The organism is Parabacteroides sp. AF17-28 (assembly GCF_003479205.1).
GTDB lineage: Bacteria > Bacteroidota > Bacteroidia > Bacteroidales > Tannerellaceae > Parabacteroides > Parabacteroides acidifaciens.
In genome coordinates this window covers 1-56,516 of the sequence record NZ_QUGV01000033.1, presented here as the reverse complement: position 1 = coordinate 56,516, position 56,516 = coordinate 1, and the positions used below count along the sequence as shown (strand labels likewise).

General features: G+C 49.7%; 43 protein-coding genes and 3 pseudogenes. 13 read left to right on the top strand and 33 right to left on the bottom strand.

Annotation, left to right across the window (positions count from 1 at the left end; translation table 11 throughout):
* Positions 1–73: 73 nt before the first annotated feature.
* Positions 74–3,532 carry a GLUG motif-containing protein gene (locus tag DWW90_RS18490; protein ID WP_122346042.1) on the bottom strand — a complete coding sequence of 1,153 codons (3,459 nt, stop codon included), beginning with the start codon at positions 3,530–3,532 and terminating at the stop codon, positions 74–76.
* A gap of 209 nt (positions 3,533–3,741) precedes the next feature.
* Positions 3,742–4,134, bottom strand: a complete 393-nt coding sequence (locus DWW90_RS18485; protein ID WP_122346041.1) for an endonuclease domain-containing protein — start codon at positions 4,132–4,134, stop codon at positions 3,742–3,744.
* A 969-nt stretch (positions 4,135–5,103) separates the two neighbouring features.
* On the opposite strand from DWW90_RS18485, the gene DWW90_RS18480 reads away from it, so the two are divergent.
* Positions 5,104–7,074, top strand: a complete 1,971-nt coding sequence (locus DWW90_RS18480; RefSeq protein WP_147382454.1) for a hypothetical protein — start codon at positions 5,104–5,106, stop codon at positions 7,072–7,074.
* Here DWW90_RS18480 and DWW90_RS18475 read toward each other — a convergent pair.
* The 22 genes from DWW90_RS18475 to DWW90_RS18370 all read right to left on the bottom strand — a co-directional run bounded on the left by DWW90_RS18475 (position 7,066) and on the right by DWW90_RS18370 (position 33,835).
* Positions 7,066–7,491 (bottom strand): DUF86 domain-containing protein, encoded by a 426-nt coding sequence (locus DWW90_RS18475; protein ID WP_122346039.1) that lies wholly within the window; start codon positions 7,489–7,491, stop codon positions 7,066–7,068. The two genes, DWW90_RS18480 and DWW90_RS18475, sit on opposite strands and share 9 nt — an antisense overlap.
* Positions 7,475–7,768, bottom strand: a complete 294-nt coding sequence (locus DWW90_RS18470) for a nucleotidyltransferase family protein (protein WP_122346038.1) — start codon at positions 7,766–7,768, stop codon at positions 7,475–7,477. Before DWW90_RS18470 ends, DWW90_RS18475 begins: the two co-directional genes overlap by 17 nt.
* 51 nt (positions 7,769–7,819) lie before the next feature.
* A complete protein-coding gene (gldN, locus tag DWW90_RS18465; RefSeq protein ID WP_122346037.1) occupies positions 7,820–8,911 on the bottom strand; it encodes a gliding motility protein GldN in 1,092 nt (363 codons plus the stop codon).
* Positions 8,912–8,957: 46 nt separating this feature from the next.
* Positions 8,958–10,526: a gliding motility protein GldM gene (gene gldM, locus DWW90_RS18460; protein WP_122346036.1), complete on the bottom strand. Its 1,569-nt coding sequence runs from the start codon at positions 10,524–10,526 to the stop codon at positions 8,958–8,960.
* A gap of 6 nt (positions 10,527–10,532) precedes the next feature.
* A complete protein-coding gene (gene gldL / locus DWW90_RS18455; protein ID WP_233547813.1) occupies positions 10,533–11,606 on the bottom strand; it encodes a gliding motility protein GldL in 1,074 nt (357 codons plus the stop codon).
* A 17-nt stretch (positions 11,607–11,623) separates the two neighbouring features.
* A complete protein-coding gene (locus DWW90_RS18450; RefSeq protein ID WP_122346035.1) occupies positions 11,624–13,051 on the bottom strand; it encodes an SUMF1/EgtB/PvdO family nonheme iron enzyme in 1,428 nt (475 codons plus the stop codon).
* Positions 13,052–13,054: 3 nt separating this feature from the next.
* Complete coding sequence (locus tag DWW90_RS18445) at positions 13,055–13,999, bottom strand: type IX secretion system membrane protein PorP/SprF (protein WP_115499278.1); 945 nt, start codon at positions 13,997–13,999, stop codon at positions 13,055–13,057.
* Positions 14,000–14,110: 111 nt separating this feature from the next.
* Entirely contained in the window at positions 14,111–14,332 is a 222-nt protein-coding gene (locus DWW90_RS18440; RefSeq protein WP_005633363.1) for a DUF2795 domain-containing protein, read from the bottom strand.
* A 71-nt stretch (positions 14,333–14,403) separates the two neighbouring features.
* Entirely contained in the window at positions 14,404–14,967 is a 564-nt protein-coding gene (locus DWW90_RS18435) for a cob(I)yrinic acid a,c-diamide adenosyltransferase (RefSeq protein ID WP_122333459.1), read from the bottom strand.
* A gap of 722 nt (positions 14,968–15,689) precedes the next feature.
* The gene (locus tag DWW90_RS18430) at positions 15,690–16,481 is read right to left on the bottom strand and encodes an O-methyltransferase (protein WP_122346034.1); all 792 of its coding nucleotides are present in this window, start codon (positions 16,479–16,481) and stop codon (positions 15,690–15,692) included.
* A gap of 361 nt (positions 16,482–16,842) precedes the next feature.
* Positions 16,843–17,838, bottom strand: coding sequence for a Gfo/Idh/MocA family protein (locus DWW90_RS18425; protein ID WP_115501230.1), 996 nt, complete (start codon positions 17,836–17,838; stop codon positions 16,843–16,845).
* Entirely contained in the window at positions 17,835–18,599 is a 765-nt protein-coding gene (locus tag DWW90_RS18420; protein WP_115501231.1) for a glucosamine-6-phosphate deaminase, read from the bottom strand. The genes DWW90_RS18425 and DWW90_RS18420 overlap by 4 nt, the downstream gene beginning before the upstream one ends.
* Before the next feature lie 14 nt (positions 18,600–18,613).
* The gene (locus tag DWW90_RS18415) at positions 18,614–19,930 is read right to left on the bottom strand and encodes a sugar MFS transporter (protein WP_122346033.1); all 1,317 of its coding nucleotides are present in this window, start codon (positions 19,928–19,930) and stop codon (positions 18,614–18,616) included.
* Complete coding sequence (locus DWW90_RS18410; RefSeq protein ID WP_122346032.1) at positions 19,927–21,267, bottom strand: Gfo/Idh/MocA family oxidoreductase; 1,341 nt, start codon at positions 21,265–21,267, stop codon at positions 19,927–19,929. The genes DWW90_RS18415 and DWW90_RS18410 overlap by 4 nt, the downstream gene beginning before the upstream one ends.
* A gap of 23 nt (positions 21,268–21,290) precedes the next feature.
* Positions 21,291–22,472 carry an N-acetylglucosamine-6-phosphate deacetylase gene (nagA, locus tag DWW90_RS18405; protein WP_122346031.1) on the bottom strand — a complete coding sequence of 394 codons (1,182 nt, stop codon included), beginning with the start codon at positions 22,470–22,472 and terminating at the stop codon, positions 21,291–21,293.
* Between the two features lie 92 nt (positions 22,473–22,564).
* Positions 22,565–23,722: a DNA-binding transcriptional regulator gene (locus DWW90_RS18400; RefSeq protein WP_115501235.1), complete on the bottom strand. Its 1,158-nt coding sequence runs from the start codon at positions 23,720–23,722 to the stop codon at positions 22,565–22,567.
* Positions 23,715–25,034 (bottom strand): TolC family protein, encoded by a 1,320-nt coding sequence (locus DWW90_RS18395; RefSeq protein ID WP_122346030.1) that lies wholly within the window; start codon positions 25,032–25,034, stop codon positions 23,715–23,717. The genes DWW90_RS18400 and DWW90_RS18395 overlap by 8 nt, the downstream gene beginning before the upstream one ends.
* 16 nt (positions 25,035–25,050) lie before the next feature.
* Positions 25,051–28,092 carry an efflux RND transporter permease subunit gene (locus DWW90_RS18390; protein ID WP_122346029.1) on the bottom strand — a complete coding sequence of 1,014 codons (3,042 nt, stop codon included), beginning with the start codon at positions 28,090–28,092 and terminating at the stop codon, positions 25,051–25,053.
* A 9-nt stretch (positions 28,093–28,101) separates the two neighbouring features.
* Entirely contained in the window at positions 28,102–29,199 is a 1,098-nt protein-coding gene (locus DWW90_RS18385; RefSeq protein ID WP_122346028.1) for an efflux RND transporter periplasmic adaptor subunit, read from the bottom strand.
* A 668-nt stretch (positions 29,200–29,867) separates the two neighbouring features.
* On the bottom strand, positions 29,868–30,794 hold the full coding sequence (locus DWW90_RS18380; protein WP_122346044.1) for a PmoA family protein: 927 nt from the start codon (positions 30,792–30,794) through the stop codon (positions 29,868–29,870).
* A 13-nt stretch (positions 30,795–30,807) separates the two neighbouring features.
* Positions 30,808–31,926: a sensor histidine kinase KdpD gene (locus DWW90_RS18375; protein WP_122346027.1), complete on the bottom strand. Its 1,119-nt coding sequence runs from the start codon at positions 31,924–31,926 to the stop codon at positions 30,808–30,810.
* Positions 31,927–31,930: 4 nt separating this feature from the next.
* Positions 31,931–33,835: a HAMP domain-containing sensor histidine kinase gene (locus DWW90_RS18370; protein ID WP_158582872.1), complete on the bottom strand. Its 1,905-nt coding sequence runs from the start codon at positions 33,833–33,835 to the stop codon at positions 31,931–31,933.
* A 354-nt stretch (positions 33,836–34,189) separates the two neighbouring features.
* Here DWW90_RS18370 and DWW90_RS18365 point away from each other — a divergent pair, with 354 nt between their 5' ends.
* Genes DWW90_RS18365 through DWW90_RS18355 form a run of 3 tightly spaced genes read left to right on the top strand, consistent with a single transcriptional unit; the run spans position 34,190 to position 37,620 of the window.
* Positions 34,190–34,864, top strand: a complete 675-nt coding sequence (locus tag DWW90_RS18365; protein ID WP_115498491.1) for a succinate dehydrogenase/fumarate reductase cytochrome b subunit — start codon at positions 34,190–34,192, stop codon at positions 34,862–34,864.
* Between the two features lie 35 nt (positions 34,865–34,899).
* Positions 34,900–36,843, top strand: coding sequence for a fumarate reductase/succinate dehydrogenase flavoprotein subunit (locus DWW90_RS18360; protein WP_115498492.1), 1,944 nt, complete (start codon positions 34,900–34,902; stop codon positions 36,841–36,843).
* Positions 36,844–36,864: 21 nt separating this feature from the next.
* On the top strand, positions 36,865–37,620 hold the full coding sequence (locus DWW90_RS18355; protein WP_115498493.1) for a succinate dehydrogenase/fumarate reductase iron-sulfur subunit: 756 nt from the start codon (positions 36,865–36,867) through the stop codon (positions 37,618–37,620).
* A 360-nt stretch (positions 37,621–37,980) separates the two neighbouring features.
* Here the strand turns inward: DWW90_RS18355 and dusB are convergent, their stop codons facing one another.
* Positions 37,981–38,964, bottom strand: coding sequence for a tRNA dihydrouridine synthase DusB (gene dusB, locus DWW90_RS18350; protein WP_122346025.1), 984 nt, complete (start codon positions 38,962–38,964; stop codon positions 37,981–37,983).
* 158 nt (positions 38,965–39,122) lie between these two features.
* Between dusB and DWW90_RS18345 the strand changes: the two genes are divergently transcribed.
* The 7 genes from DWW90_RS18345 to dprA all read left to right on the top strand — a co-directional run bounded on the left by DWW90_RS18345 (position 39,123) and on the right by dprA (position 46,552).
* Complete coding sequence (locus tag DWW90_RS18345; protein ID WP_115498495.1) at positions 39,123–39,479, top strand: BlaI/MecI/CopY family transcriptional regulator; 357 nt, start codon at positions 39,123–39,125, stop codon at positions 39,477–39,479.
* A gap of 14 nt (positions 39,480–39,493) precedes the next feature.
* The gene (locus DWW90_RS18340; protein WP_122346024.1) at positions 39,494–41,059 is read left to right on the top strand and encodes a M56 family metallopeptidase; all 1,566 of its coding nucleotides are present in this window, start codon (positions 39,494–39,496) and stop codon (positions 41,057–41,059) included.
* A 56-nt stretch (positions 41,060–41,115) separates the two neighbouring features.
* On the top strand, positions 41,116–42,351 hold the full coding sequence (locus tag DWW90_RS18335; RefSeq protein WP_122346023.1) for a tetratricopeptide repeat protein: 1,236 nt from the start codon (positions 41,116–41,118) through the stop codon (positions 42,349–42,351).
* Positions 42,352–42,417: 66 nt separating this feature from the next.
* Positions 42,418–43,605, top strand: coding sequence for a 6-bladed beta-propeller (locus tag DWW90_RS18330; RefSeq protein WP_122346022.1), 1,188 nt, complete (start codon positions 42,418–42,420; stop codon positions 43,603–43,605).
* Between the two features lie 159 nt (positions 43,606–43,764).
* The gene (locus DWW90_RS18325; RefSeq protein ID WP_233547812.1) at positions 43,765–45,036 is read left to right on the top strand and encodes a peptidase U32 family protein; all 1,272 of its coding nucleotides are present in this window, start codon (positions 43,765–43,767) and stop codon (positions 45,034–45,036) included.
* Entirely contained in the window at positions 45,036–45,443 is a 408-nt protein-coding gene (locus DWW90_RS18320; RefSeq protein WP_115498499.1) for a thioesterase family protein, read from the top strand. Before DWW90_RS18325 ends, DWW90_RS18320 begins: the two co-directional genes overlap by 1 nt.
* A complete protein-coding gene (dprA, locus tag DWW90_RS18315) occupies positions 45,440–46,552 on the top strand; it encodes a DNA-processing protein DprA (RefSeq protein ID WP_122346021.1) in 1,113 nt (370 codons plus the stop codon). Before DWW90_RS18320 ends, dprA begins: the two co-directional genes overlap by 4 nt.
* 243 nt (positions 46,553–46,795) lie before the next feature.
* On the opposite strand, the gene DWW90_RS18310 is transcribed toward dprA, so the two are convergent.
* The 5 genes and pseudogenes from DWW90_RS18310 to DWW90_RS20890 form a co-directional block, all read right to left on the bottom strand.
* Positions 46,796–47,680 carry a glycerophosphodiester phosphodiesterase family protein gene (locus DWW90_RS18310; protein WP_122346020.1) on the bottom strand — a complete coding sequence of 295 codons (885 nt, stop codon included), beginning with the start codon at positions 47,678–47,680 and terminating at the stop codon, positions 46,796–46,798.
* 1,009 nt (positions 47,681–48,689) lie between these two features.
* Complete coding sequence (locus DWW90_RS21035; RefSeq protein WP_353890112.1) at positions 48,690–49,088, bottom strand: nuclear transport factor 2 family protein; 399 nt, start codon at positions 49,086–49,088, stop codon at positions 48,690–48,692.
* A 27-nt stretch (positions 49,089–49,115) separates the two neighbouring features.
* Positions 49,116–50,153 (bottom strand): annotated as a pseudogene (locus DWW90_RS18305) (alpha/beta fold hydrolase); the annotation flags it as partial.
* Between the two features lie 36 nt (positions 50,154–50,189).
* Positions 50,190–50,579: pseudogene (locus DWW90_RS20685) on the bottom strand (cupin domain-containing protein); the annotation flags it as partial.
* A 417-nt stretch (positions 50,580–50,996) separates the two neighbouring features.
* Positions 50,997–51,632, bottom strand: a pseudogene (locus DWW90_RS20890) (alpha/beta hydrolase); the annotation flags it as partial.
* Between the two features lie 274 nt (positions 51,633–51,906).
* On the opposite strand from DWW90_RS20890, the gene DWW90_RS18295 reads away from it, so the two are divergent.
* Together DWW90_RS18295 and DWW90_RS18290 are read left to right on the top strand one after the other, a co-directional pair.
* Positions 51,907–52,806, top strand: a complete 900-nt coding sequence (locus DWW90_RS18295) for an AraC family transcriptional regulator (RefSeq protein ID WP_122346019.1) — start codon at positions 51,907–51,909, stop codon at positions 52,804–52,806.
* A gap of 138 nt (positions 52,807–52,944) precedes the next feature.
* Positions 52,945–54,111, top strand: coding sequence for an ATP-binding protein (locus DWW90_RS18290; RefSeq protein WP_233547811.1), 1,167 nt, complete (start codon positions 52,945–52,947; stop codon positions 54,109–54,111).
* A gap of 139 nt (positions 54,112–54,250) precedes the next feature.
* Here DWW90_RS18290 and DWW90_RS18285 read toward each other — a convergent pair whose 3' ends face one another.
* From DWW90_RS18285 to DWW90_RS18275, 3 genes are all read right to left on the bottom strand, one after another.
* Positions 54,251–54,634 carry a DUF3037 domain-containing protein gene (locus DWW90_RS18285; RefSeq protein WP_115498505.1) on the bottom strand — a complete coding sequence of 128 codons (384 nt, stop codon included), beginning with the start codon at positions 54,632–54,634 and terminating at the stop codon, positions 54,251–54,253.
* Entirely contained in the window at positions 54,612–55,394 is a 783-nt protein-coding gene (locus DWW90_RS18280; RefSeq protein WP_122346017.1) for a HipA family kinase, read from the bottom strand. Before DWW90_RS18280 ends, DWW90_RS18285 begins: the two co-directional genes overlap by 23 nt.
* 72 nt (positions 55,395–55,466) lie before the next feature.
* Positions 55,467–56,516 (bottom strand): glycoside hydrolase family 172 protein (locus DWW90_RS18275; RefSeq protein ID WP_147382453.1); only part of this gene is annotated, 1,050 nt, incomplete at its 5' end.

Here is a 56,516-nt window from a genome sequence, read left to right as displayed (position 1 = left end):
TTACAACACTTACTTCGATTTGCTTGACGGCTATGGCGTCAAGCGCGGGAACGGGGAACATGCCTCTTCCCCATCAATCCCCCACCTTGAACGACTCGCCGCCGAGGACTACGATGCACGGCCCGGCCGGTTTCGGCATCGTGCTACTGCCTGCCGGCAGGAGGGCGGTGCGGAGGAGGCGGCCGTGGAAGTCGTAGAGGCGGGCGGACGTCGGGGCAGGGACGGTGATGTGGAGGAGGTTGCCGAAGGAACGGACACGGACGCCGGCAGCGGGCACGGAGCCTGTGGCCGTCGGGTCGTCATTGCGGACGATGCCGGTGATCGAGACCGTGAGGTCCTGCTCCACATCGCGGATGCGGTATTTGAGCGAGCCGTCCGCCAGCACCTCCGGTGTGAGCGTCTCAGTGCCGTGGCGGTCGATGGTAACGACAGGCTGGGACCGGTCGTAGTCGGCGTCGAGCGTCAGGCGGAAAGGGAAGCTGTAGCCCTCCTCGACCGTATGGCTGCCCGTCTTGTCCAACCGTGCGCCTTCGACCTCCGGCAGGGTGACCGTGTAGTAGCTATAGACAGGCGGGATGTAGGGAGGCGCGCTCTTCTCGGTCACTTCGACGGGGAGGGAGTAAAGGGCGGTAGTGACACTCTCGTAATCAACCAATAGTGTATACATCACTTGGCAACGGTACTTGCCTTTCCCCACTGTCTGCGTGGGATTTTTGCCGCTCATTCCATTCCAGCCTTTCCCTTCTTTCCATTCCAGCCAATAGTAATTATATGTAGGGCTATCACTGCTGCTTGCCCCCTGTTGCCAATCCGAGAAGCCGGCAACCGTCAGCGTAGTCGTGCCGCCGGGAGCGACCTCCGTTGTCCCGCTAACGGACGGACGGGAGATGAGAAGGGTGTCGCCGGGGGTAATGGAGGCTTTGACCTTGTCGACCAGGCCGATATTATCGGTGAAAGTACCGCTGTTCACCAAGCTCGTAGCAGACGCGAGCATACCTCCGCCGCCTTCTGCTAAAGTTAAAGAGGCATTCTGCTTCACCCGGACATTCCCGAGCTTATTCTCGTCACCATCCTTCGGTTTTAACAAATAGAAGTCAGCACTACCATTCTCTTTCACCAACAGGCTGTCGATAACGGTAACGCCATTCAGCAGGACATAGCTACTCCTCACTACACACAACTTCTTCACCTGGCAGGAAAGCACGTTGTCGAAGTGCGTATCTGTACTCGCCTTCCCTACCCTATATGCACAGGTTTTGCTCAGGGTTATGCTATCCGGGACATCAGTAAACGTCTCCATCGGCAGCCCCACAAACAGGTAAGACTGCGAATCTTTGCCTTCCGATGCAACAAACTCGTTCGTAAAGGCAATTGCAGAGGATCCATTTATCGTCACGCGACCGTTAAACGGTGTTGTTTTCTCCCCCTGATATAAGTTATAGACGGCGGTATTGTCCTCTACATTGGCAGCGAACGATTGTGCCTCGGTGAAATAGGAACCGAACTCCTTCTCGGAGAAGGTGGCAACTTCGCTACCGCCGCCCTTCTTCTTCACCGTCAACTTGTCGCCGTCGGAATAAGTATAATAAAACCCCCATTGTATTGCCGGGAAAGAGAAGGACCCGTTTCCGGCGGATATAGCATACGACGAACCTCCTGCTGCCCGCAGGATGCCGCCGGCTTCAATCTCCGCTGGCGTGTCACTATACAGACTGCATCCTCGGTTTTCCCCATAAGCATAGACAACCCCTTTGCTACCTATCGTGAGCTTGGAAGAGGAGGAGGGTGGAGTATAGATTCCATAAGCACCACTACCGGACGCATACGCCCTCAGTGTGTCATTCACCGTCACGCTGCCGCCATCGATATAGAGGCTGCTCGTCTGCCAGAAGTTCGTTCCCGACCCGCTTGCCTTCGGCATCTCGAGCACCACCGGTACCTCCATCGTCAGCGTGCCGCCTCTGACCTGGCAGGATTTGGAGCGGAGGCTGTCGCCCTGGATGATGCAGGCGGTGCCTGCCGGAACGAGGAGGGTGTCGAGGGCGCAACCGGCTTGGGCGTAGAGGTGGTAGGGTTTCAGCGGGTCATTTGGCGTACCGGTCTCCGGCGTAAGGGTCAGGGTGCGGACCTGGCTGTTTTTACCCTTAATGAGATAGCAGGAGTCGGGCTTCAGGAGGGTGATGAGGCCGTCGGAATAGTTGTACTGGTTCTTACTATCCCCCGAAGTGATTGATGCTATGTCTATCACATACGGATTCCCCTCTTTACCAAGAGGAAGCTCTTCCAGATACTCAGCCTTGGCAAGCGCGGGTTGGCCGGGCTTGCCATCTGAAGCATCAGCACTGAAGGTGCTGAGTTTCGGCAGGTTGTTGGTGCCGTTGAAGGCCCAGACGGCACCTTTGCCAGAGGTCGGGAAGAGGAAAAGGTCGGTGGTGAGGCCGGCGTCGGTACCGTCAGTGTAAGTGTTCTGACGGGTATCTTTATACGTCGTTGTGTCGATCTTGGTAGAGGCGTAGCACTGCGAGAAGGAGGAATAAGTTTGTTTATAACCGGATATACGTCCGAGGTAAAGATCGCCATTAGTACCGGGAGTACCCGACAGTTCCTCCTTGTTCAAGGCAAGGGCTTTGGAAAGAGTGCCGGTGTTAGAGCCGGTGATACCGCCGATATGGCAGTCAGGAGAACTGCTAGTGCCTGTCCCCGTAACCTTTCCTGTGGCATACACGGAAGTGATAGAATAGCCTTCATTGCTACCGGCTATTCCACCTGCATAAATACTATTACCCGACGCAGAGACATCGACGGTAGCATAGCAGTTCTCCACTGCCCCCATATTTTGCCCGACGATACCACCAACATGGCATAGGCCTGTCCCCGTTATAGTTGCACCGGCATCACCGGAGACGAAGCAGTTGCGGATAGTGCTGTTTGCGCTATAACCGGCTATGCCACCGGCATAGCAATTAGGTGCTTCACCCTTTATCCCTTCCGCCGCAACCCAAACGCCTACGTTGCTGACCGAAGCATTTTTTATAGACCCGAACAGGCCAACGAAGGCAGAACCACTGCTTACCGTCGTATCCGCCTTCAGCCCCGCCACAAGCTTATGGTTGCCGTCGAAGGCGCCTTTGAAAGGTTTACTGAGGTTGCCTATCGGCGTCCAGTAGTGGGCGCGGAGGGAGAGGCTGTCTGTTAAAGAACCGTCCAGCTCGACCGTGCAGCCCTCGAAGCCGGCGCGGTGGGGGTAGTTGGCGGTGTTAGTTTCGTCATCTGCCTTATAGAAGAGGCCGTCGTTTGTGACTTTGGCAATCCAGGCGAGGCCTTTCGCGGTTTTGACGGTGTAGGTGGTGTCGTTGTCGGTGACGGACAAGAGGATGTCGGTCGGGCTGTCGGAACTACTGCCGACGCTTACGTCTGTGAGCTGGTCGTGCCAGAAGGTTTTCTCGGGGTCTGTTCCACCGCCTTGCGCCTTTGCCGGGAGGGAAAGGAGGAGGAGGGAGAGGAGGAAGAGGAGGAAGAGGGTTGTTTTCATGATGATGTTGTGTTTAGTTACTCCCTCCCCCGCCTCTGGCGGGTACTCCCTCTATAAACAGAGGGAGAGCTAAAGGATGTAACAGTTAATAATCAGTTGATGTAACAGTTTATACTTAGTTTATTATAGTGTCTGACATAGCATCTAAAACTATCTCAAGTTTGTGTGTCAAGCATAGCATCTAAAACTATCTAAAGCTCTCCCTCTATTCATAGAGGGAGTACCCGCGCGAGCGGGGGAGGGAGTTGTAACATCTCCCCCCGTATCTCCTCCAGCACCCCTTCTATATGCTCGAACACCTCCCTATTCTCAAACCTGATCACCCGTATCCCGTGCAACTGCCCGAGATACTCAGTCCGTGCCTCGTCATAGATGCGCCCCTCTTCCGTGAAATGCCCCGCCCCGTCCAGCTCGACGGCCAGGCGGCATTCGGGACAATAGAAATCGAGTATGAAGCAATCTACGCTGAACTGCCGGCGGAAACGCATTCCGTTCATCTGCCGCCCTTTGAGGCGGGTCCAGAGGAAGGCTTCGGCCGGCGTTCCGGCGGTACGGAGTTCGCGGCGGAAGGTGAGAAGAGTGGGGCGGTTGGAGTGTTGCATGGTGTATGTGTTGTTTGTATATAATTATATGTATGTGTTTGTGTGTGTATTAACTCCCTCCCCCGCTTACGCGGGTGCTCCCTCTATAAACAGAGGGAGAGCTGTAGGATGTATTAGTTTATAATTAGTTCATGTATTAGTTTATAATATTAATATGTATAAGCATAGCGTCAAAACTATCTCAAGCTCTCCCTCTGTTTATAGAGGGAGTACCCGCCAGAGGCGGGGGAGGGAGTAATAGTTATTTCCCAGTACCCGCGAAAGCGGGGGAGGGAGTTTTAGCTATTTATTCACAGCCCGTGACCTTACCACTTCATGCTCTATGAACTTACCGCTTCACGCTCTATGAACTTACCACATCTGCCTCTGCTATCTTACCACATCGTCGTCCGTGATGTTACCACCTCACCATCTCCAACCTTACCACCTCACCCCCGGTAACCTTATAACCTCACCCCCGGTGAGAAACCGCCCCTACACATACGGGCACAAAAAAAGCGTGAGTTACTGTTTACGCTTATCTTGCCAATCAGGTCTTCGCATTACCTTTACTGAAGATAAGCAACAGCACTCACGCCATTATCCTATATATACGGCCGAGGGGGCCACCTATATACAAACAATGCACGTGAGCGTTTGTTGCTACCATCTCTCCAGTATAAATCAAAGTTGCGAAGTTCGATTGGCAAGAGATGATATCTTAAAACGCTTTCCGAAATCAATATGAACCGAGGGCGGGCAGAGGGAAGCGCCGGCGCTCCGGGCTTGCGGGTCTTCTGCTGCACTCGCACGGCAAATATAGGGAAAGGTTTCAGGTTTACCAACATTCAGGCAGGTAATTGTTTCACCCGACCGCTGCAAAAGTATGGTTTACTTTGCTTACCGCCATAAAAAGGCGTGGGACAAACCGTGGGACAAATGCATGAAATACCTATCTTTACCCCCGAAAACGACATAAAACGCAATATCATGAAACACATACTCCTCTTTTTGCTCCTTATCCTCCCCTGCTGCGCCTTCGCACAAGACGAACTCACCGAGGCGGCCCGTACCGCCACACGGCTGTATGAGACACGCCAATATGACTCGGCAATCGTCCTCTCGCGCCGCATGCTCCGCGAGCTGCCCGAACATCCGGCGGGCAATGTCGACACACTGAAGGAGGCTGTCTCCAACCTCTGCCTCGCCCTGCTGCGTTCGGGCAACGACAGTCGCCGGCCGGAGACGCTGACGGCTTTCTTCGACAGCCTGCGCACCTCCGAGCATCCGTTCCTCGCGCGCTATATGCATCCGCTCCTGCCTGCTGTCTCGGCGCTCAACCACAGCACGGCGAACGATGGCGAGGGAGCTCTCCGCTTGGCAGATGCCTTTGCCGCCACCCCGCCGGCCGCCGACCTGGCGCAGGAGCTTTTCGCCGCCGACGCCATGGCGCGTATCTACAACTATTGGAGCCGGACGCCGCAGGCCGCCATCGCGATGCAGGAACGCGCCGTCGAGGCACTGCGCCGGGGCGGACGGACGAAGGATGCGCCATACGTGCTGAGTTTCCTCGGCTACTACTACCGCCGCAACGGGGAGTATGAAAAGGCGGCGCAGCTCTTTATCGAAGCGATCGAGCGCGGACGGTGGACGAGCGGCAAGGGGGGACACGGCAAGCCTGCCGCCCGTCCGACACAGGGGACGGTCTATGCCTACGCCAACCTGGCGGCGCTCTACAGCTCGTTCAGCCTCAACGACAAGGCGCTCGAGACGACTGCCGACGCGTTGGAGTGTTCCTTGGCGGCGGACAGTTTCCTGTTGAGCGACCTTTGCCGCTTCCGTTCGTTGGCTTTCTCGGAATTGCACCGGTGGGACTCGGCCTTCTTCTACAACAGCAAGGCGGAGGAGGTTGCCCGACGGACGGGCGACCGGACACGGGTTTACATCTGCCGGCGTACGGCTATCGAACTGCAACTCTCGGCTGCCGGCGAAGCCGACGGCGGGCCGTACACGGGTCTTGCCCCGGAACTGCTCCGGGAGGCTGCCGCGCTTTATGCCGACAGTACGGCGGCGCGCCTTGTGGACAAGGTGCCGGCGCGATTCCTCTACGGACAGGTATTGGCTGCCTCGGGGTCGGTGGCTGAAGGTATCCGGCTGATGGAGCAGGCGGTGGGCGAGTTGGCGCAAATGGATTGGCAAAAGCAATATGCCGCCTCGTCGCGCGTCTTGCTCGACTGGTATGCACGGGAAGGACGGTTGCGCGAAATGGCGGCGTTATATCCTGCTGCCATGGCGGCGGCAGATTCGCTGAACCGGGAAGAGAAACTGAACGCCGCTATCGGTGCGAACGTGCGCTACGAGACGGGGCGCAAGGAGCAGGAGAACCGGGCGTTGACGGCGGAGGTGGCGCTGAAGGGGCGTACGCTGACGTTGGCATGGGTATCGACGGGAGCATTAGCGTTCCTGCTCCTGGCGGGCGGGCTCTATTTCCGGCAGCGGCAACGACTGTTACGCCGGGTCAGCGAGGCGCGCCTGGCACAGATTACTTCTCTCTTGGACGGGGTGCATACGCGGGACGAGCAGTATGCCAAGCTCTCGCAGGTCTTGGGCGAACGGGAACAGGAACTCAAGGAGGCTTCGCGCCGGCGGGATATCAGCGAGCTGCATGCAAAACTGTCGAAACCGCTCTCGGGCCCCAGCGAGGTGGCGAACTTCCGGCAGAGCTTCCAGTCGGTTTGCCCGGACTATCTGCCGGCACTGCACAACCGGTGTGCCGACCTGACCCGCATGGACGAACTGATCGCCATGCTCCTGTTCCTGAAACTGAACAACGATGAAATCGCCCTCACCTTAGGCATCTCCCGCTCCGGCGTCAACAAAGCCCGCAGCCGCATGCGCAAACGGTTGGGACTGGTCGAAACGGGGGTGGTGTTGGAGGAGTTTTTGCAGGGGTTAGTATAACTTGTCCTTCAATTGCCGGAACAAGTCATCTTGCCGACCGGCTTCCAAGTCTGCAATAATCCGTTGCAAGGCCTCCGACAAAGGAGGCAAATACTTCTTTACTATATTGAATATTACTTCAGAATCGACGGAAGCATATTCATGAGATATCATATTCCTTAGACCGAATATCTTTTTCCAAGGTATCTCCTGATACGAAGCCAAAAGGCGTCCGTCAGTAAAACCGTCCACCTTCTTCATCGTTTCACCAATGGTTTGGAGACGCATACAAGTAGCATCGAACAAATTCATGCCCTCATTCGACAATAAGAAATCTCGATGACTACCGATCTCTTTCGCACACTCAACGGCCAAGTCCGTTCGCATCAGTGAGAACGACAGCATGTCGAGAACTGTTTCTTTAGATATATATTGCATCTTTCTCTATATTACGCCGGAACAATGCCCTCATTGTTTCATGCAAGGTGATTACGTCTACTTTCGTACGGAAGAGTTGTTCGAGGTCTTCTTTTATATCCATCAGTGTACCATAGTCGGTTTCACGCAGCTTCAGGCAAACATCAATGTCACTCCCTTCCCTTTGTTCCCCACGTGCAACAGAACCGAAAAGGCCGAGGGTGACAATGCCATACTTCTCGGCCGAACGGGCTTTGAAGTCACGTAGCATTTCTACTATTTCGGAGGTTGTTTTCATTGCTTTCTTCGTTATTATGCTACAAATATAAGCAAATATCCGTAATAACAACTACCGACGCCGGCGTACACTCCGGACCGGGGCGCTCTTCTGTGCTTTGGGGGCTTTTACTTTGACTTCCTTCTGCTTGCTTTCTTTGACGGCTTCTGTTTTCTGGCCGCGGGCGGAGACGGTTGCGCTCTTGGTCTTTTTGCCTTTTGTGTCGGCGGCAAGCTGAGCGGTGTCAGGTTGCAGGTAGAGAGACTTCTCGAAGGTGACGAGCTGGTTCTCGATGCGTTCCTGTTCGCGTTTCAGCGAGTCGGGTGTCGGGCAATAGGCTTGCAGAGGCTGGTTCATCAGGTTCTGCGTCTTGAAGATATCGCCCTGGAACATGCGGCGGCGGAAGTAGTCGTCGAGCGTGAAGGTCATGGCGTTGTTGATGTTAGACGTCATGATATAGGCGGTGTTGATGTAGGGACGGAGATCTTCGTACGGAATCCAGAACATCGGCATCGTGTTCTGTCCCATATCGTCCACGATCGTCAGGATCGGGCAGATCGCCAGTGTTTTGACATCGAACACGGAGTTGTTCTGGTCGAAGTACCAGGCTTCCTTCACATAGTAGGAACGCACATCGCCGGAAGGGATGTCGCTTTCATTCACGACGAAGCTGGCCGGTTCGTTATTAGCACCCGCCGTCTCTTCGTAGTAGATGCGGCAGCGGTCGAGCATGACTTTCAGGTCGAGCTTGCGGTTGTCGCTAAAGTCCTCGTAGCCGTCCAGGTATTCGTAGGCGGAAAGCTTACCCTCGCAGACCAGCTGAAAGATGATGGAGAACAGGTTCATCTGTCCGTTCATCGGCTGGGTGGGATAGTAAAGGGGCGCGTTCTGCTCCTTCGTCAGATCTATCTGGCGGTAGATGACACGCATCCAACGGGCGTTGCCGACGTGCTGCGTCATCCGTTCGTTCATATCCTGTGCACGCACGGTCAACTCGGGTATGCTGCCTTCTTTATTCTCGTCGGCACGGGCGCCACGACTCGCTTCGGGACCGCGCCGTCTCTGCTGTTGCTGTTGCGCGTTGCCGGCTTCCTCCTGCGCCTGCAGGGGGAGAGAGGCGAACAGGGCGGCAACGAGGGTTGCTATGTAATAAAAACGTTTCATATCTTTATCTATTTGGGGGCGGGTTCGGAACCTGCCCCTACGTTCGTTAATTTACGATTACTTCGACGGTCGGAATGGTTCGTTCCTTGTTGTCCGGACCTAACACTTTCACATGGGTGATGTAGAAGCGCTTGCCTCTTGCCAGGCGACGGATATAGTCTTTCTGGCGTTGTGAGAACTGACTGCCTTGCGTGACTTCCGGGATGATGTTACCCATCGAGTCGTAGAAAGTCAGCTCGAAGCTCAACACCTTGAACGGCACGTTCAGCAGGTCGTCGTCGATAGCGGCCTGGATGCCGTCGGCTTCCAGCAGGCTCCGTTTGGAGAACTGGCCGCCGCGGAATTTGCGGACGTTGCCGTTCTGGTCCTTATACTCGATAAAAGGCATCGGGTCCGGCAGGGGGCGGACACGGAAAGTCGTCTTCGCCATCTCTACGCTGCGCCCGTCCGCCATCTTGGCGTGGACAGAGACGATAGCGTCTGTTCCGACTGTTGCAGGACGCGCTTCCCAGAGGTCGCCTTTACGCGTCAATGTTCCGTTTGTCATAGTGGCCGTCACATTACTGCTCGGTACGCCCGGCACAGCGATACGGATCGGGTTGACATATCCTGCATATAATACATTCATCAAGACCGGTGCAACCGTCGCACTCGGCTCGGTCACGAAATATTCGCTTTCGAACTCGCGGCGCATGACGCTTCCGTCGCTGCCCGGCATTTCGATATATCCTTTCACCGGATAAGTGCCCGGCGTACCGGCTACGGCCGTAAACATACCGTTCGCGTCGTAAGGCAGTTCCTTACCGTTCACAAAGACGGAAGGACGCTTGGTCGAATCGACAGCAGAGAGGACGATATTGGCTCTATACTGGCTGCCACGCATCACGATCTGGCTTTCCGGAATCACCTGTGCGGTGATCTGGTTCACGCGATAGTCGCGCACATCGACACTGCTCAACAGGTTCGACAAGACTTCACCTTCGGCATAGCGGATGTCGCTCTGCATCTTCGTCAACAAGGTGACGGCTGCCGCCACCGGCATATTCTCGAACAAGGCTTCCTCCCACGTACGGGTGTTGATTCCCGCCTTATGGGGCGCCGTCGTCGACAGGCTCGCTTCGATAATGCGGGTCTTGGCGGAGTCTTCCACCATCTCGCCCAACATCATGCGATAGGCCTCGATACTTTTACGCAGGTTCTTCCCTTCACCTGAGACAGGCGAGAGCATCACGCGGGAAGCGGCTTCGAGGTCGTCCTTATGGTCTATGTTATTGACATTGGCATTCTTACCGTCGGCAATCTGCGCGATACGCACCTTCAGGTCCTGCACATAGTTGTACAGGCTGTCGGAAGCTTCTTTCACCTTCATACCTTTTTCGTACCATTCGCGCACCTTTTCGGGATTGCTCTGATAATAGTCTTTCAGCTCATTAGTGACAATATCGTTGCGGCTGGAAGTATTATCGATAGAGGTTCGCAAGCTGTCTTCCACCAGTTCGAAACCGTCGAGCACCTCCGACGACACGTTGAGTGCCATCATAGCGATGAACACCAGATACATCAGGTTGATCATCTTCTGACGGGGCGAATTGGGATTATTTGCTATTCCTGACATATTCGATTACTTCATTGGGTTGTTTGAATACGGAGCCTGCTGTTGGTATCCGTACGGCTGCTGATACGGCTGCTGGTAATTCTGCGGTTGCGGCTGTTGTTGCTGCGGTTGCTGTTGGTAAACAGGTTGCTGCGGCTGCGCGGGTTGTTGATAGCCCATGTTGACTGTCATGGCCTGCAACAGGCGGCTGTAGACCTGGTTCAGTTCAGCCAACTGGCGTGTCATCTTTTCCGTTTCGTTACGGAAGACAGAGCTGTCGACTACAGAGCCGTCGTACATTTCGCGGATGCGGTTCAGGCCGCCGTTGATATGTTCGATCGATTCGATCTGAGAACTGATGCTCTTCAGCTGTATTTCGTAGATTGTGTTCAGGCCGGAGATATTGCGGTTCAGCATCTCCATCTGCTGCACATAGCCGCGTGAATTCTGATTGATGCCGTCGGAGTTGTCCGTGATGCTCTTATAAGAATTAAGCAGCGTGTCGGACACGTTGGTCAGCGAGCTGGTCACCTGGCTGAAGCGCTCCATATGTTCGGACATGCCGGAGAGTTGTTCCAGATACTTCTGGGTGGCTTCCGTCAGTTCCGCCATTTTGGAGATCTGTTCGGCTGCACCGCTCAGCTTCTTAATACTGTCGGAGAGATTCTTGGTGTCTTCTTCGCTTACATCCAGGCCAAGGTTACCTAAGCCGGAAGCAGACTTGCCGCCTATGCTGATGTTCAGACCGCTACCGGCCTCGTCATCCGTTATATTATCCGCCGCATTCATCATACCTGCGATCGTGCTATTGGCAAAGTCCGGACGGTCCAGCGGGTTTTTAGACTTCAAGACGGGGAACACTTCTTCCCAGTGGTATTCCTTGTTCGGACGTTCGAATGCAGAGATAAAGAATACCAACGCTTCGACCGTCATGGCGATAAAAAGGATCTGGTTACCATACGGCAAGTGTAATAATTTGAACAGGGCGCCGATAATTACAATGGAAGCACCCCAGCTATAACAGAAGTTCAGCACTCGCTTACCCTTTTCGCTGGCGAGGTACATTTCGACTCTGTTCTTATATCTTCTATATTTTCCCATGATTGTATATTTCTTTGTTATTTCTTGCTTTTACCTCTCGAGAAACCGATCTGTGTACGGGCGCAACGGAAACCGATGTAAGAACGTGTTTCGTTCTGGTACTCGAAGGTGCGCATATCCGAACGGATGAACTGTGCCACGTCTTTCCAGGAACCGCCGCGAACGACTTTCTTCTTCATCGCGTACGGGTCTTCCTTAGCCGCGTTGTAGCGCAGGTCGGGGTTCATATCGCTCATCTGGCTCGGACCGGACTCGGAATAAGAGGTCGAGGTCCATTCCGCCACGTTACCCGCCATGTCAAACAGGCCGAACTCGTTCGGGGCGAAGGAACCGACACGCGAAGTAATCAGATGCCCGTCTTCCGTATAATTACCTTTTCCGGGCTTGAAGTTACCGAGGAAGCAGCCTTTGCTGTTCATCAGTTCGTCACCCGCCCAGGGATATTTGTTTTCGTTCTTGCCTGTACGGGCTGCATATTCCCACTCGCCTTCGGTCGGCAGACGGAACGGTTCGATCGCCTGTCCGTTAGGGAAGTTCAGGGATTGCTTGAACAAGTCGGTACGCCATACGCAGAAAGCGGTAGCCTGTTCCCAGGAAACACCCACTACGGGATAATCGTCGTAGCCGGGATGCGAGAAATACATACGCATATAAGGCTCGTTGTAAGCATTGTTGAAGTCGTTCACCCAGCAGCTTTCATCCGGATAGACATTCACAATACGGGTATGCAGGAAATCCCAGGGGCCGCTCAGCTGGCGGGTAATGGTTTCGTTCACGATCTCGCCTTCTTCCGTAATGTATGCCGTATCTTTGGAGATCATGATCACCTCGTTCGGGTCGACCTGTATATCGGTATTGCGCACACGGGCGGCGGGGTCCAGATTATGCTTGCGCAGGGCGGCCGACGTGTAGTCGTACCACTCATATTTATAGACCATCTGCTTCGGGTCCAACGTCTTCTCGCCCGTCACCGGATTTACGGTATAGACGCTCTCGATCGCCCGGATCTCGTCTTCATTGGCGCGCTTCCAAGGAATCGGACGGCTCCAGTCGAGATGCGGAGTAACCGGTTCGCCGTATTTGTCTTCGGTAATCTTAAACAGGTCGTTGCCGCCGTATGCAGGGTCGGCCAGACGTTCGCGGATGATAGAGTCGCGCACCCAATACACGAACTGGCGGTATTTGGCATTCGTCACCTCCGTCTCGTCCATCCAGAAAGCATCGAAAGAGACGCCTTTCGTTTCCGGGTTGATCCCCCACAGGGAATCCTTATCGGCGGGTCCCATTTCGAACGAGCCTCTTTTGATCAGAACCATCCCGTAAGGAGCCGGTTCGTTAAACGCAACCGATCGTACCCCTGTCACTTCACCCCCGCCGCCGGAGAGGGTTCTGCCACATGAGGTAAACAAGGCTACTGCCGCAAGTACTAACAATACTTTTTTCATATACTATAATATACGTACACTTTTGTGTCTATTCTTTCCTGACTTCGATTTCTTCAACTTCAATTTATAGCTCACCACAACCTCGTGGCTTCCACTCGTCCCTTTAAAGATAGGTGTGGTTGGAAAATCATAAGCGTATCCCACTTGAAAACTTCCGATCTTCGCCCCTAACAACAGGATCACCGACTCATTCACACGCCAGGAAAAACCTCCGTTAAACATCTTATTATATACCAGCCGTGCGGTAATATCCGCCTGAAAGCTCTGCATATCCGTTTTCAGGAATACAGACGGCTGTAATTCATACAACGGGTTTCGAAACTGAATATTGTATCCGCCCGTGAAATTATATGTGCTGGTGAGATACATAGAAGAATAATCGTCCAAGGCGATCTCCGTTTTGTTCAGGTGCGTGACGCCCAAGCCGGCATAAAACTTCTTATGCGTGTAATAAAGGCCTACATTCATATCGAACCCCATGCCGTTCACCTGTTTCTGCGGGATCGCTTCGTCCTGTTGCTGGTGGAACTGGCTGGTCGGATAAAAGACCTTTTCGCCGTCGAACGACTGGTTCACGAACCCGAACTGGATGCCGGCACTCAACGTCCCTCCGAACAACTTCTGTTTGTAGGCATACTGCAAGTTCAGATGCGTATTCTGGAACAGACCGATCCCTTCGGTAAAGATAACCACTCCCACCCCGTTATTGGTCTTACCTAACTTCAAAGGCATATCCGCATTGATAAAAAACGATTTTGGTGCTCCCTCTATCCCGATCCACTGAAGGCGTGAGAGAGCCAGCATGTTCAAATCTCCCGAAACACCTGCATACGCCGGGTTATAGTATCCCATCGCCATGAAATACTGGCTTAGCTGCGAGTCGTATTGCGCCCGCACCCCCGTGACACTGGTAACTAAAAGAATAATAAGCAGGAGATATTTCTTCATATATCATGAAACGGAACAAATCCAAATAAATTGTATATAAAGCAAACGAGGCGGCGGGATATAGCCCTGCCACCTCGTTATTATTTCATGCCTGTATGCGTTTATCGCACATTAATATTCTTCTTCGTTGAAGAAAAAGTCTTCTTTACTTGGATAGTCGGGCCAAATGTCTTCCATACATTCGTAAATTTCACCCTCATCTTCCATTTCCTGCAAATTTTCAATCACTTCCAGTGGAGCGCCTGAACGTTGTGCATAGTCAATCAATTCATCCTTGGTTGCAGGCCAGGGTGCGTCTTCCAATTTTGAAGCTAACTCTAATGTCCAATACATAGCTGTCAAGTATTAATAACCACCTCGGTGGTTAGGTTCTCAAATTTTCCGCAAAAATAAAACAATATTCTTTAGATGCAAGTATAATCCCAAATAATTTCTTTGCCATTATTCCGCAGACATTCCTTGCGCGCCAGAACAAACAGATAATCAGACAGTCTGTTCATAAAAACGAGAACAGGTTCTTCAACAGGTATCGTCTCCGCCAAACGATAAATCTGGCGTTCGGCACGCCGGCAGACCGTGCGGCAGACATGCGCCAGCGACGCCGAGCGGCTTCCTCCGGGCAAAACGAAGTTACGCATCTTGGGCAGTTCATTGTCGAGGCGGTCTATCTCCTTCTCGATGCGGGTGATCGTTTCCGGTGTCACCCGGCTTTCCACCTTCAGCTCGGTGTTCTCTTGGTCGGTTGCCAGATAGGAGCCGATTGTAAACAGTTTGTGCTGGACGAACAGCAAGAAATCCTGGTCGGCCTGTTCTTCCAAAGAAGTGATCAACAAACCGATGAACGAATTCAGTTCGTCGACCGTTCCGTAACTCTCAATACGCTGGTGTGCCTTCGATACGCGCTGTCCACCCACCAGGGAAGTGGTCCCCTTATCACCGGTACCGGTGTATATTATGCTCTTTTTCATATGACAATAACTTGGTTCTTTATTATATAAGCGTACATCCTCGCCGGATGTTGCAAAAAAGGAGTACAATATTCGCCAGAATCTATGAGCTGTGCAAGGATTCGGATTATTTATTTCGGCGGAAAAGGCGATTTAGAAATAAAAAGTTTTGAACCACTAAAAATAGAGATATACAATAACCCCCTTTTTGGCCGTTTTTCTATTTCGCCCGAAATCTTGATCCGTTTTGGATTGACTCTTTTCACGGTTTTAGCCTTCCCGGCCGACACTCTATAAAAAAAGGTGCCGAGCCCATTCCAAAAAGTGTGCAATTTGATTGTTGAAAGGCGGAAACGCCGACAATGTGATAAACCTTAACTCCCGGAGAATCGAATATTTCAAAACAAAACGGACGGCGTTCCAAATATCCAAAGAAAATTTTGGAAGCTTGTTGCCGTGAAGTGCGCAGAAAATTGCCTTGACCCGGCACTTCATCGCTCTGAAGATTGACTTCGTGCTATATGAAGTCCGACTTCAGGGCAATAAAGTTCCGGATCAGAGCGATAAAGTCCCTCTTCATGGCGATAAGGTACCGGATCATAAGAAAAAGTCCCTTTTTGACGGCTGAAAAGTGGGTTGACATTTATTGGATTTCAGATGTCTTTCGAGACTGAAAAATCCATTTTATACAATAAGCCCCCTAAAATAGTTGCAAGTTAAGAGTTATTACCCCAAATTCCATATTAGAAGTAAACAATATAATCCCTCTTATGCAGCCGCTTGTTAAAGAAAACGATCCCCATCGAATAGAGGTCGATCGTCACGGTCACTTCCGGATGCCGGCAGATTTCCTGCCAGAAGTCGCGCATCTTGCGGCTTGCCTTGATGCCTTCGAAGACGAAGACCGTATCGCCGTGCACATGCTTCAGGCATTCTTCGAACAGCCAACAGTTATTTTGCTGCTCATACAGGGTATTGAAAAACACGAAATCGAGCTGCGGCATCTCCTTCAGCGCTTCGGGCAGTAAATCCTTATAGCTGCCGACACGCAAGTCGATCGGGCTGCGCGCCGCTTTGTCGAAAGCGATACGGGCGATAGAGGCAAACTCGGGGACAGTCTCCAAAGCGATACACCGCACATCCGGCGAGTAGGAAGTCAGATACAAGGTCGACAGGCCCATAGAAGGGCCAAACTGAAGGATATGCCGGGACTTGAAATAGTTGGCCAGGCGAAAGAGCAAAGCGCCGTGTTTCGCCTGGATCGCTTCCCGCTCAACGATCTGCCCGATCGTACGGCTGCGCAACCGGCCTTTCTGCCGGCGATCGGGATAAGTGATCCGATTGTCGCGAAAAAGAAGCTGCTTACGGATCAGTTCGATATCGTAGAAGCTGTAATAGGGACAACGTTCCTCGATCACTTTCGTAATCAGGTTGAAGACAAAAGGGGAATGGACGCCGAAACCCTTGCGGTAACGGATGCCTCGATAGAGAAGTACGCCTTTTCTTAGTGTATTAGCTTTGGGGATTATCTGCATGAATTATTAATTATAGGTTTTACCTTCGGGGGTAAATGATGATTTAACGGTACATTTCTACTCGTGCCTCAAGCTCTCTTTTGCCGTCCGTTTCAACGGACGGATGAATAAATCCCCGGCTTTGCCGGATTCCTCTGTGGATTTTAATCCCTTTCAAATTAATAGGACAGTCCTTATATTAAAGGGACTGAAGTCCACAAAGGAAGAGGCTTTGCCTCCAATTCTTTTAACCGTTCGTTAAAACGAACGGCAAAAGAGAGCCTGCGGCACGGGTAGAGATGCACGGCCGTGCATCTCTACAGACCGATAAATCATCATTTACCTGCAATAATAAGGCAAAGTTAATACTTTCTACCTAAATTCAGCGCACAACGGGAGCCTCTTTAGCGGCTTTCTCGTATATGGCTTTCATGCTCACGGGCTTACCGCCCTGCCGCTTGCTTTCGTTGGCGGCTTCCATAAAGGTGTATATTTCGATTGTTTCCGACGGGTCGACGGGCGATACGCGGGTCTTGAAGAAGGTCAGGATCGTTTCCAGCAGTCGCCCGTAGCCTTCGTAACCGCCGGCGGGGAACATCTTCTTCTCGCAGAAAGCGGTCCCGCCATACGGACGGGCGCCTTCGCGCAAGCCTCTGAACGTGCCGATGCGGCCGTCTTTCCAGATGCCGGTGGCGACATCCGTTCCTTCGGTGGAGGCGCAGGAGACGGTTTCACATCCTGTCCCCATCAGCGTATAAAGTGTTTCCACGCCGTGAATGCCATACCAGTAAAATCCGGCGTGCGAAGGTTCTTCTGTACAGGGCGAATAGCAGTCGGCACCGACCACTTTGCCCTCTTTGCCAGCCCGCAACTCCTGGTTCCTCGGAGAATAGCGGAGGGCAGAAGAGGAAAAGATCGGGACGCCCCGTTCAGCGGCGAAACGGTAGATCGCGATTGCATCCGGCAGCGTGGCGGCTACCGGCTTATCGAGGAACAGGGGTTTGCCGCTTTTGATCACTTCCGCCGCCTGCTCGAGATGAAGCGTCCCGTCATTGGTTTCCAACAGGACACAATCGACCGTCCGCAACAGTTCGGCTATCGAAGAGGTGATCTTCACACCGTTTTTCTTCGCTCCCTCCGTATATTCGGGAATGCGTTTCACACTCGACTCGATCGTCTTCGAGCCGTACGGATAAGCGGCTACGACCTTAAAGCCTGCATATTGAGGTTCGGGATCGGCCGCATTCAACAGGCGGATAAAGGCCTCGGAGTGCGACGTGTCGAGTCCGATCACGCCTACACGGATCACTTCCTGCGCCTGAAGGCCGGCCCAGGCCAACAAATGAACCAGCAACAGTCCTATCATTCTATGTCTCATATCGTATGGTTGTTTAAAAGTGAAGCACTATCGGTATCCAGATAAAGCCGCGCATGCGCTTTGCGGCGGAGAATGGTGGAGGGATACTTCTCGCAGACGGGGGCGTAGAGCGTATTACGGACTGCCTCCGCTTTCGTCAGGGCCGGCACGATACAGAAGGTGTACGGGGCGGACATCAAGACGGGAATCGTGAGGGTAAAAGCCTGCGCCGGCACATCGGCAAGGGTGGCGAAGCAGCCGTCGTGCACCTGTTGCGCCCGGCATTGCGGGTCGAGGTCGACGACTTTCACCGGCAGCGGATCGTTGAAGTCAGCCACGTGCGGGTCATTGAAGGCGATATGTCCGTTTTCACCGATTCCCATGCAGACGATATCGACGCCTTTACCGGCTAACAGGCGGGCATACGCGTCGCAGGCGGAGCGTGGATCGTCAGTCTCTTTCGGGATATAGAAGACTTCCTTGAAAGGGACACGGTCGAACAAACGTTCTTTCAGGAAATTGCCGAAACCTTGCGGGGCATCCGGGGAGAGGCCGATGTATTCGTCCATGTGGAAAGCGTTGATCCGGTTCCAGGGGATGGAAGAATCGGCTGTCAGGGCCGACAGGAACTCGTTTTGCGAGGGGGCGGCAGCGAAGATCATGCCGATCTCCGCTTTCCTTCCCAACAACTCCCGTATAGCTGCCGAAACATCGGCTGCGGCCTGCCCTCCCATCGCCTGCCTGTCCGGGAAAATATCGATTGTAAGATTATCTATTTTCATTCTATTTTGATGATTTATTTTCTATTCCAATTCGTGATCCTGTATCCGTAGACCGCATACCAGATCAGATACAGGAAACAGGGGATCAGCACCCAATATCCCTGTTGCAGCGAGGTTGCATCCGCCATCTTGCCGTAGACAAGCGGCAGGATGGCATTTCCGCACAAGGCCATCACCAACAGGGAAGAACCGATCTTCGTGAACCGTCCCAGGTCGCGGATCGCATGCGGCCAGATGCCGGCATAGATCAGTGAGTTGGGAAAGCCCAAAGAGGCGAGGAACCAAATGGAGAGGTTCGCATCGTGCCCCAGGAAAGAAACATCCGCATCGGCAAAGACCACGCCAAAAGAGAGCACCAGCCCCAACGCCGTACAGATAATCAGTGCATTCTTTTGTGAAAGCACCTTCGGGATCAACAGGATGCCTAACATATAGCCTAAGATAGTCGCCCCTAAGGTATAAGCCGGAAAGAACTTCGCCTCGAGCAATCCCACGCCCATCGAACCGGCATAGCTGATGATCGTATCGATTGCGATCACCTGCGTACCGACATGCAGGAACAGCGCCAGGACGCCCAACACCAGATAGGGAAACTGGAAAACGGAGGTCTTATCGGAATTGGCAGCCGCTACTTTCTCGTCTTCATCCTCCGGATTAATATCCGGCAACACCGAACGATAGATGAACAGACCGATCCCCACCAGTAAAAGCGCCAACACGCTGTAAGGCAGGATCACGCCCCGGATCAGTTCGTTCAGCGCGGCCTCCTTGTCCGCACCTGCCAACAGCCCCTCTTCGACTGTCCGCAGCAGTTCCTGGCTCTTGCCCAAAACCACCGCTGCAAAGATCAGCGGAGAGACAATGCCGGCAAACTTATTACAAACTCCCATGATACTGATCCGCCGTGCCGCGCTCTCGATCGGTCCGATAATGGTGATATACGGATTGGCCGAGGCTTGCAGGACCGACAGCCCTGTTCCCATAGTGAACAGTCCGGCCAGGAAAATCCAGTAAGCCCGGTTCAGGGCGGCAGGCACAAACAACAGCGCTCCGGCGGCCAGGCAGAAAAAGCCGTACATCATCCCTTTCTTATAGCCCGTCCGCTTCAACAGGTAAGCCACAGGGACGGACATCACCAAATAGGCAATATAAAAGGAGAAGGTGACAAAATAAGACTGATAGTTCGTTAGCTCGCACGCGATCCGGAAATAGGGGATCAGGATCGAGTTGACCCACGACACGAAGCCGATAATAAAGAACACGACTCCGATAATCGCAATGCCGATCATCACCTGCCGCCTGTCCGCAACCTGATTCACGACCGGTTTCATAACTTCATCTCCCAGCCTTTTTCGTATGTCCGCGCCCAGTATTTGGCGGCGGCATCCTTATTTTGGATATGTCCGTTGGAGGGATCGATCACGAGGCGTTCGGCCGAACGTTGCGCTACATTTCCCAACTGCACCAGCAGCGTGCTTTTGTGTCCGGAAAGGATATCCGCATGCAACGGCGCGCCTTTCGTAATGCCGTCGAAGAAGTTCTGGATATGAAGGGCATCCAGCTGTTGCGCGGGATTCATCTTGTTGCGCGGGTCGATCTGGATTTTGCTGGTGACGTGTTTGATCACCTGGTTCTTATGATCGAGTATCTTGTATTCGTTTCCGCCGCCGATCAGCAGGTTCGCTTTCTCGCCGTAGAACAGGAGGCCGACGACTTCGCCTTCGATGCGGAACGGGTTGCAGCAATGGCCTTCCCACATCATCGACTTCTTGCCGCCGAAATCCAGGTTGATCACCTGCGTATCGGGCGCTTCCCAATCGTCCTTATAATAGTAGCGGCCTCCGGTCGATTCGACGGCTGTCGGATAATCCAGGTCCATGCCCCAGCGCAGCAGGTCGATCATGTGCGTGCCGTTGTTCAGCGCCTCGCCTGTGCCCCAACGCCAGAACCAATGCCAGTTGTAATGGACGAAATTATCCTTGAAGGCGGTACGCGGAGCCGGTCCTTGCCAAAGCTCCCAGTCGAGCCATTCCGGGACGGGCGTTTCTTTGCCGATACCGATCGAAGCGCGGTTGTTCGTGTACCAGGATTTGCCGAAATAGACATTCCCGATCGTTCCGGATTTGATTTCATTGATTGCCTCCACTATATTCGGCCACGAGCGGCGCTGGTTGCCCATCTGGACCACCCGGCCGTATTTCTTCGCCGCCTCGACCAGCATCTCGCCTTCCGCCGGAGAATGGCTGCACGGTTTTTCCAGGTAAACGTGTTTTCCGGCTTTCATCGCCAACAAAGCGGCGGGTGCATGCCAATGGTCCGGCATGGCGATCACGACGGCATCCACATCCTTATGCTCGAATGTCCGGCGCAAGTCTTTGTCGCCGGCAGGCTTTTCACCGGTGATCTCATCCACTGCGGCGATACATTTGGACAAGGCTCTCGAATCGACATCGCAGATGCGAGTGATGCGGCAATTCGGCTGTTTGGAAAAGTTCTGCGCCAACGCTTTCCCGCGCGAGTTGACACCGACGACGGCCGCATTTATCCGCTCGTTCGCCCCTACTATATTGGCATAACTCCGGGCACTGAAACCCGGCAGGATTCCTCCGAACGAAGCGATCGCCGTTCCTGCTGCCGCTCTCTTCAAAAAACTACGTCTCGTGATCATAACTGATTATTTTAAGATTATATTTATTTACAGGCTATTGTCTTTCCGTCGATCAGCGTCCGGGCGACACGGATATGGTCGTCGAACAGGATGATATCAGCATCTTTTCCTGTTTCCAGGCTGCCTTTCCGGTCGCTGACGCCTAAAATACGGGCGGGCGTGGCAGTCATCATCTTAACGGCATCCGTCAGCGGAACACCGGCTGTTTCGACCATTGTCCGCACCAGGCGGTCCGCCGTAGCGACGCTCCCGGCAAAGGCGCTCCGGTCCGGCAGTTTGGCGACTCCGTCTTCCACCACAACTGTCTGCCCTTCTTTCAGGCTTCCCAACTTATAGGCTCCTTCCGGCATGCCGGCTGCACGCATCGAATCGGTAATCAGCGCGATCCGGTCCGCCCCTTTGAATTTATAGATCAACTGTAACAGGCTTTTCGGCAGGTGGACGCCGTCCGCGATAATCTCCACATCCATCCCGTCGAGCAGGAAAGCCGCCTCGACAGCTCCGGCATAGCGATAGGCGTTCCGGCGGGTGACACCTTGCATGCCCGAATAGAGATGCGTCATCAGGGAATATCCGGCTTCGAACGCTTCCATCACTTCTTCGCACACGGCATCCGTGTGTCCGACCGACGGCAGGATCTTCCGGCTGCTTAACAAACGCCCTAACTCGAGGGCGCCCGGCAACTCCGGCGCAATGCTCCAACGAACGATGTCGTCCGAGGCTTCCAATATCTTTCCGTAATGTTCCGGGACGGGCTGTTTCAGATTAGCCGGGTCTTGCGCACCGCGCTGGCTATAGGCGAAATAAGGGCCTTCCAGGTGGATGCCTAAGAACTGCGCTCCCTTTGTATTACGGGCTTTTGCTTCCCGGTAAATATCGAACATATGGAATAATTCTTCATCCGGGCAGGTAAGCGTTGTCGGCAGCAAGGCTGTCGTCCCATAGCGGGCGTGTGTTTCCGCAATGGTCAGGTAAGCATCGACAGTGGCATCCATAAAGTCCGCCCCGCCGGCACCGTGCGTATGCAGGTCGATGAATCCGGGAGAGATATAATAAGAACGGGCATTGATCACTTCGCCCGAAAGCGGCTCTTCGGGATCGCCTTTTCCCAATGCGGCGATTTTGCCGTCTTCAATGACGACATATCCGTGTTCCCATATTTCGTCCGGCAAGACCAGGCGTCCGTTTATCAATGTTGTTCTCATGGCTATCCTGATTTATCTATGCGCAAATTAAGCACATTATTTTACGCAATCAGGGTATAATCACGAAACAAAATCCTCAAAATACGAATACTTTAACGAATGGTAAATCTTTTCCGGTATTGAAGGGGTGTCATCTCCTTCATCTTTACGAAGATGCGCGAGACATTCTTATAATCGGGGAATCCGGCACCGGCAGCCGCTTCGGTCAAAGGCAGATCGGTTGTGATCAGCAGGGCGGCAAACTTCTCGATGCGTTGTTGCTGGATATATTGGTAGACGGACATTCCCGTTTCGCTCTTGAACTTCTTTTCCAGCACGCGGCGGGAATAAGGGATAATCCGGATCAGGTCGTCGACGGAAAGAGGGTTGCAATAGTTTTCATCGATATAAGCCAAGACTTGCCCGATGTATTTGTCGGAGACGGCAAAACGTTCGGTCGAACCCCGGGAGACAATCCGGACCGGCTTAATGATCACGTCGGCGGGAGCCGTTATTTTCTTTTCGATAAACTGATGAAGCAATTTGCCGACTTCGTAGCCTCCGTTCTCCACATCCAACTCGATCGAAGAGAGGGCCGGGTCCGAGATATTACAAAGCAGGTTGTCATTATCGACTCCTAAGACGGCGATATCGCCGGGGATATCGATATTATACATCTTGCAGACTTCGGTGATCTGCAGCGCGTAATAGTCGTCGCAGGCAAAAAGGGCGATCGGCTTGGGCAAGTCGAGCAGCCACCGGCTGACACGTTCCGCATCAAAGTTCCACTGCCCGTCGGACAATTGCCTGCCGTCGTCAAAGGTATAAACCGGATAGCCTTTCTCCGACACGGCGTCCCGGAATCCTTCGCCCCGTTCGCGCATCCAGACCGTATCGGTAAAACCATAGTAGGCAAAGGCCTTATATCCTTTCCGGATGAAAAATTCGGCGGCCATGACGCCTGTCCCGTAATAATCACCTGTCAGGTTCGATAGCCCGTGGCAACGTTCCTTGTAGTTCTGGACAATGATCGGGATGTCGAGGCGGTTCAGAACATTCAGGTCCACATCGGTCAGCTGCGCAATAATCGCATCGGCGCCCCATTCTTCCGCCCAACGGACAACACCTTCATCTCCGTGAAGCTCACGGTAATACAACGGCATCCGGTAGAAGACCCAAGGGCCGGCTTCACGGGCATATCGGACGACGCCTTCGAGCAGGCTGCGCCCGTATCCGCTGGAGAAATCCGTCAGCAGGAGAATCTTAATCATGGAACATATTCATAATTTGTCCGCTGAGCTGCAAAAGGGATATTTCGCATATCTTAGTGGAATATTCGGCGATAGACTGCCGCTCTTCGGCTTCCAACAGGCTGTTCTGCGCCTCACGCAGTTCGATACCGGACAGGTCACCCAGTTTATAGCGGTCGATCGCAATGCGGTAGTTCTCCTGTGCGGCGACCAGGTTCTCTTTTTCCAGGCTCCACAGGTCGAGGTTATTCCGGTAAGCCATCCAGAAATTGCTCATGTTCGCCCGGAGCGCCAGCTCCATTTCGCGGGTGCGCAGTTCCTGGTTCTCGATCTGGATGCGGGCATTCCGTTGTTCGCGTTTCCGGTTGAAGCCGTCGAAGACGTTAATACCGACAGTGACGCCATAGTTCAGCCCGAGACGGCGTTGCAGGTCGGTCGCGCCCACTTCGTACCAGTTCGCCGTATAGCCGTACCCGGCGTTCAGCTTGACATACGGATAGTTGCGGCTCCTGATCTTCTTATAGTCCAACTCCGAAATAACCTGGTTCTTTTTCGCGATCAGCAGGGATGAATTGGAGGCAAGCGTGCTTTTCCAGAGCTCCACTTCGTCAAGGAGCGGATTAGGCGTAATGAGGGAGTCTTTGATCTGCACCTGTTCTTCCACATCGTCCAAAGCCATCAACTGGTTCAGGCGGATGCGGGATGTATGCACCTGTTCCAACTGGTTCAGGACGTTGGAACTGTCGGCATTGAAGTCGACCTGCGCCTGCTGGAGGTCCAGGCGGGACATCGAACCGATATAATAGCGCTCTTCGACAATACGCAGACGTTCGCGGGAAAGGTCGAGCGTGGAACGCAGGTTGCGCAGGCGTATCTTCTGGCGGATCAGGTTATAATATTCGCTCGACAGATCGGCGACAAAGTCTTCGATCGTCATCCGGGTATTCAGCTCGCCCAGGTTCTTCAGTTCCTTCAACCTGTCGTAAGTCGCCTGTATTCCTAACCCGTCGAAGACGGTCCAGTTCACATTCAGGCCGACATCGGCCGTCTCGTTATTCACGCCGTTTATCTTCTCCGTCGTGCCATCGGACAGTTTGTTGTTGTTATTATTGACCGAGCCGCTGAAACCGCCGCTCAGATCGACTGTCGGCAGGTAACCGGCGTTGCCGGGAGTCGCATTGTTATCGCTCACCTGTTGTTCATTACGGATGATGCGGATCGAATAGTTGCGTTCCAATCCGGTCTGGATGCAATCATCCAAGCTGAATATCCGTTGCGCACCGGCCGGAACGACCGCAAAAGCTATACATATTAATAAAAGAAGTCTCTTCATATCTCGCAAATAACTTTCAATTTTCAACTTTCAACTTTTTCTGTCTGTCCGTAGAGATAAAGCTGTACATCGCCGGAACGATAAACAACGTCAGGAAGGTGGAAACAATCATACCTCCCACAACGGCGATACCCATCGCAATACGCCCTTGCGCTCCCTCACCGGAAGCATAGACCAGCGGAACCAATCCGAGAATGGTCGAAATACTGGTCATCAGGATCGGGCGCAGACGTTGCGTGGAAGCCGAACGGATCGCTTCGGCCATGCTCAATCCGGCCTCTTGCCGCTGGTTGGCAAACTCGACGATCAGAATACCGTTTTTCGCCACTAAACCGATCAGCATGATAATACCGATCTGGCTGAATATATTCATGGTCACACCCGAATAGCTCATAAACATCAAAGCTCCCGCAATAGCCAGCGGAACGGTGAACATCACCACCAACGGGTCTTTGAAGCTCTCGAACTGGGCCGCCAACACCAGATAAATCATAAACAGCGCCAGGATCATGGCAAACATCAGACTGGACGAACTCTCACGGAACTCTTTCGACTCACCGGAAAGCGCCGTACGGAAACTGTTGTCCAATGTCTCGGCGGCAATACGGTCCATCTCGTCCAGACCATCGCCAATCGTATATCCTTTATTCAACCCGCTCGACACGGTTGCCGCCACAAAACGGTTATAGCGGTACAACTGGGGCGGCGCCACATCTTCCTTCAAGGTGACCAGGTTATCCAACTGGATCATCTCGCCGGCATCACTGCGGACATAAATAGACTTCAGGTCCAGCGGCGTATTACGCTGCTGCCGGTTGATCTCACCTAATATCTGGTATTGTTTCCCATTCATATAGAAATAACCCATACGCTGGCCGCTCAGCGCATACTGCAAGGTCTGGGCAATCGTACGGGTGCTGACACCCAACGAAGAAGCCTTGTCGCGGTTGATCTCGATACGGGCTTCAGGCTTGGTAAACTTCAGGTTTACATCTGCCATCTGGAAGACCGGGCTTTCACTTACTTTCTGCATAAAGGCTGGTAAATGTTCCTGTAGTTTCTCCAGGCTGGTCGCCTGCAAAACATACTGCACCGGCATTCCTCCGCGGCGGCCGCCGAAAGTAGACTGCTGCTGGACGAAAGCACGGGCTTCGGTTTTATCACGTACATTTTTGGACAGGACGTCGGCGATCTCCATCTGCGAGCGCTTGCGGTCTTTGATATCCGGAAGCAAAACAGAAATAAACCCATTCCCGCTATTGGCGCGAACCGTCAATGCCTTCCGTTCCGGCGCTAACGTGTCGGCCATGGCTGCTATCTGGTCCGTAAAGTCGCGGATAAATTCGAACGTCGCCCCTTCCTGGGCACGGATATTGATCGAGATGGAAGAACGGTCTTCCAACGGGGAAAGCTCGGAGCGGATCGTCCGCCAGAAATAGCCGATAGAGCCAAACAGGATGACAATGATCGGTATGGCCCACAACTTATGGTTCAGGAAACCGTTCAGCGCTTTCGCATAAACAGTATTCATCCCGTCGAAGAACGGTTCCGTCTTGGTATATAGCCAGCCTTTGTTTTCACGCTTCTTCAGCAACTTTGTCGCCAACATCGGAGTAAAGGTCAACGCCACAAAAGAGGAGATCGTCACTGATCCGGCGATCACAATACTGAACTCTTTAAACAAACGTCCCGTCATACCTTCCATAAAGACGATCGGGAGGAACACGGAAACCAGCGTTACAGTCGTCGACACAACAGCAAAGAAGATTTCCCTCGACCCTTCAATACCAGCCTCTTTCGGCTCCATCCCCTGCTCGATACGCACGTAGATATTCTCCGCCATCACAATCGCATCGTCCACAACCAGTCCGACCGAAAGCACCACCGCCAACATCGTCAACACATTGATGGAAAATCCGGAGACATACATCACGAAGAAAGCTCCCACTAAGGAAACCGGGATTACCACAACCGGAACCATCGTCACACGCCAGTCACGCAGGAACAGGAAGATAATCAGTACCACCAACAGGAAAGCGACATAGATCGTCTCTTCCACCTCTTTGATAGAGGCACGGATAAAACGGGTATTATCGTAGACCATTTCGACCGTCACATCGTCCGGCAGGTCTTTTTCGAGCTGTTCGATACGTTTGTAGGCTTCGTCGGCAATCTCGATCTGGTTGGCGCCGGGCTGCGGGATGATGACGTCGATCACCATCGGCTCGCCGTTCTTACGCATCACGCTTCGCAAATCTTCCGGGCTCACCTCGGCACGCCCGACATCCTGGAAACGGATGATATTCTCGCCGTCACGTTTAATAATCAAATCGTTAAATTCTTTTGCCGTATGCATCAATCCGAGCGTACGGATAGACAGGTCGATCGTATTCCCTTCGATACTGCCGGAAGGAAGCTCGACATTCTCCGCATCCACCGCATTTTTGACATCCAACGGGGTCACACTGTAACCTGCCATCTTGATCGGATCCAGCCACAGGCGCATGGAATAGCGTTTCTGTCCCCAGATATCGACACCGCTCACATTGGGGATTGTCTGGAGGCGCTCTTTCACCGTCAGTTCGGCAATCTCACTCAACTCCATCAACGACCGTTTGCTGCTTCGGATACCGATCTGCATGATCGGCGTCGCATCCGCATCCGCCTTCGACACCGTTGGCGGGTCACAGTCGCGGGGCAGGTAACGCTGGGCGCGGGAGACTTTATCACGCACGTCATTCGCCGCCGTTTCCAAGTCGACAGACAATTCAAACTCTACCGTAATACGGCTACTACCCTGGCTACTGACGCTACTGAGCGAACGGATGCCCGGGATACCGTTAATGTTCTGTTCCAACGGTTCCGTGATCTGGTTCATGATTACCTCCGCATTCGCACCCGGATAGGATACGTTTACCGAAATAATCGGGTTATCCACACTCGGGAACTCACGAACACCCAAGAACTTATAACCGATCATCCCGAACAACAGGAGAATCAGCATCATCACGGTCGAGAGTACCGGCCTTTTTATGCTTATTTCAGAAATATTCGCCATGCTACTTCGTTACTTCAGGTTATCAATCGCCACTTTCATTCCCGTACGAAGCTGCATCACCCCGGAAGTGATCACCGTATCGCCCACGCTCAAGCCTTTCAATACCTGAACCTGGCTTTCCGTACGGAGCCCCAAGATGATCTCGGCAGGTTCCGCCACGCCGCTCTTATACACATAGACAATATTCTTTCCCATTTCGGGGATCAGCGCCTCACTGGGGATCGCTAACGCGTCCTTTATCTCGCGGCGGGTGATCTCGACGGAGGTATAGCGTCCCGGTGCAATCGATTCATCCCTGTTCGGATAAGTCGCACGTACTCTCAACGAACGGGTCGCTTCGTCGATCTTGCTTTCCACCGCATAGACGGTCGCCTTATAATCCTGCATCATTCCGACAGACGAGTTCATCCGGAAAACGATCGGCGTGCCGTCTTTTACATCCGTTGCATAACGTTCGGGGATCGAAAATTCTATTTTCAGGGGAGATATTTTAGTCAATTTGGAGATAACCGTCGAAGGGGAAGCATAAGCACCTTCGCTGACATTACGAAGACCGATAATCCCGTCGAACGGCGCCCGCAGTTCTGTCTGGGCGATATTGGCCTTAACCAGCTCGATGTCCGCCATCAGCTTCTCATACTCGGTTGCCACCTGTTCGTAGGCTTCCTGGCTGACGGCATCTTTTTCCAACAACGTATGCTGGCGGTACACGCGGTCTTTGGCCAACGGGATCTGGGCTTCGAGTTTTTTCAACTCGGCCTGCAACGGTTTGTCATTGATTTTAGCAAGAAGATCACCCTCTTTCACATGCGTACCTTCCGTAAAGTAGATTGCCACAATCTTCCCGGACGACTCGAACGAAAGATCGACCTCTTCATCGGGAATCGTACTTCCCGTCACGATGGCCTTATCAGTAAGAGACTGATATTTCAGCACTTCCGCGTTAATATTTAAAACTTGTTTCCGAATCTGGCTACCCGCCGGCGGAACCACTTCGGTTGCATCCTTGGATGCTTTCATCCTGCTTTTAATCTGCGGGTAAGCGATCATTCCGGCAATCATCAAAAAGATTACAGCAGTAACGCTCCATTTCACTCTTTTCGTCATATTCTTCCTGGTATTCTATTAAAAACACTATCGACTTGTAAATATACATAAGTACACGGGAATATAGACGAAACGGGAATGAAAAGGTTTAATAAAAAAACAAATTTTATTTTCAAAAAACATCTCATGTAAAGAAATTGACAATAACCCCCTTTTTCCCCGTTTTTCTATTTCAACCAAAATCTTGAACCATTTTGAAGTGTCTCTTTTCTCGTTTTTAGCCTTTCCAACTGACACCGGACGGAACGAGCTGCCGAGCCCGTCCCGAAAAACGTGCAATTTGATTGCCGGAAAGCGTAAACGCCGGCAAAGTGATAAACCTTAACTCCCGGAGAATCGAATATTTGAAAATAAAACGGACGGCGTCTCAAATATCCCAAGGAAATTTGAGCGGCTTTTGGGCATGAGGACGGTCGTTTTTCAAAAGAAGACGGTCGTAATCGCCATTGCGACCGTCCTCATGGGTGATGCACTCGGCACCTCGCGAAGATTAGAACGGTCGCAATGGCAAAGAGGACGGTCGCAATGGCGAAAAACTCCCAAAAAAGGAGAAAAAGCGCATTTTTGACGTCTGAAAAGAGGATTAACATTTATTTGGTTTCAGATGTCTTTGGGGGATGGAAAATCTATTTTTTACAATAAGCCCCCTAATTTATCGGCAAGTTAGCTCACAATCTCTCTGCCGTTGCCGCATCAATTTTCCGGTCCAACACGTAAATCCGGTAAGACAGGCTTAACTCCTTACCCGGTTCCAACGTAAAAGCTTGCTGCTTTGTCGGAGAGAAATTCCACATCACATCGCCGGCGGGTTTATTGACAGTCTTGTCCCAGACACGCAAAGGCTCCGGATAGTTCAGATTAGAAGGATTGGCAACAATCAGGATACAGGCATCTTCGTTTCCGGCTTTCCCTTGAAAATAACACCAACGAGCTCTTGAGCCATCCGCCTGATCACGGGTAAGCCCTTCGGATGTAAGCATTTCAGCGGTCTGGTCATTCCAGTCTTCGCGCGTACGTATACATATACCGCCATATCGGTAAGCTTCCATTGTAATCGGGCTGGAGCCGGCACAACGCAATGTTGTGTGGTAATCGATATAATAGCCCGGCAAGTCCGTTTTGCCGATACTGACTTCCAGTTTCTCATTCATCGCCACCTTTTCTGCGGGAGAATCCGGATAAACAACATGATCCAACGTCGCCGCAAAGCCGGTATCGGAAACACGGTCGAAATTACGGAAACGGACAGTTCCTTGCTTTTTATTGAGATTCCAAAAATCGATCTCATTGCCTTCAAACGTCGTTTTCGTCCAGGCATACCACAACCCGAAATGATGGTAGTGGTCGGAAGGCGAACAATTGGTCAGCACTTCACCCTTCAACGTCTTCAACGGATGGATAAAACCACTGCGCTTATAAACAGTATCCACTCCGGGAGCCGGATAAACCATCGCATAATTATAGGAGAACAAAGGCTTGCCATCCATACTATAGGTTAAAGATTTGCCGGTATCCTCCACCGAAAGAGACGCCTGTTGACAACCGGCAAACAAGAAAGAAATAAAAACACAAACAAAAAATGGTACAACTTTCATAATGATATTCTTTTTATAATGCTTCGCTATCATCCGGCATACGCAAGGGCAGGGTGAACCAGAAAACAGAACCTTTCCCCGGCTCCGACTCCACTCCTATCTGACCACCCATGTGATCTACAAAACCTTTGCAGAGCGCCAATCCCAATCCGACGCCCTTTGATTTGTTAGCGACAGCCTGGATAAAACGGGCAAAGATCTTCCCCTGTATTTCATGCGGGATACCTTCACCGGTATCGGATACAAAGAAACGAATCTGTTCCGACCCGGACAAGGCACATCCGACCCGTATTTCCCCTTCCGATGTATGTTTAACAGCATTCGACAAAAGATTGGAGAGTATTTGCGTCAACCGGTTGCGATCTGTAAACATATGAAGATCAGGAATAGGCTCCATGACCAGCTTCACCGACGGAGCGACCTGCAATGCGTAAACCTTGCACAATCCATCGACCAAGTCGGGTACATAAACCTTCGAATAAGAAAACGAGATTGTATCCGACTCGATTCTGGAAATATCCACCACATCATTCAACAGATCCAGCAATAATACATTATTATTTCGAATTATGCTAATATATTGTTCGCAAACTTCCGGGTCCGTCTCATCGGCCAACAACTGCGAAAAACCGGCGATGGCATTAAGCGGTGTCCGGATTTCATGGTTCATATTGGCAAGAAAAGCTGATTTCAACTGCTTGGAACGTTCCGCCTTATCACGGGCCTCCGCCAACTTTTTACGCATCCGGCGATTGACCTGTATCATCACGAACAACAGAAGACAGCAGAACAGCAGACAGGAAATAAACAAATACAGGAAATCCGATTTCAAATGCAGCTGTTCGTTTTCCTCCGCCATTTGCCGGGCTTCATTCTCAGCCCGGAGGCGGTCGATCTGCTGGACATAAAAAACCTCTTCGAGCGAATCCCGTGTGTCGGCCAGATGAAGGTATGAATCGAACGCTCCTTTATAGTCGCCCGATTCTTCTTTCCTTACGGCTTCATCATAAAGTTTCCGGAGCTGTTCCGCAGTGGAGTCAGGCAAAGCCCTTGTCCCCTCTAACTCGGCAGAGACAAGAGAGAACGGAAAAACCGAAAGAACTATACATAATATGAATATATACCGTTTCATCTTTCTATATATGTTTAAGAGGCATCACAAATTCTATCCGGCATCCCGACTCCGTCCGGACCGGCATGGACATCCGTCCGCCCATTTTCATAATAAGTCCTCTGCTGATCACCATACCCAATTGTATATTCTCTAACTTGCTGGCCGTTTGCGCCAATCGATCGAACATAAACTGGCAAGCCTCTTCCGAAAAGACGATGCCCTTGCAGCTAACAAAGAAAACAACTTCTTCGCCTTCCGCCTGATATCCAAAAGAGACTTCCCCTGACTTGGCATGCAGAAATGCACAATGAAGTATATTCTCCAAAACCTGGGCAAGCCGTATCGGATCGGCCGTCATCCGCATCTCTTTTACCGGGAGTAGGCACAAACGAACCTCCTCGGTAGCAAACGATTGCATCTTCATATAGACTTCACGTACCAGCCGGGCCAGGTTTACATCTTCATAATGAAATTGCATCCGGTCCGACTCGATCTTCGAAACATCCAAAATATCGAAAATAACACGTTGTGCCAGTTCGTTGCGCGAACAAAGCGAAACAGCATATTCCTGTCTTTTCTCCATCTCCGTCTCACGGATCAGAGACTCGGAAAAAGCAGATGTTTCTTGCAGGAAATCATTTACCACGCGGGTCATATTACTCAGAAAAACAGAAGTATTCTCATCGGCCTCCACCGCCTCTTTCACCGCCACAGCCAACAGACATTTAATCCGGTAAAAACGGTAACACAAATAACAGAGCAACAAGAGAGCCAATGCAAGGGAGAAAGCCAGTATTAACTGGAAATGAATGACTAACGATTGTTTTTTTCTTTCTGTTTCGAGCTGATTGATATGGAAGAAGGAACGAAGTTGATGAGATTGGCAGTCAAACCGGGCACAGCTAAGGGAATCGGCAATTTGCACACAATGGCGAAGTTCTTCGGTTGCCTGTTTATAATCACCTTTCTTAGCGGCTATAACCGCTCTTCTACGGCAGACATCCGGATTCTCACCCGAGTGGCGGAGTTGCAAATAGTAGGCTGCCGTGTCCAGGCACGCCGTCGCCTGATCATAATCCCCTACCGCCAGATAATAGTCCGACCAAGTAAAATAGAGGCCATCCTTATAAGTATCATAAATATCGCTTTGCTTATATTTGTCGGCTTTCTTCAGGCAGGAACAGGCTTCCGCCGGATGGTTGCAGTAAAGCTCGTAATCCGCTTCATTGCAATAAACCCAAATCCAGTAATAGGAGAAATAATCTTTCGGTTTGTCGGGATTAAGCAAATGGAAATCGATCAGTTCCCGGCGTACGGAGTCGACATAAACGATCACCCGCTCTTCCCGGTTCAACTGACGGCTGGATTCTGCTAAAATAAAATAGAATTCCATCCGGTTCATATGTTTGTCTTTCATGCCATCCAGCAGCCGAACACCCCGTTCGGCCCATTCCAAAGCGTCATTACACCGTCCCGAGATATAACAAGCATAAGCAATTACATAGCAAGCCTCGGCTATATCGCCCGCACTCCCGATTTCTTTCGCTTCCTTATACATCTCCCGTCCTTTCTGAAGGGCCAGCTCAAATTCGCCACGGTCCGTATATAAGGTGATAATCATAGCCTGAGTTTCGAACAGATAATCCAGCATCTGTTCACGACGGAAAAAACTGATAGCAGGTACCGACACCTTCTCGGCCTGTTCCCAATCGACAGCATTATAATAATGGCGGATTTGATTCCGGTAGGCATAGGCTTTAAAATTCCGGTTTTCCGGACCTTCCGACTCATTTAGGAGAGAGTCGAGATACAATAGTTCTTCAGGCGTATCATCAGCCCGTTCGCAGCAATCTTTCAGATATTGTAACCGAATAGAATCGGCAGGAAAGGAGTTCACAGCATTACCTCTTTCCTGACACCAGATCATACCAGTCGCATATACGAATAATAGTCCGGAAAATATACATCTCCTCAGGACGTTCATTACCACGATTTAATTGTTATTCTATTCTACCCTATGCAAAAAGTTATATATTCTGATCAGAAGGTTGTATATCCTGACCATTTTGCAAATATACAACAATGTAGCAAAGCTGCAATAGTATTGTAGAAAAAATTAACTTTCCCTCTCAAAAAAACACTTGGAAAATCAACCATCCAATTGCCGAAATATTTCTTTAATCGTTTGCGTGATATGTGGATTTAGCCTACCTTTGCACGATAATAACCATAGATTGGAAGAAATTTCTAAATACAATTAAATAACTTAAATTATTATCTTATGTGGTTACTTAATTCTTCTATCGGGAAGAAGCTGATAATGAGCATATCAGGTCTTTTCCTAATTCTGTTTCTATTGTTCCACTTGTGTATGAACATAGCAGCGGTATTTTCTGGTGAAGCGTATAATGTTATTTGCGGTTTGCTGGGATCTAACTGGTATGCTCTGGTTGGTACATTAGTGTTGGCTGCTGGTGTGGTAGTACACTTTGTGTATGCTATCATTTTGACCCTGCAGAATCGTAAAGCACGTGGTAATGACCGTTATGCTATCAACGCCCGTCCTAAAGGCGTTGAATGGGCTTCTCAAAACATGTTTGTTTTGGGTCTGATTGTTATCCTGTTCATGATTTTGCACTTTTCACAGTTCTGGTACAACATGATGTTCGCCGAACTGGCAGGTATTCATGGAGACATTCATCCGCAGGATGGTGCCGCTTTCATCAACTTCTATTTCCAGGGCAATGTTGTAAACACAGTGCTGTATCTGGTATGGTTCGTCGCATTGTGGTTCCACCTGACTCATGGTTTCTGGTCCGCTATTCACACTATCGGTTGGAACAATACAATCTGGTTAAACCGTTGGGAATGCATTTCTAAGTGGGTAGCTACTATCATTTGTGGCTTGTTCGCTGTTATTACAATTATTTTCTTCCTGAATGGTGTAGGTGCTTAATTTAGGTTTAAATCTTCAATTGAAAATAAATCATTATGACTCAAATAGATTCTAAAATTCCTCAAGGCCCGTTGGCTGAGAAGTGGAAAAATTATAAAGATCACCAGAAACTGGTGAACCCCGCTAACAAGCGTCGTCTGGATGTAATCGTTGTAGGTACAGGTCTGGCTGGAGCATCTGCTGCCGCTTCTTTGGCAGAAATGGGATTCAACGTATTGAACTTCTGTATCCAGGACTCTCCCCGTCGTGCACACTCGATCGCTGCACAGGGCGGTATCAATGCTGCAAAGAACTATCAGAATGACGGCGACTCTGTTTACCGTCTGTTCTACGATACAATCAAAGGTGGTGACTATCGTGCCCGCGAAGCTAATGTTTATCGCTTAGCAGAAGTTTCCAACTCTATCATCGACCAGTGCGTAGCACAAGGCGTTCCTTTTGCCCGCGAATACGGCGGTCTGTTGGACAACCGTTCATTCGGTGGTGCTCAGGTATCGCGTACGTTCTATGCCCGCGGTCAGACGGGACAGCAGTTGCTGCTGGGTGCTTACTCCGCTTTGAGCCGCATGATCGGTCTGAACAAAGTGAAGATGTACACCCGCCACGAAATGTTGGACGTTGTCAAGATCGACGGCCGCGCCCGCGGTATCATCGCACGCAACCTGATCACCGGTAAGATCGAACGTTTCTCCGCTCATGCCGTAGTGGTTGCAACAGGTGGTTATGTAAATACATTCTTCCTGTCTACCAACGCAATGGCTTCCAACGGTTCTGCTGCATGGCAGTGCTACAAGAAGGGCGCTTATTTCGCTAACCCCTGTATGGTACAGATTCACCCGACTTGTGTTCCTGTACACGGCGATTACCAGTCCAAGCTGACATTGATGTCCGAATCACTGCGTAACGACGGTCGTATCTGGGTACCGAAAAAGCTGGAAGATGCAAAAGCATTACAGGCCGGAACGAAGAAAGGGAAAGATATCCCCGAAGAAGACCGTGACTACTATCTGGAACGCCGTTATCCGGCATTCGGTAACCTGGTTCCGCGTGACGTAGCTTCACGTGCCGCCAAAGAACGTTGCGACGCCGGTTTCGGTGTGAACAACACGGGTCTGGCTGTATTCCTCGACTTCTCCGACGCTATCAACCGCTTGGGTAAAGATGTTGTAAAAGCAAAATATGGTAACTTGTTCGATATGTACGAAGAAATTACCAACGACGATCCATATGAAACTCCGATGATGATCTATCCGGCTCTGCACTACTCCATGGGTGGTCTGTGGGTAGACTACGAATTGCAGACATCCATTCCGGGTCTGTTCGCTATCGGTGAAGCCAACTTCTCTGATCACGGTGCTAACCGTCTGGGTGCATCCGCTTTGATGCAAGGTTTGGCCGACGGTTACTTCGTATTGCCTTATACGATCCAGAACTATCTGTCCGACCAGATCCAGGTTCCGCGTTTCAGTACCGACCTGCCTGAGTTCGCAGCTTCTGAAAAGGCTATCAAAGACCGTATCCAGAAATTGATGAGCATCAAGGGTAAAGAATCTGTCGATTCTATCCATAAGAAACTGGGTCACATCATGTGGGAATACATCGGTATGGCCCGCGATGCCGAAGGTTTGAAAGAAGCTATCCAGAAACTGAAAGACCTGAAAAAGGAATTCTGGACAAATGTACATATTCCGGGACAGGCAGAAGACCTGAACGTGGAATTGGAAAAAGCATTGCGTCTGGCAGACTTTATCGAGATCGGTACACTGATGGCTCACGATGCATTGGATCGTGCTGAGTCTTGTGGTGGTCACTTCCGTACTGAACATCAGACAGAAGAAGGTGAAGCTCTTCGTCATGATGATAAATTTATGTATGTATCTTGCTGGGAATATCAGGGTGAAGACAAAGATCCTGTTATGCTGAAGGAAGATTTGAATTATGAATTCGTAGTACCTCAGACACGTAACTACAAGAAGTAACAATTTTCAAAAATTAGAATCATGGATAAAGATATAAATATCACACTTAAAGTCTGGCGTCAGAAAGGTCCGAAAGAAAAAGGACAGTTCGAAACTTACCAGCTGAAAAACATTAACCAGGGCACATCTTTCCTGGAAATGCTGGATATCCTGAACGAACAACTGATTAACGAAGGTAAAGACCCTGTAGTTTTCGATCACGACTGCCGTGAAGGTATCTGCGGTATGTGTTCATTGTATGTAAACGGACACCCGCACGGACCGGCAACCGGTGCTACTACTTGCCAGCTCTATATGCGTCGTTTCAACGATGGCGAAACAATCACAATCGAACCGTGGCGTTCAGCCGGTTTCCCGGTAATCCGCGACTTGATGGTAGACCGTTATGCTTACGATAAAATTATCCAGGCAGGTGGTTTCGTATCTGTAAACACAGGTGGTGTGCCTGATGCAAATGCAATTGCTATCCCTAAGGCTGATGCTGATTTGGCTATGGATGCTGCTGCTTGTATCGGTTGTGGCGCTTGTGCCGCTGCTTGTAAGAACGGTTCGGCTATGCTGTTCGTTTCTGCTAAGGTCAGCCAGTTGGCTCTGTTGCCGCAGGGTAAAGTGGAAGCTGCCCGCCGTGCGAAAGCAATGGTCGCCAAAATGGACGAACTGGGCTTCGGTAACTGTACCAACACCCGCGCTTGCGAAATGGAATGTCCGAAGAACATCTCTGTCAGCAACATCGCCCGCCTGAACCGCGAATTTATTTGTGCGAAATTGAAAGACTAATACATTATATATGTATATAGAAAAAGCCCGTTGCTTATCGCAACGGGCTTTCTTTATTTTATGTCCACAAAAAAGCCGCACTCCATATAATAGGATGCGGCCTTTTTGCTGCTTTCCAGCGAAACAATCTCTCGATCCCCTCCCCGCAAAGACTTTTTGTTAACCTTAGATCTAAAATACTATGAAAAAAACTCACTGCAAATATAAACTATATTTATTATAAATGCAAGAGTCTTTAGTTACAATTTATTGCAAATTTGTCATTTTTCCTTTTAAAATTGACATTGTGCGCGATTTCACACTATTATAATATCAATAAACAGCCTGTTCCGGCAGAGGAAAGTCTCCCGGACTCCCCATTCAGATCGAATAGCGTTCAGGGATGGAATCCAGAATACCGAACAGATCTTCCACCGTCTCCGCCCGCAACATTGCAACGCGCGTCTGCTTGAAATCCGCAATACCTTTAAACAACGGAGTAGCAGCCAGATGGCGGCGGATATGCAAAATGCCCCGTCGTTCATCCAAGCGTTCGACACTTTGTATGACCTGTTTTTTCAATATGTCGAGATACCAGGAAAAAGACTCGGCAGGAAGTAATTCGCCTGTATTCAGAAAATGTTTCACCTCCCGGAAAATCCAGGGACGACCGATACTGCCCCGGCCAATCATCACGGCATCCACACCATACTGCTCAAAACGTTGTTTGCATATCTCGGCAGAAGTGACATCGCCATTTCCTATAATAGGAATATGCATCCGGGGATTGTTCTTGACTTCGCCGATCAGTGTCCAATCCGCCTCGCCCGTGTACATCTGCGCCCGTGTACGTCCGTGTATGGAAAGAGCGGCAATACCGCAATCTTGCAACTGTTCGGCCAGATCGACAATAATCTTGTTGTCAGCATCCCATCCGAGACGGGTTTTCACCGTAACGGGAAGTTTAACAGCTTTTACCACTTCACGCGTGATATCCAGCATCAGCGGAATATTACGGAGCATTCCGGCTCCTGCTCCTTTTCCGGCCACACGTTTCACCGGACAACCGAAATTAATATCGAGAATATCCGGCCGCGCCGCTTCACAGATTTGCGCCGCTTCCACCATCGTCGGGACATCGCGCCCGTAAATCTGGATAGCAACCGGACGCTCTTCGTCAGCCACATTCAACTTCTGCTGCGTCTTGTTGACACTGCGGATCAAAGCATCTGCCGAAACAAATTCGGTGTACACCATATCCGCACCAAAACGTTTGCACATCAATCGGAAAGAAATATCTGTAACATCTTCCATTGGCGCCAGGAAGACGGGATGTTGACCTAAATCTATTGTTCCTATTTTCATCTTATATCTTAATATACGTATGCAAAGGTACTGATTTTCTGCCAAAAACAGAGGGGAAAGGATATCTACTAAGAAATATAGTAAAATAACTATACAATATAGTTGTATTACTAAATAATATAGTTATATTTGTGCATTCCGCTAATAAGAAACAGATTATGGTCAGATTAACAACAAAAGAAGAAGAGATATTAGGTTACTTCTGGGCAAAAGGCCCGCTGTTCGTACGGGAATTACTCGACTTGCAGGAAGAGCCCAAACCGCATTACAACACCTTGTCGACAATTGTCCGTTCGTTAGAAGAAAAAGGATATATCGGATACAAGGTGTACGGCAATACGCACCAGTATTACGCGCTGGTATCGGAAGACGAATACCGGCGGAACTCGCTGAAACAAGTGATCGGCAAATATTACGACAATTCCTATACGCGTGTCGTCTCTACTCTGATCGAGGAAGAAGCGCTCACGGTAGACGAATTGCAGGAGCTGATCCGGCAGATCAAGAACAAATAATAAAACCAACGCTTATGGAAGCCTTTCTTCTATACATACTGAAATCCGGCATTTGCCTGGCCGTGTTCTACGTCTGTTTCAAGGCGCTGTTCAGCAACGATACCTTTTTCCGGTTCAACCGTTGGATATTGCTGGCGGGAACAGGCGTTTGCATGCTGCTACCGTTTTGCAGGATTACCACCACGCAACCTCTTCCGCTCAGCCAACCGGTTAGCCAGTTGGAAACGGTTTTCCTGAAAGAAGAGATAAACACAACGCCCATTCAGGAAAATGGAACAACAGCGACAGTTACTCCAACAGACAACGCCGCTATTCCCTGGATAAAGTTTATCGGTATCGCTTATCTGACAGGTTGTTGCGTATGCCTGTCCACGACTGTCCTTTCATTCCGGAAAATGTATCAACTGATGCAAAAAGGGAAGAAACAGAAAGACGGGAAATATACGTTAGTCCTGATAGCCGATCCCATTTCCCCCTTCAGCTGGGGACGCTACATCTTTCTTTCCGGGGACGACTACCGGAACCATCCGGAAGAAATTCTCACACACGAGAAAATGCATCTCCGTTATAACCATTCGGCCGATTTGCTCTATATGGAAATGATCATTCTCTTGCAATGGTGTAACCCGGCAGTATGGTTGCTCAAAAGGGAACTGCGGGACATACACGAATACCAGGCAGACAAAGGCGTACTCAATCAAGGCATCGATGCAACAAAATATCAACTGTTACTCGTGAAAAAAGCTGTCGGCTCCAGCCTCTACACTCTTGCCAACAGCTTTAACCACAGTAAAATTAAAAAACGTATTACTATGATGTTAAAAAAGAAATCGAACAATTGGGCCCGGTTGAAGCTCGCGCTCCTGGTCCCGGCAGGCCTTGCGGCCTTAAGTGCATTCGCCCGTACGGAAACGGTAGTGACGCCTGTTCAAACTCCTGCTCCGGCAGTCATAGAACAGGTTAACGAAGAGCCCTTGCCTACAGCAAGCAAAAGTACGAATTTACAGAAAGATATCCAAGATGATTACAATGTCTATCTGTCTTTTACCAAGAATAATAATGAGGGAAAGGAAGTGATAGACGGCATATCCATCTATGGTGTCGGGGAACAAAAAGCATTGGGAATTGCAGAGAAAGCGATAAAAAACGGAAGGTTCGCCGCTGCAACCAAAGTAATTATCTGTCCGCATACTCCCAAAGTGCCTATGAGCTATTTGGAGAAAATGAAGGATTTATTCGACAGGAACAATATTAAATGTAATATTACGAAAGCGCAGGGATATGATGACAACGGGAATGCACTGCCAACCCCGCCGCCGCCACCTCCTGCACCGGATGCTTACGTCACCCTAAATTACAAAAGCGGAAAGAAAGAGGAAGGAATAATCGTTTACAAACGTTTTCTCGAGACAGGTGAAAAGATAAACGAACGACTGGATAAAATCTATTCCGACGATATTTCAACTGTCACCATCACCACCTACAAATGGACTCCGGACGGAGTGCTTGAAGGAGTTGAAAAGTTTCTGAAAGACAGAATCAAACTGGATGGCGTGAAATATGTGATACAGAAGAAATAATAAATCCTTATTCTTGAGGAATGTATTATCTTTACCCTTTCAAAACAAGGAATACGATGATACATAAAATAAGGCTGGTCATTTTCGCCTGTCTTCTCGTGGCCTGTACGCCAACCGGCCGGGAAGATATTGCAACAACCGGGACACTTCTCCGGCAAGCGGCCTTCTATAAGGAACAGCTGCAATATCTTCCGGCATTGGAAACCTACCGGCAAGCGATCAGGCAAGCGGAAAAAGAAAAGGACAGCACAGCCCTTTCCCTCGCCTATCTGGAAACGGGAAAGATTTACCGGAACCAGTCTCTCAAACCAAAAGCGCTGCAAAGCGAAAAGACAGCATTGGCTTATGCCGAAAGGACAGCCTGCGACTCCCTGCGGATAGCTCTTTACCGGGAGATGGCCGATATTTATGCCTTATCCGGACAAACAGACAGCGCCTTTCACTACTACCAAAAAGCCGGTTGCCGGATCAGGCAAGCCCAAATATTACAGCAAACAGGAAAACAGGAAGAGGCGGAAGCCATTCTGAAAACAGAGCTGGAACAAACACGTTCCCAAGGAGAGAAAGCGGAACTCTATCTGGCCCTCGCCGACCTGCAAATCAGCCAGGGACAACTGAAGGAAGCGGAAAAGAATTTAAGCAAGCTTCCCCCTTCACATCCGCATCTCTATGCAGCTTTGTCACGGATTGCCCAAAGTCGTGGAGACAGCCTGCAAGCGGACTTTTATCATAAAAGCTATCTGCATTATCAGGACGCCTTGCGCAAAGAAATGGAACAAAACCAAGTCACCCAACTTCTCCGCACCTCGGAACAGAAAGAATGGGAAGCGCGTTTATCCGACTCGCAAAAGACACAACAGGGACAGATGTACGTCTGGATCGCCCTCTTAGTGTCTTGCGGAACGGGAGCCTGGGGCTATTCCCGCTACCGGCTGAAAAAGACGGTTGATAGTTTGTCCGAAACAGATTTCCTCTCTTCCGAGATTTATCTCCGTTTCCACAGAAAAGAAGAATGGAAACCGACGCCTAAGGACTGGGAAGAATTGCTGCAAGCCTTCAACCGGGCCTATCCGGAGTTTCGCGAACGGCTGAAAAGAAAGATTCCGAAGCTAAGCGAACAGGAATGGCGGATGTGTTGTCTGATCAAAATGGAAGTTCCGCCCTCTACAGCCGCCATGTTGCTCTGTTGCACCAACCAGGCCATTTCGATGCGACGCGTCCGCCTGTATCAGAAAACGACAGGTGAAAAGGGAACGCCGGAACAATGCGACGCCTTTATTCGTGATTTTTAAGCAGATGTGAACTGATGTGAAACCGCCAGAAAAACCGTTACTCCTACTTTTGCCCGAAAAAAGCGTATGAAAAAGATGTTGTTTTGGCTGATAGCCGTTGTTGCTTTGACCGGATGCGGATCGAAAAATTCCGTCGATAAATTGCCGGTACTCGATCTGACGAACCCTAATTTTGCATCAGACCGGGTAGAGATTTCAGACGAGATAAAATCAATCGAATATGTTCCGTTGGAACTGACAGACGAATCCCTGATCGCCGAGATACTGGATTTGGCTGTTTCCGACGATTATGTCTTTATCTATTCCACCCGCCAGGACGGTATTTTGCAGTTCGACCGCAAAGGACACTTTGTCCGCAGCGTCGCAAAAACCGGAAACGGACCGGGAGAAACGGCACAGATCGTCTCGCTCTCGGTCGACGACGAGAACCGATTGCTGTGCGTCAGCGAATTTTTTTCCACCTCTTTCTACTCTTTTGACGGCGAGTTTATTAAAAAGGTAAATACACTGCGCCCCTATCTCTGGCAATATTGCATCGGTCCCAACACGATGGCCGAAATGGGCCGCGAAAGCATCCCGATGGATACGCCAGGCATATTCAGTCTCGGCGTTTTCAACCTGGCGACAGACGACACGGTTGCGATCCGTCAGACTGTCGGAAACATGGAACTATTGCCATTAAAGGAAACTTTGCTGGGAGAGTGGAGCTTTAACGGAGGCACAGGCGGCATGCTTTGCTATTCTGCCGGCATCGATACGGTCTGGAACTTGGGAATGGACGGCATTCATCCTGCCTTCCGCATCGATTTCGGCTTTTCCGCCGACGAACAGAAGATGGTACGTTCCGAACCGGGTGCGATCGTTGACGGGAAATACTGGATATCCCGCTTCTTCGAGACTCCGCGCCGCTACATTGTCAAATGCTTCGAAGCCGACAACCAGTCACAATTCCATCTATTCAGTCTGGACAAGGAAACCGGAGCGGTATGCCACGAAAAATCTTCAATCGATGCCATGGAACTGTTTAAACATAACCGGATTCTGACGGGTATCGGCATCCATAACGAGACAGACGGCGGCCTTCCTGTCTGGCCGTATTATTCCTATCCGGGTAAAAAACTGATGGTACAACTCAACACCGCCGTAGAGATCGAATACCTGAAAGAGAAATATCCGGAGCTGAAGCAACACCCGGTCCTGCAAAAGATAACCGAAGACTCGAATCCTCTCGTCACAATTTACCATTTACGCTGATCCGCATAAACAGCCCCGGGCATCCGCCAAAAATTCCATGGGCATGGAAAAACTATTTCATGCCCATGAAACTAAAGTTGCATGCCCATGGAACCGGAGACGGATGCAAATGCACATCTTCTCGGATATTATTCCTACCTTTGCAAGAGTAATCTGTAAATGTATAATAACTTGAACGAGAAAGATTTTGAAATAATGGCGCCCGTCGGTTCGTACGAATCGCTGATGGCGGCTATCCAGGGAGGAGCCGACTCTATTTACTTCGGTATCGAAGGGCTGAACATGCGTTCGCGCTCTTCCAATAACTTTACGACAGACGATTTGCGTAAGATCGTAGCCATTTGCCGCGAGCACGGCATCAAGAGCTACCTGACCGTAAACACGGTAATCTACGGAGAAGACCTGCCGTTGATGCGCGAGATCATCGATGCAGCCAAAGCGGCAGAGGTTTCCGCCATCATCGCAGCCGATGTGGCCGCCATGAATTATGCCGACAGCATCGGACAGGAAGTGCACCTTTCCACGCAACTCAATATCTCGAACGCAGAAGCCCTGAAATTCTATGCCCGCTTTGCCGACGTGGTCGTGCTGGCACGCGAGCTGAACCTGAAACAGGTGCACGAAATATACCGCCAGATCGTCGAGCAACAGATCAAAGGCCCGAAAGGAGAACTGATCCGTATCGAGATGTTCGCCCACGGCGCCCTCTGTATGGCCGTCTCCGGCAAATGCTACCTGAGCCTGCACGAGATGAACGCTTCCGCCAACCGGGGAGCCTGCATGCAGATTTGCCGCCGCGCCTATACGGTAAAAGATAAAGACAGCAACATCGAACTGGATATCGAAAACCAATATATCATGTCGCCCAAAGACCTGAAAACAATCCATTTTATGAATAAAATGATGGATGCAGGCGTGCGGGTGTTCAAGATAGAAGGGCGTGCACGCGGACCGGAATATGTGCGCCTCGTAACGGAATGCTATAAAGAAGCCGTACGCGCTTACTGCAACGGCACTTTCACAGAAGAAAAGGTCGCCGCCTGGGACGAACGCCTCAGCAGCGTGTTCAACCGGGGTTTCTGGGACGGCTATTACTTAGGACAACGCTTAGGCGAATGGAGCAGCAAATACGGTTCCGGCTCGACCAAGAAGAAAGTTTATGTCGCCAAAGGGATCAAATACTTCGACAAGATCGGCGTGGCCGAATTTGAAATGGAGTCCGGAACTTTGCAAGCAGGCGATGAAATCCTGATTACCGGACCGACTACAGGCGCTGTTATGCAGACGATAGACGAGATCCGCGTAGAGCTCAAACCGGTAGAACAAACCGTCAAGGGCGAACGTTTCTCCTTCAAGGTAAACGAGAAGATCCGCCCGTCCGACCGGCTATATAAAATGGAAAAAGTTCAACTCGAAAAATCGTTTGAATAATGAAAGAATATCTCTTTAAACTGACAGACAAAGTCCGCGACTACGAATGTGACTTGCAGGGAGTTGTCAACAACTCCAACTACCAGCATTATATGGAGCATACCCGTCATGAATTCTTAGAATCGCTCGGCGAGAACTTTGGAAAGATGCATGAGAAAGGAGTGGACGGATTCGTTTCGCGGGTAGAAATCCAGTATAAAACTTCCCTGAAAAGCGGCGACAGCTACATCTCCTGCCTCAACGTGTATAAGAAAGGCGTCAAACTGGTTTTCGAACAGGACATTTACCGGGCTTCCGACAATGCGTTGGCAACAAAAGGGATCGTAGAATCAGTAATCGTAGAAAACGGGAAACTGACACGCGGCGAATATTTCGATGAAATGCTAAAAAGAATAGAACATACATGACAGAAAAACAGATTTACCAAATCGGCCTTACTATGATCAACGGCGTGGGAGACATCCTGGCGCGCCATCTCCTGCAAACATTGGGAGAAGCAGAGGCTGTGTTCGCTGAAAAGCAACAGTTGTTAGAGAGAATCCCGGGTATCGGCAGCGTCTTAGCTGCCGAAATCAAACGCCCGGAAGTACTGCAACGGGCGGAAAAAGAGGCGGTCTTTATCGAAAAGAACCATATTTCCTGCTACTTCCTGGCCGATGCGAACTATCCGGCTCGCCTCAGGGAATGTCCGGACGCTCCCGTCCTCTTCTATTTCAAGGGAAATACCAATCTGGATGCAACGCGGATCATCAGCATTGTCGGAACGCGCAATGCCACCGAATACGGCAGGGAACTCACCGAATCGCTTCTGAAAGACCTCTCCCAAATTATCCCCGATTTATTAATCGTCAGCGGATTGGCCTACGGCATCGATATCTGTGCCCACCGGAGCGCCCTTCGAAACCAATTGCCGACTGTCGGCGTATTGGCACACGGCTTGGATCGTATTTATCCGTCCAGCCATCGCTCTACGGCTGTCGAAATGCTGGAATGCGGAGGTCTGTTGACCGATTTCCCCAGCGGAACGGAGCCGGATCGTCCTAATTTCCTTCGCCGGAACCGGATTGTAGCCGGTATGTCGGATTGTACAATTGTCGTCGAATCAGCCGAAAAAGGCGGTTCCTTAGTGACGGCAGATATCGCCTTCTCGTATGGCCGGGACGTTTACAGCTTTCCGGGGCGCGTCGGCGACAGCCATTCCAAAGGCTGCAACAACCTGATCCGACAGAACAAAGCCGGATTGATTACTTCTGCCGCCGACCTGATCTCCGCTCTTTGCTGGGACGTGCAAGAACCGGTAACACCTGTGCAAGCGGAACTGTTCTTTTCCGATCAGGAGCCGTTGGCCGAACAAAACCCGATTCTGAGAATCATGCAAAAAGAAAAGGAGATGCATATCAACCAGCTTGCCCTGGCATTGGATATGCCGGTCTATCAACTCACGACGCTGCTGTTCGAACTGGAAATAAACGGAAAGATAAAAACGCTGCCGGGAAATATCTACAAACTGCCCTAACCGGGCACTATTTTCATCAGGTAAAATAGAAACGAAACCCCTATAAACAATTAAAGGCTGTCTCACGACAACCCCTAACCAACTTTGTTAACCTTAAATCTAATACTATTATGAAAAAACCACATTGCAAAGATACGCCTGTTTTGACCATTTGTCAAGCATTTTACCGCTAATACTTGTTAAATCAAGGCCTATCAATAGCAAAAAGATTCTAAACGCCCCTAAAGAGTCTTCAAAACCACTCTATTTTGTTAAATCTAACCCTTGAAACAGGTACGGATAATCCGTTTCGATCACATCCGGATGCGTCCCGATCTCCGTTTTATAACCGGCAATCTTTTCCGCCTCCGTCTTCCCCCGGTCATGTGTCGGAGCAACTGAAATCATGCACATCACACCGTTACGATGCAAGGCATCATACAACGCCTGCTCTTCCGGCTTCATCTTCAGGCCGACATACGCCATTACCTGTTTCCAGGGAATGCCTGCTTTTTCGTATTTTCCGAACTCCTCCATATTCTTGCACCAGCAAGAGAACGTTGCTTCAGGCTCCCGGTCCAGGTAGTAACGGGCCTGTTCGGCATTATGAACCGTGTACATGACATTCACCGGATTCTCTTTCTCGATAAAATCAGCCATTATATCCAACGGGACATCTTTGATATCCAGGTTTAGGATTGTTTTGCCCTTGCTCCATTCAAGACATTCTTTCAAGGTAGGAATCTTGAAAGCGGTCACATTCCCGTTCCGGTCCACCAGATTGAACTGCTGCAATTCCGCATAGGTATAATCCGACACTTTTCCCTTTCCGGTCGTTGTCCGGTCAATGGTTTCGTCATGCATCAGGACGATCACCCCGTCCTTCGTCAAACGCGGGTCTATCTCAAAGAAAGACTCCATATAAGACAAAGTCTTCTCAAAAGACTCGATGCAGTTCTCCGGATAACCATCCAGCATCCCGCCGCGATGCCCGCTGATCACAATCGGCCGATCCGGCGCATACCGGAAATAAGCATGCAGATCCCGGCTGTCTTTTACCGGAATATAATGAGGATTTTGAGCTGACAGATTCCCGGCTGGCAAGAAAAGCCCGATGAAAAGTGCAAGAATTAAAGGTATAGCTTTCATGATCTTTATATTTATTGATATTCAATCTCGATACAGGGCTTAAAAGTAAGACTTTTCTGCCAGTCTCCTACCACAAAAAGTACTACAAAAACATGAATATTTGATTGGAAGCGAAAGTGGGAGGTATATAAAAAAATTAAGGATTGTCATCCCGACAACCCCTAACCAACTTTGTTAACCTTAAATCTAATACTATTATGAAAAAACCACATTGCAAAGATACACCTGTAAAGCCCGTTTGTCAAGCCTTTTACGGACAATATATGTTAAGCCGCAACAAGTATTTTGCCAAAAAGTGTTAGACACTTTAAAACTATACAGAATACGTGCAAATTCTGCTAAATTTAACAATTCAAACACTCTTTCCTTACAAAAACATCTGCCCGATCTGCTTGTCACAATTCTACGCACCATTCCTTATTGCGGACCATGGTACGCAGATGACAATACATACATTTTTGTATCGAGAAATTACAATAACCCTCTTTTTCCCCATTTTTCTATTTCGACCAAAATCTTGAACCATTTTGAAGTGTCTCTTTTCTCGTTTTTAACCTTTCCGGCTGACACCGGACGGAACGAGCTGCCGAGTCCATCCCGAAAAGTGTGCAATTTGATTGCAGGAAAGCGGAAACGCTGGAAAAGTGATAAACCTTAACTCCCGGAGAATCGAATATTTGAAAATAAAACGGACGGCGTTCCAAATATCCCAAGGAAATTTAGGGGCTTTTTTGCAGTGAAGACGGTCGTTTTTCAAAAGAAGACGGTCGTCATCGCCATTACGACCGTCCTCATGGGTGATGCACTCGGCACCTCGCGAAGATTAAGACGGTCGCAATGGCAAAGAGGACGGTCGCAATGGCGAAAAACTCCCGAAAAAGGAGAAAAAGGGCATTTTTGACGTCTGAAAAGTGGATTAACATTTGTTTAGTTTCGGCGGCCGTCCGAGTCGGAAAAATACGTTTTATACAATAAGCCTCCGAAAATCAGATATAGGAGAATTAAATATTTACTGATTCTCTGTTCTTTCCAAAAGCCGTGTAAAAACCAGACTGCCAAGTTGCCAATTCCCATTTTCTTTCACAAAAACTTCCGTTACCATGAAAGGAAAAGTCACTTCATTGCCTGCCACCATGGAGGTTAGATGAATGTTACTGTAAACAATGCCAGTATTAGCAGTAAATTTCACCGAAACATCATGGATATCGGTATGTTTATAATGGATAAAACCACCTTTAATAGTTTCTAATTCAGCTTCTTTCCCCCAAGATCCGCCCATGTGGACAAACATGGCATTCTCATGGAATAATGATTCCAGTTTATCCACATTCTTTTCGGACATCCATTGCCATTTAGCATTCGAGATATCAATCAGCTCCTGTTCAGTAGAAGAAAAGGCTTTCGTCATGGTCTGAGTCTGCCCCACCAAAACATCAAGCCACTGTTCTAACAAATCGGCAAGCTGAGTATTGTTCAGGTCTTGCATCAAAAAATGAGTATTACCATAAATCCCGATCTTGGGTAACTCCACCAAAGTGGCATTTCCCCCATGCCGGTTGATAGCTTCTACAAATTTACGTCCCATCTGAAGACGTACACGCCAGTTCTCATCACCCAGTTTTTCCGAGGGTGTTTCAGGAATATAGTCTCCAAAGTACATGACTATAGGGATTTGAGTCAGTTTCATAAACTGCTCCAGGGGTACAGGTATTCCCTGCACTCCACCGGTGAGTCCTTCAATCGGGGCAGGAACCTCACCTTCCGGGAATACATATCCGCCCGGTTCATACGCAACAACGCCCTTAACCTTCTGATTTTGCATGGCGGCCATCCAACCGGGAAAGCCTCCTGCCGAATGTGTTACCAGGATGTTTTTACCTATTCGTTCCGTCAATGCATCGATCGCTGTCACATCTTGCCGGTGGTCACTCAGGTCTGGTGTCATTTCACGGAAGAATTGTGACAAGGATACGGAATCCGTAGGAAACTGTACGCCCTTGTTATAATCGGGCCATACGCCTATACGCCATATATCGAACCAGAACATCTCGTCGGCAACCGGTTTTACCGTCGTTGTCGCAGAAGTTCTTCCGGCATGACCACGCCCGGGAAGATCCATCACATAAGTGCTGTAATGCTTGCGCAGCATCAAAGTGGAGAATCCGTCCCGTCCATCAGGAGTCATCTCCCAGCAAACACCGGAGCCGCCATAGCCATGAATAAAGACAAGCGGAAGCTTTTTGGGCTGCACGGGTATCTGGTAGTGGACAAAAGCATGGTCTGCCCGGTAGCTTTGCCCCTTCTCTTCTTGCGTTGCCCATCCGACAAACTTGGAGTTGTCATATTCACCTTCACGTTGAATCGTTTTTCCTGCCACAGAGAAATGGCCTTGTTTCTCTATCACAACAGGTTCCTGAGCTGATACCATCGCGACAGTGACCGATAGCAATATTGTCTCAATACACTTTTTCATATTTCAGCTATATTTTATTTTTCAATCAGATTACTTAATAGATACACTCTGTCTGGCTGCCGCGAAATAGTCACTGTCTTTCACCGGATCAAGCCATTTGACCTCATTATTCTGCGGATTACACCTGATAGCAATATGGGCAAACCAACTGTCGGGAGCTGCGCCATGCCAATGTTCGACATCCGATGCTATCTCAACCACATCACCCGGAAATAATCTACGAGCAGGCCGCCCCTTTTCCTGATAATAACCGATACCGGCCGTTGCTATCAGTATTTGTCCGCCGGAATGACTATGCCAACTGTTTCGGCAACCCGGCTCAAATGTCACATTCGCCATCGGAACATTCAGCCCTTTGTCCATACTGATCGAGGCAAGATAAGCTTGTCCGGTAAAGTTTTTGTTTTCAAGCAATTTCTCGCCCAGTGGAAACGGCTGTTCAAAAGTTCCTACCGTATGCTCCGCATAGAGCAATCTTTTAGCAAAAAATTCCACCAGTTTATTTACTGCCTGGTCTACGTATTCAGGGACATAGTAAGTCTGAATATGAGTCGCACCGGAAATAAGGAACAATTCTTTGTCCGCTGTTCCGGTTGCTCTATGGAAAGCCTCCTCAGTCATATAGTAGGTATCGGCCTTGCTACCTGCCAGCATAAGTAACGGCTGACCGATCAAATCGATATTAGAGGTAGCATCCCACGTCATCAGATCGAGCAGGCTGCTGACCGTATATCTGAAAGTGGAATTGGAATGAGCATGGGTTTTGCCATAATAGATAAACCCTTCGCGATACAAATCGAACGGCAGTTTTGCGATCTGTTCGTCTGTCAGTTTGGAATCTCCCGTATATTGCACTTCCCCGCCTGCCATTTCCCGCGCACGGGCATCTGTGGCTTGTTTCAACCTTTCCTGAATGGTTGAAACCTGGGAGCCCATAAATCCGTCCCGCCTGACTTTACCGGAATTAAACATACTCAAAGTCGCTACAGCTTTCAAACGTTTATCCGATTGGGCAGCGCCCAAGGTATATCCGCCACCGCCGCATATGCCGAGAATACCGATCCGTTTCGCATCGACACCCGGATAATGGCTCATATAATCGACCATGCCGTGAATGTCTTCAATACGATTGGCCGGTTTGTCCACATTACGCGGCTCACCTCCGCTCGCTCCCTGATAAGAGGCATCCGCCACTAAAGTAATATATCCTTTCTCCGCCAGCCGCTGTGCATAAAGCCCGGCAACCTGTTCTTTCACTCCCCCGTTCGGATGTGCCACAACTATTGCCGCATATTTGTTTGCAGGATCATAACCGGCAGGCACATACACATTGGCTGCAATCTCTATGTCATGCAACCGGTAAGTAACAGGATGGATATTCACCCGGCCTTCGATATTTTCTTTGAGCGCATTTTCATAAACCAATCCGAAAGGATTGTTCTGTGCCGGTAAAACAGCAAGACTTTGACTTAGTGTCATTATAAAAACTAATTTGAGGATTAAACATTTCTTCATAACCGATCCTTTTTATTTTGATGTTGATTTCAATAATGCAAATTTAAAGGGAGTGACAAAGCAGGACAATAGACAGATTACGGATATGATAACACTATTCACTGATCGTACAAGGCTATTTATCAACCGGCAAACACAAATCACTGATTCGCTAACCTTAATTACTGATTCTATGATATGCGTTAATTATTTACCATACAAAATCATTACTTTTGTAACAAAGTAAACAATACGGGTCATGGGAAGTATTATAAAGTTAGAGACTATTCAGGAATATAACTTGCTGTTGGGTGCGGAAACTTTGCATCCCCTTGTCAGCATAACAGACTTTTCCAAACTGAAGTCAATCAAACATTGCCGGAAAAACTTCGGATTCTACTGTGTGATTTATAAAGAACTTACATGTGGGACATTACAATATGGCCGTAATAAATACGATTATCAGGACGGCACATTGGTCTTCATTTCCCCAGGGCAGGTGGCAGGCATAGATGACGAAGGAGAAACGGTTAATCCTAAAGGGATCGCGCTGATGTTCCACCCGGATTTGCTATACGGAACTCCCCTTGCCCCCAGGATGAAAGATTATACATTTTTCTCATACGAATCTAACGAAGCCTTGCATATGTCCGAACGCGAACGCCATATCATCCTCAATTGTTTTAATGAGATCAAAGAAGAATTGGAACACGCGATCGACAAACATACAAAACAAATTATAGCCTCAAACATAGAAACGCTGCTCAATCACTGTGTCCGTTTTTATGAACGCCAGTTTGTTACCCGTGAAATTGTCAACCGGGATTTACTCGGTAATTTTGAACAGATATTAAATTCCTATTATGCTTCGGAAAAGCCTCAAACGATCGGATTGCCGTCTGTCGGGTATTGTGCCGAACAAATGCACCTTTCGCCAAACTACTTTGGAGACTTGATAAAAAAAGAAACCGGAAAGTCCGCACAGGAATACATTCAGTTGACTGTAATGGAGAAAGTGAAAGAGTTATTAGTCGAAAGCAATAAAACGATCAGTGAAATCGCTTACGAACTCGGCTTTAAATACCCGCATCATTTGAGTAGAATATTTAAAAAGGTAGTCGGCACTACTCCTAATGAATACCGGCTGCAAGCCGGATGAGAAAATTCTTGAAAAAGCGAGCGAAGGAAACCGTATGAATAGTATTTGAGATACTAAAAAAAAGAGTATCTTTGGACAATTTTAAACTTACACTTTAAATTTGTCCAAATGCAGAGTAAAGAACTAATATACAGATCATTGTCAGAAGAGATAAAGCGATGTTTTGACTTCTTTCCGGTTATAACCCTGACTGGCCCCCGGCAATCAGGAAAGACGACAATCTGCCGTGAACTGTACCCAGATCTGCCGTATGTAAATCTCGAAGAGATCGACACACTGAACAGAATTAAAGAAGATCCACAAAGTTTTTTTACCAATCATCCTAATGGTGCCATCATAGATGAAGCACACCATTATCCGGAAATCTTCTCCTACATCCAAGTCAATGTCGATGAAGATATCTATCAAGGAAAGATGGACCGAAAATTTATTGTGACGGGGAGTAGCAACTTTGCGCTATTGGAAAAAGTTACTCAGTCGATGGCTGGACGTACTGCCGTCCTTACTTTGCTGCCACTGTCACAAAAGGAATTACAGCAGGCTGGAAAAAAAACAGATACAGATCGACTAATCTTAAATGGCGGCTATCCCGCCGTATGGAAGAACGAAACTGCGCGTGAGATAATCTATCGGAATTATTTCACAACCTATATCGAGCGGGACGTACGGAGCATAATCAACATAAAGGATCTGATGCCTTTTCAAACATTCATGCGGCTGTGTGCCGGAAGGATAGGGACAGAATTCAACGCATCGGCCCTGTCAGTGGCTGTCGGCGTGAGTGTGCCGACAATCAACAACTGGCTTAGTGTCCTGGCCGCATCCTATACCGTTTACCTGCTATCACCTTATCATGCCAATATTGGGAAAAGGCTTACCAAAACCCCGAAGCTTTATTTTTATGATACTGGCCTGGCTACTTTCCTACTGGGTATCGAAAATGAAGAACAATTAAAAACACACCCTTTGCGGGGAGAGCTGTTCGAAAACATGGTCGTTAACGAGATGATGAAAGAAGGGCTCAATAAAGGGAAAGAAGAACATCTGTATTTTTACCGTGATAAGACACAAAGGGAAATAGATGTAATCCGGATGAAGGCTTTAGACCTTGAAGCATACGAGATAAAATCTGGGAAGAGTTATAATGGCGATTATTACAAACAGTTGAAATTCTTCAAGGATTTATTGGGTGATCAGGTGAAGCGGACAGCTGTTATCTATGATGGAGAAACAAACAATAGGGACTTGATAAACGGCCTTTATAATTATCGGGACTTTAGTTTATATGATAATAAAACACTGTAAATGTATATATTATGGCACTAATGGACAAATTTAAAGTTGCATTTTAAATTTGTCCAACAGTCGCATACGGCACTGCTCCAAATGAATACCGACTGCAAGCCGGATGAGAAAGTTCTTGAAAAAGCGAGCAAAGCAATCCCTACAAAACCAACTCCCTGAACAATGTCTCCAACGTCTGGTCCAGATCGTCGGAGAAACCCGGATGCGGGCGGGAGGTTTGGATGGAGGCGCTCCGAACAGCTGTCAGCCAGCGGAAACGTTCCGGGATGTCGAGGGAGGCGATCGGGCCGCCGTCATTGGCTCCGGAGCAGATTCGATCGAAAACATGGAGGTTGGCGAACAATGCTTCACGGTCCAGCTCGGAGGAAAAGAGGTTCAGCTTGTCCTCGTCCACCTTATAAAGCGCTTTGATATATTTCGCCCGCTTTGAGAACAGAATGATTCCGACATTGAAAAACTCCTCCCGTTCCACTCGGGGAACCAGTCGGATCACGGCATATTCATATAAGTGTTTTCCTTGCATCCTGCGCTTCTTTTACAAATGTTTCGGAATGGGCCAGTCTTTCACACAAGAACTGATAATAGACTTCTCTTATCTCATCCGGACTGCCGGGACTGTCGCTCCAATGCAACCAGTCATCCGGGATCAGGGCGACGATCTCACGTATCCTCTCATCCGTCAGCAGACGTTTCATGTCGGCATCCGCCTCTTTCAGCCGGGAGGCTTCGGGCAACAGGACATGGTCTTTTATCTGCACGAAAGGGCTAACGGCATGTTTCTTCCAGTTCACCCACGAATAATGGAAATAGAGGGAAGCCCCGTGATCGATCAGCCACAATTCTTTGTGCCACATCAACATATTGGTATTACGGAACGTGCGGTCCACGTTGGTCAGGAACGCATCCAGCCAGACAATACGGGAAGCCTGTTCCGCACCGACCTTCGTCACCACCGGGTCAAACGTCAAAGCGCCTGACAGGAAATGCAGCCCTAAGTTCAGTCCGCGACTGCCTTGCAGCAAATCCTGTATCTCCTCATCCCCTTCCGTACGGCCGAATGCCTCGTCCAGGTCCAGGAAAACCAGTTCGGGCACGCGGAAACCAAGCGCACGGGCAACCTCGCCGCCTATCAGTTCGGCAATCAGCGCTTTCGTCCCGTGACCGGCACCGCGAAACTTCACGACATATTTGAACTCATCGTCCGCTTCCGCCAGTGCCGGCAACGAGCCGCCTTCCCGAAGGGGCATGATATACCGGGTTACATTTGCTGTTCGTAATTCCATCGCATTCCATTTATTTCGGAGATAAAGATACAAGTTCTTTTTAAACAAACGAAACGCCGAAAAGATTCAAACTTAATTTACTTCCAACTCTTCCCAGGCCGGGAGTGTAGGGAATTTATTATGGGGTTCGGACTGGTACCAGAAAACGACAGACGAAATATCCGATTTCTGAGGCAGATACCGGCCGCCGAGACGCCAGCCCAAATCCTGGATCGTCACCCGTAAATCTTTATCGAAACGGACCGGGTCGGTAATATGCCAGCGGTAGAGCCCGAAGCGTTCCTGTGATTTATACGTCCCGTCCGGACGAATCACCTGATGCAGACCGGCATACGGCGTACAAAATTCCTTATACTGCCCTTCCCGGTCGAAGTTATAGGAACCGCAGAAGTAGTCTTCCGTCCCTGTTCCGCAAATCGTCGGGTATTTGGTATCTCCATCCATAAAGAATTTGATTTCGCCTTCGCCCCACCAACCGTTGTTGTTGACGCCCCAAGCCATATAGACACCGACGTATTGCCCTTTTCCCTTGATGCCGTCGACAATCGTATAGTCGGAAGTCATATTCGGGTTAGAGCGACGCCATTGGGCATGGAAATAGCCGGCATCCGCCGGAACCTCCGTCAAGGTATAGTCTACCTGGTAATATAAGGTCATCGGTTCCTCTTTATTGATATTCTCCATCGTAATCTTGCATTTCCGGCGGAAAGGCATGGTCCAATAGCAGTTGAAGGCACTTCCGGGATTCACACAAACCGCCAGCGAAGAAAGCGGAGCATAAACACCCCAACCCATTCCGAAGAAATCGCCCACAGGACACTCGACAGAAGGTTCTTTTTCATCATCCCAATAAATACGGAGGATAGAGAAACGCCAGTTTCCGGTAGGAGTCATCCAGATATGCTGAATAGCACCCGGTCCTTCTATATCGGCAAGTACAGCAGTTTCGCCCGACTGGATACGGATATACGGATTGACTTTCCATCCCTGCCCCAAATCGCGGGCGGCATGGGCGGCATTTGCCACATTGGGAATGTCTTTATCTTTCGGATCGGCCATCCCGCCTTTTGGCTCACCCGATATTTCTTGGGGGGGAACTTCATTAACTTTCTTGGAATATCT

What these genes read in the sequence shown, in the direction of transcription:
- DWW90_RS18490 (WP_122346042.1), bottom strand. Translation starts at nt 3,532, where the DNA reads ATGAAAACAACCCTCTTCCTCCTCTTCCTCCTCTCCCTCCTCCTCCTT.
- DWW90_RS18485 (WP_122346041.1), bottom strand. Translation starts at nt 4,134, where the DNA reads ATGCAACACTCCAACCGCCCCACTCTTCTCACCTTCCGCCGCGAACTC.
- DWW90_RS18480 (WP_147382454.1), top strand. Translation starts at nt 5,104, where the DNA reads ATGAAACACATACTCCTCTTTTTGCTCCTTATCCTCCCCTGCTGCGCC.
- DWW90_RS18475 (WP_122346039.1), bottom strand. Translation starts at nt 7,491, where the DNA reads ATGCAATATATATCTAAAGAAACAGTTCTCGACATGCTGTCGTTCTCA.
- DWW90_RS18470 (WP_122346038.1), bottom strand. Translation starts at nt 7,768, where the DNA reads ATGAAAACAACCTCCGAAATAGTAGAAATGCTACGTGACTTCAAAGCC.
- gldN (WP_122346037.1), bottom strand. Translation starts at nt 8,911, where the DNA reads ATGAAACGTTTTTATTACATAGCAACCCTCGTTGCCGCCCTGTTCGCC.
- gldM (WP_122346036.1), bottom strand. Translation starts at nt 10,526, where the DNA reads ATGTCAGGAATAGCAAATAATCCCAATTCGCCCCGTCAGAAGATGATC.
- gldL (WP_233547813.1), bottom strand. Translation starts at nt 11,606, where the DNA reads ATGGGAAAATATAGAAGATATAAGAACAGAGTCGAAATGTACCTCGCC.
- DWW90_RS18450 (WP_122346035.1), bottom strand. Translation starts at nt 13,051, where the DNA reads ATGAAAAAAGTATTGTTAGTACTTGCGGCAGTAGCCTTGTTTACCTCA.
- DWW90_RS18445 (WP_115499278.1), bottom strand. Translation starts at nt 13,999, where the DNA reads ATGAAGAAATATCTCCTGCTTATTATTCTTTTAGTTACCAGTGTCACG.
- DWW90_RS18440 (WP_005633363.1), bottom strand. Translation starts at nt 14,332, where the DNA reads ATGTATTGGACATTAGAGTTAGCTTCAAAATTGGAAGACGCACCCTGG.
- DWW90_RS18435 (WP_122333459.1), bottom strand. Translation starts at nt 14,967, where the DNA reads ATGAAAAAGAGCATAATATACACCGGTACCGGTGATAAGGGGACCACT.
- DWW90_RS18430 (WP_122346034.1), bottom strand. Translation starts at nt 16,481, where the DNA reads ATGCAGATAATCCCCAAAGCTAATACACTAAGAAAAGGCGTACTTCTC.
- DWW90_RS18425 (WP_115501230.1), bottom strand. Translation starts at nt 17,838, where the DNA reads ATGAGACATAGAATGATAGGACTGTTGCTGGTTCATTTGTTGGCCTGG.
- DWW90_RS18420 (WP_115501231.1), bottom strand. Translation starts at nt 18,599, where the DNA reads ATGAAAATAGATAATCTTACAATCGATATTTTCCCGGACAGGCAGGCG.
- DWW90_RS18415 (WP_122346033.1), bottom strand. Translation starts at nt 19,930, where the DNA reads ATGAAACCGGTCGTGAATCAGGTTGCGGACAGGCGGCAGGTGATGATC.
- DWW90_RS18410 (WP_122346032.1), bottom strand. Translation starts at nt 21,267, where the DNA reads ATGATCACGAGACGTAGTTTTTTGAAGAGAGCGGCAGCAGGAACGGCG.
- nagA (WP_122346031.1), bottom strand. Translation starts at nt 22,472, where the DNA reads ATGAGAACAACATTGATAAACGGACGCCTGGTCTTGCCGGACGAAATA.
- DWW90_RS18400 (WP_115501235.1), bottom strand. Translation starts at nt 23,722, where the DNA reads ATGATTAAGATTCTCCTGCTGACGGATTTCTCCAGCGGATACGGGCGC.
- DWW90_RS18395 (WP_122346030.1), bottom strand. Translation starts at nt 25,034, where the DNA reads ATGAAGAGACTTCTTTTATTAATATGTATAGCTTTTGCGGTCGTTCCG.
- DWW90_RS18390 (WP_122346029.1), bottom strand. Translation starts at nt 28,092, where the DNA reads ATGGCGAATATTTCTGAAATAAGCATAAAAAGGCCGGTACTCTCGACC.
- DWW90_RS18385 (WP_122346028.1), bottom strand. Translation starts at nt 29,199, where the DNA reads ATGACGAAAAGAGTGAAATGGAGCGTTACTGCTGTAATCTTTTTGATG.
- DWW90_RS18380 (WP_122346044.1), bottom strand. Translation starts at nt 30,794, where the DNA reads ATGAAAGTTGTACCATTTTTTGTTTGTGTTTTTATTTCTTTCTTGTTT.
- DWW90_RS18375 (WP_122346027.1), bottom strand. Translation starts at nt 31,926, where the DNA reads ATGAAACGGTATATATTCATATTATGTATAGTTCTTTCGGTTTTTCCG.
- DWW90_RS18370 (WP_158582872.1), bottom strand. Translation starts at nt 33,835, where the DNA reads ATGATCTGGTGTCAGGAAAGAGGTAATGCTGTGAACTCCTTTCCTGCC.
- DWW90_RS18365 (WP_115498491.1), top strand. Translation starts at nt 34,190, where the DNA reads ATGTGGTTACTTAATTCTTCTATCGGGAAGAAGCTGATAATGAGCATA.
- DWW90_RS18360 (WP_115498492.1), top strand. Translation starts at nt 34,900, where the DNA reads ATGACTCAAATAGATTCTAAAATTCCTCAAGGCCCGTTGGCTGAGAAG.
- DWW90_RS18355 (WP_115498493.1), top strand. Translation starts at nt 36,865, where the DNA reads ATGGATAAAGATATAAATATCACACTTAAAGTCTGGCGTCAGAAAGGT.
- dusB (WP_122346025.1), bottom strand. Translation starts at nt 38,964, where the DNA reads ATGAAAATAGGAACAATAGATTTAGGTCAACATCCCGTCTTCCTGGCG.
- DWW90_RS18345 (WP_115498495.1), top strand. Translation starts at nt 39,123, where the DNA reads ATGGTCAGATTAACAACAAAAGAAGAAGAGATATTAGGTTACTTCTGG.
- DWW90_RS18340 (WP_122346024.1), top strand. Translation starts at nt 39,494, where the DNA reads ATGGAAGCCTTTCTTCTATACATACTGAAATCCGGCATTTGCCTGGCC.
- DWW90_RS18335 (WP_122346023.1), top strand. Translation starts at nt 41,116, where the DNA reads ATGATACATAAAATAAGGCTGGTCATTTTCGCCTGTCTTCTCGTGGCC.
- DWW90_RS18330 (WP_122346022.1), top strand. Translation starts at nt 42,418, where the DNA reads ATGAAAAAGATGTTGTTTTGGCTGATAGCCGTTGTTGCTTTGACCGGA.
- DWW90_RS18325 (WP_233547812.1), top strand. Translation starts at nt 43,765, where the DNA reads ATGTATAATAACTTGAACGAGAAAGATTTTGAAATAATGGCGCCCGTC.
- DWW90_RS18320 (WP_115498499.1), top strand. Translation starts at nt 45,036, where the DNA reads ATGAAAGAATATCTCTTTAAACTGACAGACAAAGTCCGCGACTACGAA.
- dprA (WP_122346021.1), top strand. Translation starts at nt 45,440, where the DNA reads ATGACAGAAAAACAGATTTACCAAATCGGCCTTACTATGATCAACGGC.
- DWW90_RS18310 (WP_122346020.1), bottom strand. Translation starts at nt 47,680, where the DNA reads ATGAAAGCTATACCTTTAATTCTTGCACTTTTCATCGGGCTTTTCTTG.
- DWW90_RS21035 (WP_353890112.1), bottom strand. Translation starts at nt 49,088, where the DNA reads ATGACGAAAGCCTTTTCTTCTACTGAACAGGAGCTGATTGATATCTCG.
- DWW90_RS18295 (WP_122346019.1), top strand. Translation starts at nt 51,907, where the DNA reads ATGGGAAGTATTATAAAGTTAGAGACTATTCAGGAATATAACTTGCTG.
- DWW90_RS18285 (WP_115498505.1), bottom strand. Translation starts at nt 54,634, where the DNA reads ATGCAAGGAAAACACTTATATGAATATGCCGTGATCCGACTGGTTCCC.
- DWW90_RS18280 (WP_122346017.1), bottom strand. Translation starts at nt 55,394, where the DNA reads ATGGAATTACGAACAGCAAATGTAACCCGGTATATCATGCCCCTTCGG.